43 protein-coding genes, 1 tRNA gene, 1 other RNA gene and 1 pseudogene (1 of these 46 running past the window's edge) are annotated in these 57,671 nt (G+C 31.7%); 16 read left to right on the forward strand and 30 right to left on the reverse strand.

Features of this window, described 5'->3' with window-relative positions:
- Positions 1-2: 2 nt before the first annotated feature.
- From CHA01nite_RS16245 to rpsU, 4 genes are all read right to left on the reverse strand, one after another.
- Positions 3-79 (reverse strand) — tRNA-Thr (locus CHA01nite_RS16245).
- 107 nt (positions 80-186) lie between these two features.
- Positions 187-477: an HPF/RaiA family ribosome-associated protein gene (locus tag CHA01nite_RS16250; protein WP_146943275.1), complete on the reverse strand. Its 291-nt coding sequence runs from the start codon at positions 475-477 to the stop codon at positions 187-189.
- Positions 474-1,361: a phage lytic cycle repressor MrpR family protein gene (locus CHA01nite_RS16255; protein WP_146943354.1), complete on the reverse strand. Its 888-nt coding sequence runs from the start codon at positions 1,359-1,361 to the stop codon at positions 474-476. Before CHA01nite_RS16255 ends, CHA01nite_RS16250 begins: the two co-directional genes overlap by 4 nt.
- A gap of 81 nt (positions 1,362-1,442) precedes the next feature.
- Positions 1,443-1,640: a 30S ribosomal protein S21 gene (rpsU, locus tag CHA01nite_RS16260; RefSeq protein ID WP_062162413.1), complete on the reverse strand. Its 198-nt coding sequence runs from the start codon at positions 1,638-1,640 to the stop codon at positions 1,443-1,445.
- Positions 1,641-2,659: 1,019 nt separating this feature from the next.
- Between rpsU and ssrA the strand changes: the two genes are divergently transcribed.
- Positions 2,660-3,061: a transfer-messenger RNA gene (gene ssrA / locus CHA01nite_RS16265) on the forward strand.
- 178 nt (positions 3,062-3,239) lie between these two features.
- Here the strand turns inward: ssrA and CHA01nite_RS16270 are convergent.
- On the reverse strand, positions 3,240-3,833 hold the full coding sequence (locus CHA01nite_RS16270) for an antirestriction protein ArdA (RefSeq protein ID WP_228458438.1): 594 nt from the start codon (positions 3,831-3,833) through the stop codon (positions 3,240-3,242).
- Between the two features lie 499 nt (positions 3,834-4,332).
- Between CHA01nite_RS16270 and CHA01nite_RS16275 the strand changes: the two genes are divergently transcribed.
- From CHA01nite_RS16275 to CHA01nite_RS16315, 9 genes are all read left to right on the forward strand, one after another.
- Complete coding sequence (locus CHA01nite_RS16275; RefSeq protein WP_146943277.1) at positions 4,333-6,207, forward strand: P-loop NTPase fold protein; 1,875 nt, start codon at positions 4,333-4,335, stop codon at positions 6,205-6,207.
- Positions 6,208-6,546: 339 nt separating this feature from the next.
- Complete coding sequence (locus CHA01nite_RS16280) at positions 6,547-7,470, forward strand: hypothetical protein (protein ID WP_146943279.1); 924 nt, start codon at positions 6,547-6,549, stop codon at positions 7,468-7,470.
- Between the two features lie 415 nt (positions 7,471-7,885).
- Positions 7,886-8,497: a M50 family metallopeptidase gene (locus CHA01nite_RS16285; protein ID WP_146943281.1), complete on the forward strand. Its 612-nt coding sequence runs from the start codon at positions 7,886-7,888 to the stop codon at positions 8,495-8,497.
- A gap of 55 nt (positions 8,498-8,552) precedes the next feature.
- Positions 8,553-9,539 carry a BT4734/BF3469 family protein gene (locus tag CHA01nite_RS16290; protein ID WP_146943283.1) on the forward strand — a complete coding sequence of 329 codons (987 nt, stop codon included), beginning with the start codon at positions 8,553-8,555 and terminating at the stop codon, positions 9,537-9,539.
- A gap of 166 nt (positions 9,540-9,705) precedes the next feature.
- Positions 9,706-11,667 (forward strand): reverse transcriptase/maturase family protein, encoded by a 1,962-nt coding sequence (locus CHA01nite_RS16295; RefSeq protein ID WP_146943285.1) that lies wholly within the window; start codon positions 9,706-9,708, stop codon positions 11,665-11,667.
- A gap of 110 nt (positions 11,668-11,777) precedes the next feature.
- Entirely contained in the window at positions 11,778-12,851 is a 1,074-nt protein-coding gene (locus tag CHA01nite_RS16300) for an AAA family ATPase (protein WP_146943287.1), read from the forward strand.
- A gap of 17 nt (positions 12,852-12,868) precedes the next feature.
- Positions 12,869-13,528: a DUF4276 family protein gene (locus CHA01nite_RS16305; protein WP_146943289.1), complete on the forward strand. Its 660-nt coding sequence runs from the start codon at positions 12,869-12,871 to the stop codon at positions 13,526-13,528.
- A gap of 123 nt (positions 13,529-13,651) precedes the next feature.
- Positions 13,652-14,035 (forward strand): hypothetical protein, encoded by a 384-nt coding sequence (locus CHA01nite_RS16310; protein ID WP_146943291.1) that lies wholly within the window; start codon positions 13,652-13,654, stop codon positions 14,033-14,035.
- A gap of 5 nt (positions 14,036-14,040) precedes the next feature.
- Positions 14,041-17,421 carry a hypothetical protein gene (locus tag CHA01nite_RS16315; RefSeq protein WP_146943293.1) on the forward strand — a complete coding sequence of 1,127 codons (3,381 nt, stop codon included), beginning with the start codon at positions 14,041-14,043 and terminating at the stop codon, positions 17,419-17,421.
- A gap of 56 nt (positions 17,422-17,477) precedes the next feature.
- Here CHA01nite_RS16315 and CHA01nite_RS16320 read toward each other — a convergent pair whose 3' ends face one another.
- From CHA01nite_RS16320 to CHA01nite_RS16370, 11 genes and pseudogenes are all read right to left on the reverse strand, one after another.
- Positions 17,478-18,875: a hypothetical protein gene (locus tag CHA01nite_RS16320; protein WP_146943295.1), complete on the reverse strand. Its 1,398-nt coding sequence runs from the start codon at positions 18,873-18,875 to the stop codon at positions 17,478-17,480.
- Between the two features lie 192 nt (positions 18,876-19,067).
- Positions 19,068-19,925, reverse strand: coding sequence for a ParB N-terminal domain-containing protein (locus CHA01nite_RS16325; RefSeq protein WP_170234751.1), 858 nt, complete (start codon positions 19,923-19,925; stop codon positions 19,068-19,070).
- Between the two features lie 125 nt (positions 19,926-20,050).
- Positions 20,051-20,326 (reverse strand): helix-turn-helix domain-containing protein, encoded by a 276-nt coding sequence (locus CHA01nite_RS16330; protein ID WP_146943298.1) that lies wholly within the window; start codon positions 20,324-20,326, stop codon positions 20,051-20,053.
- A gap of 129 nt (positions 20,327-20,455) precedes the next feature.
- A complete protein-coding gene (locus CHA01nite_RS16335) occupies positions 20,456-21,946 on the reverse strand; it encodes a hypothetical protein (RefSeq protein ID WP_146943300.1) in 1,491 nt (496 codons plus the stop codon).
- Positions 21,947-21,953: 7 nt separating this feature from the next.
- Positions 21,954-23,246 (reverse strand): phage integrase SAM-like domain-containing protein, encoded by a 1,293-nt coding sequence (locus tag CHA01nite_RS16340; protein WP_146943302.1) that lies wholly within the window; start codon positions 23,244-23,246, stop codon positions 21,954-21,956.
- A 367-nt stretch (positions 23,247-23,613) separates the two neighbouring features.
- Positions 23,614-23,814 carry a DUF5808 domain-containing protein gene (locus tag CHA01nite_RS21080; protein ID WP_146943304.1) on the reverse strand — a complete coding sequence of 67 codons (201 nt, stop codon included), beginning with the start codon at positions 23,812-23,814 and terminating at the stop codon, positions 23,614-23,616.
- Positions 23,775-24,686 (reverse strand): HTTM domain-containing protein, encoded by a 912-nt coding sequence (locus CHA01nite_RS16350; RefSeq protein ID WP_146943306.1) that lies wholly within the window; start codon positions 24,684-24,686, stop codon positions 23,775-23,777. Before CHA01nite_RS16350 ends, CHA01nite_RS21080 begins: the two co-directional genes overlap by 40 nt.
- Before the next feature lie 4 nt (positions 24,687-24,690).
- The gene (locus CHA01nite_RS16355; protein ID WP_146943307.1) at positions 24,691-25,251 is read right to left on the reverse strand and encodes an SdpA family antimicrobial peptide system protein; all 561 of its coding nucleotides are present in this window, start codon (positions 25,249-25,251) and stop codon (positions 24,691-24,693) included.
- Between the two features lie 8 nt (positions 25,252-25,259).
- A complete protein-coding gene (locus CHA01nite_RS16360; RefSeq protein WP_146943308.1) occupies positions 25,260-26,024 on the reverse strand; it encodes a sporulation delaying protein family toxin in 765 nt (254 codons plus the stop codon).
- 1,541 nt (positions 26,025-27,565) lie between these two features.
- A pseudogene (locus CHA01nite_RS20860) lies at positions 27,566-27,823 on the reverse strand (thrombospondin type 3 repeat-containing protein); the annotation flags it as partial.
- A gap of 170 nt (positions 27,824-27,993) precedes the next feature.
- Positions 27,994-29,013, reverse strand: coding sequence for a PDDEXK nuclease domain-containing protein (locus CHA01nite_RS16370; protein WP_146943312.1), 1,020 nt, complete (start codon positions 29,011-29,013; stop codon positions 27,994-27,996).
- A 547-nt stretch (positions 29,014-29,560) separates the two neighbouring features.
- On the opposite strand from CHA01nite_RS16370, the gene CHA01nite_RS16375 reads away from it, so the two are divergent.
- Entirely contained in the window at positions 29,561-30,019 is a 459-nt protein-coding gene (locus tag CHA01nite_RS16375; RefSeq protein WP_146943314.1) for a hypothetical protein, read from the forward strand.
- 130 nt (positions 30,020-30,149) lie between these two features.
- Here the strand turns inward: CHA01nite_RS16375 and CHA01nite_RS16380 are convergent, their stop codons facing one another.
- The 9 genes from CHA01nite_RS16380 to CHA01nite_RS16420 form a co-directional block, all read right to left on the reverse strand.
- On the reverse strand, positions 30,150-30,284 hold the full coding sequence (locus tag CHA01nite_RS16380) for a DUF1016 N-terminal domain-containing protein (protein ID WP_146943358.1): 135 nt from the start codon (positions 30,282-30,284) through the stop codon (positions 30,150-30,152).
- Positions 30,285-30,452: 168 nt separating this feature from the next.
- Positions 30,453-30,836, reverse strand: a complete 384-nt coding sequence (locus tag CHA01nite_RS16385; protein WP_146943316.1) for a hypothetical protein — start codon at positions 30,834-30,836, stop codon at positions 30,453-30,455.
- A complete protein-coding gene (locus CHA01nite_RS16390) occupies positions 30,826-31,422 on the reverse strand; it encodes a hypothetical protein (protein WP_146943318.1) in 597 nt (198 codons plus the stop codon). Before CHA01nite_RS16390 ends, CHA01nite_RS16385 begins: the two co-directional genes overlap by 11 nt.
- Positions 31,423-31,773: 351 nt before the next feature.
- Positions 31,774-32,340, reverse strand: coding sequence for a hypothetical protein (locus tag CHA01nite_RS16395; RefSeq protein WP_170234752.1), 567 nt, complete (start codon positions 32,338-32,340; stop codon positions 31,774-31,776).
- 4 nt (positions 32,341-32,344) lie between these two features.
- Positions 32,345-32,755, reverse strand: coding sequence for a protein-export chaperone SecB (locus CHA01nite_RS16400; RefSeq protein WP_146943322.1), 411 nt, complete (start codon positions 32,753-32,755; stop codon positions 32,345-32,347).
- Between the two features lie 13 nt (positions 32,756-32,768).
- Positions 32,769-32,999: a hypothetical protein gene (locus CHA01nite_RS16405; protein ID WP_146943324.1), complete on the reverse strand. Its 231-nt coding sequence runs from the start codon at positions 32,997-32,999 to the stop codon at positions 32,769-32,771.
- Positions 33,000-33,670: 671 nt separating this feature from the next.
- A complete protein-coding gene (locus CHA01nite_RS16410) occupies positions 33,671-34,549 on the reverse strand; it encodes a DUF6602 domain-containing protein (protein WP_146943326.1) in 879 nt (292 codons plus the stop codon).
- Between the two features lie 418 nt (positions 34,550-34,967).
- The gene (locus CHA01nite_RS16415) at positions 34,968-37,751 is read right to left on the reverse strand and encodes a PIN domain-containing protein (protein WP_146943328.1); all 2,784 of its coding nucleotides are present in this window, start codon (positions 37,749-37,751) and stop codon (positions 34,968-34,970) included.
- A 448-nt stretch (positions 37,752-38,199) separates the two neighbouring features.
- Positions 38,200-42,435: an NACHT domain-containing protein gene (locus CHA01nite_RS16420; RefSeq protein WP_146943330.1), complete on the reverse strand. Its 4,236-nt coding sequence runs from the start codon at positions 42,433-42,435 to the stop codon at positions 38,200-38,202.
- Positions 42,436-42,949: 514 nt separating this feature from the next.
- Between CHA01nite_RS16420 and CHA01nite_RS16425 the strand changes: the two genes are divergently transcribed.
- Together CHA01nite_RS16425 and CHA01nite_RS16430 are read left to right on the forward strand one after the other, a co-directional pair.
- Positions 42,950-43,420: a hypothetical protein gene (locus CHA01nite_RS16425; protein WP_146943332.1), complete on the forward strand. Its 471-nt coding sequence runs from the start codon at positions 42,950-42,952 to the stop codon at positions 43,418-43,420.
- A gap of 156 nt (positions 43,421-43,576) precedes the next feature.
- Complete coding sequence (locus tag CHA01nite_RS16430) at positions 43,577-43,867, forward strand: helix-turn-helix domain-containing protein (RefSeq protein WP_228458439.1); 291 nt, start codon at positions 43,577-43,579, stop codon at positions 43,865-43,867.
- A gap of 63 nt (positions 43,868-43,930) precedes the next feature.
- Here the strand turns inward: CHA01nite_RS16430 and CHA01nite_RS16435 are convergent, their stop codons facing one another.
- Positions 43,931-44,536 (reverse strand): recombinase family protein, encoded by a 606-nt coding sequence (locus CHA01nite_RS16435; protein ID WP_146943336.1) that lies wholly within the window; start codon positions 44,534-44,536, stop codon positions 43,931-43,933.
- A 188-nt stretch (positions 44,537-44,724) separates the two neighbouring features.
- Between CHA01nite_RS16435 and CHA01nite_RS16440 the strand changes: the two genes are divergently transcribed.
- Positions 44,725-44,955, forward strand: coding sequence for a DDE-type integrase/transposase/recombinase (locus CHA01nite_RS16440; protein WP_146943338.1), 231 nt, complete (start codon positions 44,725-44,727; stop codon positions 44,953-44,955).
- 832 nt (positions 44,956-45,787) lie between these two features.
- On the opposite strand, the gene CHA01nite_RS16445 is transcribed toward CHA01nite_RS16440, so the two are convergent.
- From CHA01nite_RS16445 to CHA01nite_RS16460, 4 genes are all read right to left on the reverse strand, one after another.
- Positions 45,788-49,387, reverse strand: coding sequence for a DUF6443 domain-containing protein (locus tag CHA01nite_RS16445; RefSeq protein WP_146943340.1), 3,600 nt, complete (start codon positions 49,385-49,387; stop codon positions 45,788-45,790).
- A 6-nt stretch (positions 49,388-49,393) separates the two neighbouring features.
- Complete coding sequence (locus CHA01nite_RS16450) at positions 49,394-52,843, reverse strand: RHS repeat domain-containing protein (protein ID WP_146943342.1); 3,450 nt, start codon at positions 52,841-52,843, stop codon at positions 49,394-49,396.
- 6 nt (positions 52,844-52,849) lie between these two features.
- The gene (locus tag CHA01nite_RS16455) at positions 52,850-54,421 is read right to left on the reverse strand and encodes a T9SS type A sorting domain-containing protein (protein ID WP_146943344.1); all 1,572 of its coding nucleotides are present in this window, start codon (positions 54,419-54,421) and stop codon (positions 52,850-52,852) included.
- 542 nt (positions 54,422-54,963) lie between these two features.
- Positions 54,964-55,398 carry a helix-turn-helix domain-containing protein gene (locus tag CHA01nite_RS16460; RefSeq protein WP_146943346.1) on the reverse strand — a complete coding sequence of 145 codons (435 nt, stop codon included), beginning with the start codon at positions 55,396-55,398 and terminating at the stop codon, positions 54,964-54,966.
- A gap of 825 nt (positions 55,399-56,223) precedes the next feature.
- Here CHA01nite_RS16460 and CHA01nite_RS16465 point away from each other — a divergent pair.
- Both CHA01nite_RS16465 and CHA01nite_RS16470 read left to right on the forward strand, forming a co-directional pair.
- On the forward strand, positions 56,224-57,336 hold the full coding sequence (locus CHA01nite_RS16465) for a hypothetical protein (protein WP_146943348.1): 1,113 nt from the start codon (positions 56,224-56,226) through the stop codon (positions 57,334-57,336).
- Positions 57,337-57,372: 36 nt separating this feature from the next.
- A protein-coding gene (locus tag CHA01nite_RS16470; RefSeq protein WP_146943350.1) for a hypothetical protein crosses the window boundary here: on the forward strand, positions 57,373-57,671 show its 5' portion. The gene runs 133 nt beyond the window's last position; only the first 299 of its 432 coding nucleotides appear in the window; its start codon is at positions 57,373-57,375; the stop codon falls past the right edge of the window.

Genomic DNA, 57,671 nt, shown 5'->3' on the forward strand with positions numbered 1-57,671 from the left:
AATGGAGCCTCCAGAGGGATTCGAACCCACGACCCCGAGATTACAAATCACGTGCTCTGGCCAGCTGAGCTATGGAGGCATATTAAAAAGAATTCAAAAGAACGCTATTCCCTTTTTGCGAGTGCAAATATAGAACGGTTTTTTTGAATTCTCAAATTTTTCAATAACTTTTTTTAACTTTTTTTATCAAGCCATTTCTTTTTTCTTGATTAATAGCTTTTTAGCGGCATCCACGCAGGAATCCAAACTTTCTTCGAATGAGCTGCTGGTCTTTTTTACTACGATATCGTCTCCCGGAATGGCCAGAATAAGCTCGGCCGTTTTATTCGCTTTGTCCGAGGCATTCTCTACTTTTAGAATTACTTTGCAATCCTGGATCTTGTCGTAAAAAGTTTCCAGTTTGCTTACTTTTTTTTCAATGTGTGATTCTAGTGGTTCGTGTGGAGTTAAACCAATTGATTGTACGGTAATCTTCATAAGTCGTCATTTTTTGAAGCTCTTGGATGAGCCCGATTAAAAACTTTTTTCAATTGTTCAATATTGGCATTCGTATAGACCTGCGTGCTCGCAAGGCTGGAATGGCCCAATATCTTTTTTACTTTGGATATCTCTGCCCCATTGTCCAGAACGTGCGTTGCAAAGCTGTGCCGCAGGATATGGGGACTTCTTTTTTCTTTGGTTGTTACGAGACTAAGGTACTTATTCACCAGCAGATAAACAAATTTTTCCGTAAGTTTTTTGCCTTTCTTATTTACAAAAAAGTACGTTTTGTACTCTTCCAACGGGTTTCTTGTCTCTGCATAATTTTTCAGCAGATCCGAAAGTTCCCCCGAAACCGGGATGTATCTTTCTTTGTTCCCTTTCCCGATAATTTTAAGTTCGTTTCCGCTAAGGTTTACGTTTTCAAAAGTCATACCACAAAGCTCCGCCTTCCGGATTCCCGTCTGATACAGCACTTCGATTACGCATTGGTCCAGTACCTCATGGGGTCCCTCAAAAACCTGGTCGTTAAGATTTTGCATTTCCTCTTCCGACATCGGAATCTGCTTTTCCGGATAGAATTTTAATGACGAAATATTTTCTACCGGCGAAACTTTGATCTCCCTTATTTTCAGAAGAAAAAGGTAAAAGCTGCGGAGTGAAGACAGTTTCCGGTTGATGCTCCTTTTGGAGATGCCCTTCTCGCTGAGATCGACGATGAAATTGCGGATGATTTTCTTATCGGCTAATATCAGGTCTTCGGAAGCTTCCGTTCTCAGATAAAAGCCGGAAAAATCCTCAAGATCTCTCCGGTAGCTTGTAATGGTGTGCGGAGAATACCGTTTCTCCAGCTCTAGGTAGTTCAGGAATTTGTCCAGCATCATGAAGTATATAAAAACAAAAATTCACTCTTCAAATATAATCATTTAAAGAGTGAATCCTGTATGTGGGTAAGAAAATTCTTAAGCCTGTTCTTCCTTGCTAAGATTTCTTTGCTTGTGAGCAGCCTTTAATCTTGCTTGTCTTAAAGTTACAGAAGGCTTGATAAATGCTTGTCTTGATCTTAATTGACGAACAGTTCCTGTTTTATCAAATTTTCTTTTATATTTTTTTAATGCTCTGTCGATGGATTCACCATCTTTTACTGGAATTATTAACATATATTACATCTCATTTTGGATTGCAAAAATAAACATTATTTGTGAAACTGCAAAACTTTCTTTAATAAATTGAGAATGAGGTTAGATAAATGGTGAGGATAAGGAAGCGTTGGGAAATCAGGATTTTATTTTAAGAGGGTTGTTTATTCTCGCGCAGATACCGCAGATTTATTTGTAATTATGTCGGCGTAATCATAGCAACTCTACAGCACCTATATAAACCCACCTTAAATCCCTTAAAATAAAAACAATAAATATCCCCTCCTCCGGAGAGGTGGCAAAATTCAAAGAATTCTTGACGAGGTGGTTTCAAGAAAAATCTCTTTTGAAACTCTGAACAAATGGTCAAAACAGGTTTCACTTTCCTGCAACGCCAGACTTTTTTTTACTACAGTGCTATTAATGAGTAAGAACCGGTTTAAAATTTTTAACATTAAGGAATTAAGTTCTTTTAGCCTGGGAACATCAAAGTATGGTCTGCCCGCCGGTATTCAATTCATTCACTGAAATCATTGTATTAAAGTGAAGAATAAACAAAGTTTATTTTAATTCAGAAAATTAAGAGAAACAACAAAAATTTTTCTAAATCACAATCTAAACAAGCTTTAAGGCAAACAAAGCCGCTCTACTTATTAAGGAAATATAAGATAATCATCTTATCTTTCGGCTCATTTAATCTATTCACATCTTTTACAAGCCTCCCCTTAATCTTCTTCATCCAAATAAACTTTGTTTATTCTTAACCTTAATATTGAGAAACACACCTTAAATCCTTAATGTTTAAATAAGCTGTTTGTCTTTTTAAGTAAAATGTGTTTGCCTAATTCTATAAAAATACTTTTTCTAACCTTCCTATAAAAAACCTAATACCTCATCATCTAAAATTTACCAGGATCAGTCTGTTCTAAAAATTTCACAATCAGCATCAAAGCGGTTTCAAAAAACCACTTATTTAAAAAAGCCGGTCCATTTCAGTTATATTGGAACAATTTTCGTATCTTTGCTTTCACTTTATTTATGGGGTTGACTGGTTTCGACAGCAAGGTCAATGGGTAAGTAAGCATGCAGAGAACCGTAGCGCGATCTCTTAAATCCCTTGCTACAAAATTTTAACTGGCAACGAAGAGTTCGCTCTTGCAGCTTAATATCGAAGTATAGTAGATCAAGCGTTTTCCCGAAGATTTCAGTAAGGAAGCAAGATGTCCCACAAAAGCCCTGTTCTGCGGCGTTTGATCCTGGGATATAGGAATGCAGGAATAAGTCTCGCTTCGCTTCGCGGCGGGATCGAAAATCTCAGAAGATAAGCTGGAAGTTGGGTGTCTGCTCTCTGCCTCCAGTCGAAAACCAATAGCAGAATAAGCATGTAGAAAGCTTATGTATTGCTTGTTTGGACGAGGGTTCGAATCCCTCCAACTCCACTTTTAAACTAAAAGAGAATTTGTAAATTATTGAATTTTAAATAATTACATTTTCTCTTTTTTGTTTTTGTACCCAAAATTGTACCCAAATTTTTAAAATGTACTTTTTTGAATCTGTTTGAATTTAATTAAACTTATTTGAATTTTGAGAATACAATAGTTTTATAATAATACAAATATACTATGATTTAAAATAATGCCCATTACTTTCAAAATAATCATACATTATACTCCGTGCTGTTGCTTCCCAATCAATTACAACCCAATTAGGAATATTAAACTTGTCATCTTCATAAAGCCATTGTACAAAATCTTCATCACTGGAAAATTCGCCGTAATAAAAATTGTTTACATACTCATATAGGCTTTGAAAATCCATTTTGCCTAAACAATCTAAACACGCTTCGTAAACTTCTACATCATGCCCTGAATCATTGATTTGTTCCAGAACATAGTATATATCTTTTGATATATGGCACTCGCTCAATAGCCCCAGTTTTTCCAGAATCGGACATTCAAAGTCCTGAAACATAAATTCTGGTTCATATTCATCAGAATGCAGCTCATACATTGCTTTTTGTAATTCTTCAAAATCAGAATAGTCTGAAAGGTTCAGCCATTTGCCGTAAAGGCTTCCGTTGTTATATTTAGCATACGTGCCACAATAGATACTAGCAGTATCAAGACAATTTGTTAACTTTGTCATGTTGATAAGTTTTAAGGTAGATTTAAAATTTATTGATTCGCCTAGCAGTACGCCAATACTTCTAGGCATTTTTGTTTTTATATTGAACCTTGTACCGAAAGACACAAGGCTAAAGTAGCTTGTAAAGATGCATAAATATACAATAAAATCATGATAACCACCAGTTTTTCAAGCACTTTTCATCCAAAATATCAACATCTGTTAAAAAATTTTTAATCATTCGGAGTAACAGGAAAATGAAAATAAGCGTCAAAAAACAAAAATCTTTGATGGGGGAAGATTGGAAAAAACGAACCACTCCCCCACCCACTTTCTTGGTAGTATCCTCTGTCTCGATGCCTATATTAAAATTATGAGATACAACATAGGGGTATGTTTTATAGTAAAAGTTTGGCGGGATGGTGTAATTAGTAGACTAAGTATTATATATTAAAGGTTTTGTTGCTTAGTAAAATCAAACAGCATCTGAAAACATGACATAATATTTATCTCATTGAGTTTATATAAAAGATTGTTTTTGTTCTTAGCTAAAGTTAATTTGTATATTTATTTTAGTAAATTATTTATCATGAAAGAACTTGAAGGAATAGTTAAATTCTACCTGAATAATGAAACCAACAATGCTCTTCTTATTACGGGTGAGTATGGAATTGGAAAAACATATTATTATAAAGAAATTCTCTCAAAACAGATTATGCAGACTGAAACCTATCATGACGCAAGTAAGAATTATAAACCAATTTTAGTTTCTTTATTTGGATTATCAAACCTTGAGGATATTCAAACTCAGATATTCGTAACACTATATCCTATTCTAGACAATAAAAAAGTTAAGATAGGTGCTGCCATCGGAAAGACCCTTTTAAAAGCTATTATGAATTTTAAAGATTGGAGCGACTATTATGAAATTGTATCAGAAGCTGGAATCAATAAAAAAGATTTAATAAATTTCAATGACTTAGTTATTTGTTTTGATGACTTGGAACGCGTGAGTAGTAACTTTCAAATTGAAGAATTAATTGGTTTCGTAAACTCGCTAACAGAAGGTAATAACGCTAAAATAATAATTATAGCTAATGAAAACCAACTTGAAAAAGAAAAATTTAATCATTTAAAAGAAAAAGTTATTGGTAATACCATTGAATACATTCCTGATATTGAAAAAACTTACAATAGCTTAATTGTGGAGAAGTATAGTGGGATGCCGACTTATAAAAAGTTTCTTGAAGAAAAAAAAACATATATTCTCAAGAATTTTACACCTTTCACGAAAAATATTCGCACCTTATATTTTATCTTCACATATTATCATAGTATTTATTCTTATCTAAGTTTAAATGCTATCACTCATAAATTTGTTGATGAAAATTTAAAAACAATTTTTAATTTAACATTAAAATTCACTATAACAATTGCATTGGAATTCAAGAAAGGCGATATTAAGTATAGTGACAAAAAAGAGGTAGACAACTCCCAAATTGACATCTCTGATATCTCACTAAATAAAATATCCATCAAAAGATATAATCAAAATAGTCCATCAGAGGAAAATAAATCTTACAAGCAAACTTTGATAGAAAATTATTATGCAGATGAACAATATGTTTATTTTGAGTCCATTTTTGATTATATAACAGGTGGTAACATTTTGGATGAAAAATTACTACTAGAAGAGTTAAAAACTTTTTATAAAGTCAGCAATGATGTTATACCTTCACATTACAAAATATATAATAAACTTAATTATCCTGAGGTCTTCAATTTAAACAATACGGATTATTTAAAATTAACCAAAGAATTGCTAAAATTTTCTGATGAAGGGCTTTACAATATGAGTGATTACACAACGATTTTTTACTTTATTGCTAGATTTAATAATCCATTAAAATTTAGTTCCTTAATCGATATAGAAAAACGTGTTATTAAGGGGCTTAGAAAAGGCATAAAAAATTACAACTATATTCCAAATATTAATTATTTTTTAACTATCAATCCAGATGCGAAATTTTTCGATAATTACAATAATATAAAAAAGGTCATTTTAGACATTAATGATGAGAAAAAGAAAATTCTAGACAAAATTGAAAATGAAAGATTGCAAAAATTATATAGTCAGGATTGGGAAAGTTTTCAAGAATATTTGTTAACTAAAGATTATCAACCTGTACTAAATTTTTTTGATGCAAAAAAGTTTAGTAGATTTTATATTAATGCAGAAATATCTACAAAATGGAAGATTAATTCATTACTAAAGCATCGCTACAGACAACACATGTACGAAGTTTTGTTTGATGAACTACCTTTTCTAGAGACTATCCAATTAAAAATTCACGAAAAATTGAATCGAAATTATAAGAACGGTTTGGAATTCTTTGTATATGATGATTTTAATAACACCCTCAAAGACACTATTAATAATATCAAAAATTTCAAAGGAAATTAACCTTGACAATCTACAAATTTAAGAATAGCTAACAGTATACAAACTTCAAACAACTTTTAATATAGATTCATATAGTTCACGAAATTTCATATTTTTGTAGCTGAATTTTATCGAAAAATATAAAGCGTTAGCTTTTATTCTGTTAATAGGAAATCTCGCAAATTAACTAAAGTTACACAGGATAAACAGTTGATGCCTCCACCTATGGCGTGGAGGCTATTCTTGTTTGTGTAACACGGTTTCGCGAGAACCTCCTATTTACAAATTAAGTTTAGTCCTTCACGCTTTCTGTATTATTAATACTCACTTCAGGAGGGCAAGTGAATAAAAACATTCACTATGAAAAAGTTTATCCTTTCCGCATCTTTGTTAATCGGAATTTCTTGTTTTTCTCAATCAGTTACTAAAAAGTATAATTCATTTTATGACAGATATGAGTATTTTGACCCAAACGGAAATATGATTAGCTATGAAAAGTATAACAGTTTAGCTAAACAATGGGAAATGTACAATGTTGATGGTTCAAACATTTCAAGCAATACTAGGCAACCCACACAATATCGTGACCCACAACAATTAAGCATTTCAGGCTTAGGAAATGCAATGACAGCAAAGCAAAACAAATATGACAATAATGTTCAGCAAGTTCAGAATACCGTAAACTCAATATCTCATCAAATCAATAATTTAAATGTAACTGACGAACAAAGGCAACTTATACACGATACTTTTCAAAAAAGCTGTGTTAATGAAGTAAATCGAACAAGAATTAATTACTCATCAGCCAATGAAACCAACCGTGTTATACAATGGCTGTATGATTCTGTAAATACCATTATTAAAAATGTAACAGCTTCTTCCCGTGTCAGCTCTAATAATAACAGTAGTAATTATCAAAACAATTCTTCAAATGATTATAGTAGTGATAGCAAGATAAAAGCTAATTATGGCAGAACATTACCTGTCTATAATATTGCCATTTTTGATAAGAATAATCGCAGACTAAAAGACGAAACGATTATTACTGATTCTTATGTAATTATAAATGAAAATCGAATTGATTTCAAAAGGGCTGATGGATTTGTCACTTATAGAGATTTTTATAATAAGGTTTATAATGAGCAAAAAAAAGGTTATACATATTCATCAACTACAGGCGCCGTGTTTATACATGATGATTTAAAATATATTGAATTTTTCACTAATAATTTAGGAGAGGGAGAAAATTACACTTATTACATAACACCATCTGGGAATAGGTAATAAAATTTATTTTAGATATTGTATTGAAAAATTTTCAAACAATTTTCAAATAAAATAATTAGTATATATTACATTGCACATCTATTATAGAGTTTAGCCTTGACCATACTGGTTGAGGCTTATCTATTTGTCAATAAATATAAATGAAGCGTTTGGAGAAAAAATATACAAGATAATCTTATATTATAGAAATCTAATCGGAAGTAAGAGGAAAAACTTTCCGAAAAATAAAATATAGTAAAAATACGGATAATTAAATCATGGGTTTTAACGATATTGTCGTATTAAAAAACTATTCGAAAGTAGATAATTATAACTTACCCGTTTTTGATAAACAAGATTATATTGTCAATACAATATTTACATTAAATATTTGTGATTTAATAATAGTAATAATACATAATACATTCAATTTATGATTACATTTCAAGATAAGGTAAAAATTAGGCGAGTATTTTTTCATGAGTTGGGGCACTATATATCAGCCAAATTGAATCAAAAATATTATACAGGTTTTGGTTCGGAATATATCAAAATTTACCCTTGTGAAAATAAATTTGATGAATTTTGTGGAAAAACAGAACCCAATATACCTGCTGATTATGATAATAGTAGTATATTTTGGGAGAGAATAGCCGAAGCTCTTATAAGTTCAATTTATGGTTGTATTTTTCAATCTTATTTTTCTAATAGTTCCACATTGGATTTTTGTTTTGAGCACTTTGGTGTTGATGATATGTTAAAGCATAACGGAATAATTGCTAATCATAGACTAGGGCACTATAAAAAATTTCAATTAAATCAATTATATAATCGGCATTATCAGGAAATTTTCACCAGTAATATTCTAGACGAATTAAGGACAATTGATTATTTAGCCCTCTTAATTCCAATTGAGAATGAATTTGATTCATTTTTTGTAAACTTAATTGAATTAGATAACGACTTAAAAGAATTCGTTGAAAACTATTGTGACTTTTACCAAAAATTTGTTGATGATGTTAGAAAGATAATTATTGAAAAGTAATTGCTCTTTGATAAATATTAACAATTTTTATATCTTGGTATAATTTAATGCAGTTATGATAAAAGATTTACAGGTTAGTTATCTGAATAACCTTAGAAATTCAACTTCAGTTATTAAAACCTTAGGAGATATTTTTAAAGAAATTGAAAGTGAAAAAATTAAACTAACCACTCTAGAATTAAATGAACTCTATAAATCAGGAAGCGAATTATATTCGGTTAAGAAAAAAAATCTTCCTGTTGTTACTTTTTGTGCCTTATTTGAACAAAATAATCGAAAAAAAGAAGGAATCATAAACTATAATCACCTATTAGTAATTGATATTGATAAATTAGATACTAAGCTAGTTGAATCTGTTAAAGACATTCTCAATGCCGATAATTTTGTAAGTGCTAATTGGGTTTCACCATCGGGAGCGGGACTAAAAGGGCTTATTAAACTAAAATTTAATAATGTTCAATTAACTAATGAAAATATAGACTTCCATCATAAAAGAGCATTCAAAAAAGTTTCTGCTTACTTTTTAGAAAAATATAATATTGAGCTTGATAAAAGTGGTAATGACTATACAAGGTTATGCTTTATCTCATTTGATGAAAACATTACCGTAAAAAATTTATACTCTGAATTTGAAGTTAATCCTGATGAGTACGTAGAATCGATAAATCAATCGGCATCTAAGACAAAGATAAATGTTAATAAAAATTTAGGTGCAGCAAATAAGTTTACATTACATAATTCTATTGGAAAAAATTCTCAATCTAATAAAAGAGAGATACTAAAAATCATTAATTTTCTTATAAGAGAAAAAAAGTCTATAACCCATTCTTATGATGAATGGCTAAGAGTGGCATTTGGAATATCTAATACATTTACTTTTGATTTAGGAAAAAAATACTTTATTGAGTTAAGTAAAATGGATGAATTGAAATTTAATGAACCTGAATGTTTAGCAATATTAGAAGAATGTTATTATAATTCAAAAGGAACAATTAACTTTAACACTATAATTCATTTAGCTAAAAACAAAGGTTACAAATAATAGCTAATAGAGAGTACCTAGACAACGGTTAAGATTAAATTAACAGGTTGTTAGTGTTGACACTGTAATCAAGATTGGAATAAGTGGCAGGAACTTCAAAGACTTTGTCAGTATTTATGGTTAAAAATTCAGGGACTCTCTATGTAGCTACAAATAATTTTAAAAAATGTTAGAAGATTATTTTTCTTATAAAAAAATACTAATTTCAATTTGTAAAATCAGAGCTAAACAAGCCAAACTAAGAAGTAAAAAACACTTGGTTCACCTTCTTTCGTCCGACGTTAGGACAAATTATCATCTAAATCATAAGAAAAATCAAAATAAAATTAATAAAGATTTAGAATTACTAAATTCTATTTTGCCACCACGTAGAAAGTGGAAAACATTAAAGAAAGACAGGAGATATATCAATAATCATCAAAAAATAGATAGTATACAATATAATACTGAAGCCATATTAGAAACAGTAAGATACTATAAAGATAAGCATCCTAATGAGCCATTTATAATTAACTTAAATAAGTTTATCAAAGATATTCAAGATTCTATTCTTAACCCTAATTTTAGCCTTATAACTCCCCAAATAATACCACAAGCTAAAAGTAAAGGTCAATCAAAATGTCGCCCAATTGCAATGTTTAACTTAAAAGACAGGATTATAATAAGTCTAACAAACCAATATTTATCTCAATTTTTTGATGAACATTTTTATTCAGAATCTCACGCATTTCGACCAAAACGATTTTATGATGACAAGACAATAGTTACTTCCCATCATCATGCAATAGATTCAATATTGAAGTATAGGTCAAATTATAAGGGAAAAAAACTATATGTTAGTGAATGTGATATTAGTAAATTTTACGACTCGGTAAATCATACAATTGTAAAAAAATGCTTTAAAAAGCTAATAGCTCAAAGTAGTTCAAGCATTGATTCCAATGCAGAAAGAATCTTTTATAAATATTTGGATTCTTATTCATTCGTTCATAATGTCAAAATTTATAATAATAAAAAGAAATATTCTGCATATTGGGAACAGCATAAAATTAGTGATGGTCACTTTGGATGGATTGATAACGAACTAAAAGAACTCAAATATTATAAAAACATTAATCGTAATCGAATAGGAGTTCCACAAGGCGGTGCAATCTCAGGCTTGATTGCTAATATGGTATTACATTTTGCAGATATTGATTTATTAAAAAATAAAGATAATAAATTGCACTACGTAAGATTTTGTGATGATATGGTAATTATTCATCCTTATAAAAAACAATGTAAAGAATATTATGATATATATACTAGAAGTTTAAAAAAGCTTAAACTTGTTCCACATCCATCAATAAATTTTAATTTCCAAAATAGAAACACTTTTAAAGAATTTTGGTCTGAGGAAACAAAATCAAAAAGTCCTTACAAATGGTCATATTTATCTAAAAACTCAACAAGATGGATTGGTTTTGTTGGATATGAAATTTCCTATAACAATGAAATTAGAGTTAGAAAAAGGTCATTAAATAAAGAAAAATCTAAACAAAGAGAACTTGTTGAATTAACACTAAGCAGTCTAAAAAATGGACAAAGAAAATCCAGAGATACAGTTATAGAGTCAGTATGTAACAGACTTATAGGAATGTCGGTTGGTAGAGTTAGTATGAAAAATTTCACTCAAATAGAAAACGATTTTTGTTGGGCAAAAGGTTTCAATCGATTATCTAAAAATAATCATATTGCTAAACAATTGAAAAATTTAGATAAATATAGAAGTAAACAAATTGCCAGATTAAAACGAGAACTTTCAAGTGCAAATAATAAAAAAGAAGTCTTTATACCTAAATTCTTATTTAGTTGTATTCCTAAGATTTCAATATTTGATTCCGAAGAAATTCGTAAAGAATTAGTATCACTCAAAATATTGACTTCTAGATTTAAGTTAACAGCCTTAAAATATGATGAAATTTGCGAAGATAGTTTCAATTTAAAACTTAGTAATAAATATCTTGTTAATGAAAGACTTATATTAAAAACTCTAATATCCTTTAAGGACAAAGAAAGAAATGTAAATTATTACGGAAAACCTTTTAGTTATTACTTCAATTTGATAGAGAAGAAACCACCCTATTAATTACGCAATTAATTGTTATTAAATACCATTTATAGCAATTATAGTTAATTTAAAAATTACGATATTTGACAAGATAAACTATAAATATTCTAATTAGTTGGAACAAGCACATGAATAGAATTCAAATAGAAGGCTACAAATCAATTAAAACACTCGATTTAGAATTAGCACCAATAAATATTTTAATTGGTGCTAATGGTAGTGGAAAAAGTAACTTTTTATCTTTTTTTGAATTATTAAGTAATATATATAATAGGAATTTAAGACAATTTGTTTCATTAAGAGGTGGGACAGATAAGTTTTTACATAAGGGAGATAAATTTACAGAAGAGATAAAAACAAAACTAACATTTCCAAAAACAAATGGATATTCTTTTACATTAAAACCTGGTGATGATGGATTTATTTTTGTCCACGAAGGGCTGTGGTATGATAATCCTTTTATGGAAAACCCTGTTGAAATAGCTTCTTTTTCTTATGAATCAAAACTTATTTACAACTCAAAACCAAGAGCAAGATATATAAGAAATTATTTAACATCATTACAGAAATATCACTTTCATGACACAGGAGATAATTCTCCCTTTAATAAATCTTCAAATATCGAAAATGATGATTTTTTATTGTATGATAAAGGGCAAAATATCGCATCATTTCTTTTTTCAATTTATGAAAACAATAGGCAAGTCTATAATTTCATAATTAAAACCATCCAATCAATTGCACCATATTTTTTAGACTTTATTTTGCGACCAGATGAAAATAATAATATTAAATTAAGATGGCAGAGTAGTCATTCTTCAACTATATATGGTGTTAATGATTTATCTGATGGTACTATAAGGTTTATTGCACTAACAGTATTGTTCATGCAACCAAATCTACCTCACACAATAATTATTGATGAACCTGAATTAGGATTACATCCTTCAGCTATTGCAAAATTAGCAGGAATGATTAAATCTGTTTCTAAAAAAAATTGCCAAGTAATTGTCGCTACACAGTCTACAGATTTAATAAGTCATTTTGAACCAGAAGACATTATTACAGTCGACCAGATAAATGGCGAAAGTATATTTGAGAGACTAAATAGTAAAACATTAAGTAAATGGCTTGATGATTTTACTATTGATGATTTATGGAAAAGAAATATAATTACTGGAGGGCAACCTAATTTTGAGTAACTAGACTGAAAGAGAAAATGTTAAGACTTATTATAATTTGTGAAGGACAAACTGAACAAGCTTTCTGCAAAACTATTTTATATCCTTATTTTTTAAGTAAAAAAATATTGATACAATCTCCAACTATAAAACACACAAAAGGAGGAATTGTAAAATGGGATATTCTTAAAAAACAAATAGAAACTCATTTACTTGAAGAAAACAAAACCTTTGTTACTACTCTAATAGATTATTATGGAATTTACGGTAAACATTCATTCCCGAATTGGATTGATTGCGAAAAGATTGTAGATAAAAACGATAGAATGACAGAAATAGAGAAAGCTATGAAAGATGACATTAATAACTCATGTAATCATCGTTTTATTCCATATTTACAATTACATGAATTTGAGGGATTACTATTTAATGAAATAGATATTTTCTACTCTCAAATTCCTAGTGCAGATTTAATTGGAGAAGCAGAACTAATTAAGACTTTTAAAGATTATTCAAATCCTGAAATGATTAATAATAGTAGAGAAACATCCCCTTCTCATAGATTAGATAGAATCATTAGTGGTTATAATAAAATTGTCCATGGAGATATACTAGCTGAGGAAATAGGCTTGGAAAGGATGAGGAGCAAATCTCCTAGATTCAACAACTGGATTCAATCACTTGAGCAAATTAAATAAGACCTTATGCCTTTGTGCATAAGGCTTTTTTTTAATGTATCATTACGTCTTTTCATAATAGAGAATTAAAAAAAATAATTAAATTGTTAAGAATTTTAATTATAAAACTTAAATAAAAACGAAATGGTAATTACAACAGCAATAGTAACATCTTTACTATTAAATTTAGCACAAAAGGGACTTGAAAAAGCATTTGAGACAGGTGGTGAAAAAGCCTCTGAGGGAGCTATAAATTGGGTTAAAGGCCTATTTTATAAAAATGATGAACCTAAAAAAGCCCTTAAAGAACTTCAAGACGACCCAACCAACGCGAGTAAACAGGAAATCGCCAAAGGTATCATTGAAAATAGTATTGAAGACAATGAGGACAATTTGAAATATTTTGAAGAATTAATTAAATATCTTCCAAAGACAGAAAGCACAATATCAAATAGTAAAAATGTTGTTACTGGAAATATATCTACAGGAGGCAACTCAATCGTTGGTGATGGCAATACAATAAATTAACAACAATGGGCGAAAATGTCGTAAATGCACCTATAAATACAGGAGGTAATTCTATCGTAGGAAATAACAATACTATTAATCAATTTATTAGTGGTTTAGAAATATTGGTTCAGGAATATAAAGACCAATTAACAAAAATCTCTACTTTACTTTCTGAATTTAAGCCTAAAACAGCTTTAAGCTTATTACAAGAATTAGAAAATAGAATTATTGATAAAAATATAGACCAAAAAGATACTTTAAAAGCAAAAATTTTATATTTAAAAGGTTTATGTAAATCAGAAATTCAAACATTTACAAAAGAAAATTCTGCAATGGATTTTGTAAATGCGTATAATTTAAACAAAAGTGACAATAATTTTAGGGATAGAGCATGTTTTGAGTATCTTAATCTAGCCGAAGATGAAAAAGCAAAAACATTAGCTGATGAAATTTTAACAATTGAAGAATTTAATGTTTCAGCATGGTATGTAAAATGTATGCTTTTAGATGATTTATCGGAAATTACGAATATTTTACCTAAAACATTAAAGAATAATAATGATTTTAATAGCTCCTTGATTATTAGGATTCTTAAAGTTGAGGATATTAAATCATTTGAAAATTTAAAAAAATATGGTCTTGAGTACAATTTTGATATTAATCAGTTCACAGAGTTAACCTACGAAAATAAAACTAAGTGGATAATAAATATAAATTTACTTTTAGATAAATTCTTTTCTGAATTTCCTTTAAGATATATTTCAGGAAACACATTTATTTCAGAAAGAAATCCAAGTATAGATAATACATTAACATTACTTGAAAAATACATTTTTACTTTAAATACCACCGAATTAGCTGATTCCATAACAGTTTATGAATTTTACTATTATTATCTGAAATATTTGTTAGAAAATAAAAATGAAGATTTTGAACAATTGGAATCAAAATACAAAAACTTGTCAGAAGTAAATTGGTCTCTTACTGTATGTATGTGTCAAGCTCTAAATCATAAAGAAAAGTTTACCGATTCATTAAGTATTTTAGACGACTATGCTACAAGGACAAATGAGCACATTGCAGAGTACTACATATATAAGTCTGTTGTTCTAGGTATTTTAGAAAGGTATGATGAAGTTGAAGAAATGTTAATGAACTATTTAGAATTAAAACAAATTTTGGACGACACAGCAGTTCTAAATATTTTCTCAACATTTCTCAATATTCAGAAAAAAAATTGTAATAAAGAATTGTTTCAGAGAGAGCATGCTGAAATGATGAAAATGCAATATGCTTCCGAAGACCTTAAAAAACTTGTAGATGCTACTTTAAAAATTAATTTTTTAGAAGAAAAAAGCGAAGATGTTATACAGCAGTTAAGGGAAATTAAAAGTATAAGTTTTAATTTATCTGAATGTAAAAGTCTTGTGGCAAGAAATTTTGAAGAACTAGGATTAAGGTCAGAAGCTATCAAGTACTTGGAAACTTTCATTGATAAAACTAAAATATCAGATGAGCTTAGGTTGTATATCCATTTTTTAATAAATCAACTTTATGATAAAGATGATAATGAGAGAAGATATAATGAACTGCTTGAGCTATTAAGATTTTGGAGAGAAAATAGCGATTATGTTGATGAAGAGTTTTTACGAATTGAACATAATTTATATAGTAATATTAATGACTTGGATAATTTAGAAATTGTAGATAGTCTCTTATATCAGTATTTTCCTGAAAATGAATTATATCTTTTTCATTATATATTAATTTTGGAAAAGAAAAAAGTCTTTGATAAAATATCTCAAATTTCTAATAATCTTAAAAGCCACTTTGAAGATGAAGTTAGTGGAGTAAATATTTGTATTATTTTATTAAGAAATAAAATTAATGTCTCGAAGGCTTTTTCCTTATTATATAATCTAGCACAAGACAAAAATAACATAAAAGCTAGAAAAGCTTATTTTACTCATTCATTAATTATAAATGACTTCTTTGAAAAATTTGAGGAAGTTAGGATTGGTAACTGGGTAGAATATAATATTGATAATACCACTCACAAAATACAAATTACAAAAGATGAAGGGCTACAAGGAAAATTTATTGGTCGTAAAGTCGGTGATACATTCATTGAAATTACGAAAATGGCAGGACTTAATAAAAACATTCAAATATTAGATATATATAATGATGCGGTAAAACTATTCAAAGATATTTCGGAAGAGGCGCACAATCCATTGAACGAACTTGGTTTTGAATCATTAAATCTTCCACAAAAAATTGAGGACTTTGAAGAATTTCTAATGAGTCACTTTGGAGCAAGAGGTAGTGAGGAAAAAAAATTCAGAGAATCACAATTAAATGATTACTATAATTGTCGAATTGGTTTTTTAGAAATTACTCGTTCTGTATTTAAAGATGACTTTATACAAGCATACAATCATTTAACTAATGATAATAAAGGTCAGTTTACAACAGTTCCTAGTTCATTAATTAACAATTACACCACTGAGGAATATGGATTAGATATAAGTGTAATCCTTTTATTTTATTTTTTAGAAAAAGAATTTGGATTTAAATTTATTCACAAATTTAAAATCAATTACCAAACAAAAGAACATGTTGAAAAAGAAATTTTAGAATTAAAAAACTCACCAGTTTCAACTTTATCAGTAAATATTACTTTAGAAAAAATAGAGAGATATATTTTTCCAGATGATATAAATGACAGAAGAATAGAGTTTTTGGAAAGTGTTTTGAAATGGATGGAGGATAATTGTGAGGTTGATATGGTGATTGAAAAATTAGAAGTATATCCAAAATTCACAATGGAGACACAGGACAATTCTGATTTTATGAAAAACTTTGTCGATAATTTTTATATGTCATCTAGAGAAAAATTTAGATTAATAAGCAGTGACATATCTTTATTTGTCTACAAACAAAACAAAAATATCTATAATAATCAATTGAATCCTGAACAATATCTTAAAACTTTTTATTCTGACAAATGTGATGAAACTTTTTACAGACAACTTCTAAAATGGAATTATTTAGGAATTGACATTAATTTAAACGTTTTGAAAAATGAATTTTTTGATTTGTTAGGTGGTAAAGAAAATTACTATTCTAAAGCTGTGGAAAATTTGCAATTTTCAGTTTGCTCCAATCAGCAAATTATATATATATGCAGTAAGTTTCTAAAAGAAGTCTACTTAATTATTTCCATGACTATCGAAAATAAAAATAGATATGCACTTGACCTTTTTGCTAGTAATTTTAATCTAATGCCTGGAGAAATAGTTAATTTGTATGAATCAGTTCTAAGAAGTGAATTCAAGCTACTAGGCGATTATTATGATAACGTGCTGTCACAGTTTAAATTAGCTAAAAAACTGTATAGTTAAATCGATAAATTAATAAGCCCCGATTGATAAAACATAGTCAGGGTTTATTATTTATATTATCTCCAAATTTTTTGAGTCATATTCGGAACATAACCAATCTCACGGATAAATATTTTATGCATTAATTCATAAACTTGGTCTAAATCTGATTCTTTTACCACTAAGCAATCATGCAATGTAAAAAACGGAATCTTTCTTTTAAAAGTATTGTTTATCTCTCGAGCAATTGTGTGAACCATAAAATAAGATTCTAATTGAAACAGCAAATATGAAAGTCTTTTATGTCTTTCAGACGGCAGAACACCCTCAAATTTTACTCTTTTAAACTTTTTGGTAAGTTCATATATCTTAGGAAAATGATTGTAAAATACGGCTTGTTCCTTTATATAATATTTAGGATGCGCAAAAAGCATAGCTAAGAATTTATTTTTAGTATATTTTCTTAGGTCGTCTTCATCACCATCAAATTGCCTGTTAAACATCATTTCAAAACTTGATTCAAAGTTCGGCAAGTTCATAAAACTGTCTTTAAAGTACTCATAAAGTTCATTATTCAGCACAAGTTCCCTGAAATCTGCTACCTCCCTGTCAGAAGGCTTTACCAAAGATTCTACTATCATATAATGATAGAGTATATCCTGACTGCATAGCTGTGTGCATAGTATCCCCGCCTTAGTCTCCCTGCTGATAGTAGGAATAGAGAGTATATAGGACAGGAAGAATGGGATTGAGGACGACAAATCGACTTCCGCCAGATTCTCACTATCATATTTCAGATACTTTCTACATAATTTAGAAAAAGATGTTATAGCGGTATGCAATCTACCGTCCGTTTCAGGCTTGTTATAAAAGTTAAAACATCCATTTTTAAAATCTATTACTCTTTGAGCGTTCAAAAGATACTTGTTATAGTCTCCCGTCTGCAAATAGTCCATATAAAGCTCATTTAATGCTGATTCTGCATCTAATTCAAAGCGAGACACATCAAAGTAACCTCGTGTAAAGTCAAATCGTTTCCGAACGGTATTATCAATCTGAGGTGCATTAATTTTGATGATTTTACGAGCGAAAGTTTTGTCAGTGATACAATACATTTCTAATTCACCATCCCCCCAATAATATTTAGGTAAGTGATAAGCATAGCAACCACCTGGCTTATAATTTCGCTTCCAAAGCATCCGCCCCTCACCCCCGAAATCCCGATAAAGATAATTTATATTCTGTTTAGAATTTCTGTAAATAGATTGATTAATTTCTGAGCATCGTGGGATAAAATGATTTATTACTGATTCAAAGCTGCCGTATTCTTCAGTATCTTTTTTGCATGATTCTTTAATAATGTCGGAGATAAAATAATAACAATAATCTACGCTTAATTTAAAATCAGGCGGGAATTTAGACAATCTTTGTTCTAAACTTAGATGTTTGGGTATTAAGACATAATATTGACTCATAATAATGTTATAAAAAGGGAATAAAAAGGGCTGTACACAGCTTTTTTGCAATGCATTCAGGTTTTGTTATAAGAAATGTTTTAATTGATTTTTGGAGTATTCACAAGCTTTTTACGGTATGTGTACGCAGAGTTACGCAGTGTAGTAGTAAAAAGATTTTGTTTCCTCAGCCTTATACCTGTGTGTATAAGGTCAGTCCTCAATTATAAATACGGCATATTTCAAACTAGGGCTTTGAGCCATTGTATCTTTTACTTTGGTTTTATCTTTAGCCATAATAAAACACTCAACTTGATTAGTGATTAAAAGATGCCTGCCCGCATGATAATCCAATACATATTGTGGTTCTTGGATTTCAGGTTGAATATTTAATTGTTGTTTTTCCTCTAATGCTAACTTGTTTTCAATTGCAGAGGCAATATTTATTTCTTTTATCTTCAACCTGCCTTGGACTTGATTATATGCCGCACTAATACTTAATTTTTCGTTCAGCATTTGACTGATAATACCATAAAAGCCACTATTTATTACACTTCTATATCTAGCTGTGGTAGTTCTACCGATACCTGCCAATTTGGAAATTTCTAAAATAGTATCAATTTTATCTTTCACATTATCACCTCTACCAGCTTTAGAAAGATTTTCTTTTGCTTTTTTTACAATAGTTTCTTCATGTAAACAGGCAAATTTTAGTTTTTCCACAGGTGTGAGATTTCTTCTCTGACATTGATGTTTAACCATCCAAAACTGAACATCTGAAAGCAATGCAAAATTTTCTCGAATTTCTTTTTTTGGAATATCTGAAATTTCCAACTCTATACACGCTTTTAATCGTATATGACCATCAATAACTAGCTTAATTCCGTCTGGTGTGGCGTAATATAAAATCGGGTCAATAACACCGTTTTGGGTAATATCTTCTTTTAATTGGTTGTATCGATTTAAATCTGTTATTGATTGGTAAGATTGCAGTTCCCAAATAGTTGTTAAATCTTGATAATGATAATAAACATTGTAGTTTTTATTGAATAATTGAATTGTATTTGACATGATAATTATTATTTTAAATTTGACACAAGAGATACCCACACAACAATCGACTGTGCTTTGATTAAACATTAAAAGTGTGGTAAATGATTAAGAAATAATTGGATTGGGAAGAAGTTTCCTCAGTTTTAAGAAGCTTGGTTCAATTTTGAGAATACTTCATCTTTTGAGTAATAAACTCTATTACCGATTTTAGTATTTTTCAATGTACCGTCATTATTCCAATGAAATAATGTTGTCAAACTTACATTTAAAAGCTTTGCTGTTTCTTCACGAGTATAAAACTCTTTTTCTGTTGATTGTGCAGGAATATGTTTTTCTAATTCCTCTCTCACTAATTTTTGAATGTATTGACCAAAAGATTCTAAATCTATCTGCATCAATTGAATTGCTGAATTTGTCATAATTTTTATTTGTTTAAGATTATGATGCAAAGGTTCAGATAGGGAAAACAGGGAAAAAACAGGGAAAATATTTTTAAGACAAAATAATTTAACCTTCTGATTATCAGTTAAAAAAATTTCAATTATTTTTTATTCTAGAATCGGTTTTAATTTTCCCCTATTAATTCCTAATGAATATTCAATTTCTGTAAGAAAAGCATCAGTAGTTTTAAAAGTGAAAGGATAGTGTTTACCCCGTGGATTGTCAATGTCAAGAAAATTTTTAAGATATTGTTGTTTTACCTCTCTTTTATTATTTATATTGAATTTAGTAATTCTTTCAAAGGAAGCTATAGTATCAAATTTCTTTCCTTCGACCTCATAGAAGTAATCGAAAATATAGAAGAAATAACAAAACCTAAAAAAATAAATGTCATTTTTGAATTCTATTCCTTTAACACCATTACTACTGTATTTATTTTCTGAAAGTGCATTCAAAATAATTTTTATAGTACTGTTATCAAAAGATTTTAATTGTAAATAATCAACAAAAACGGATTTTTCTTTCATAAGAATATCTAAATCATTCTCAAGGAACTTATTTTCCTGTAAATGTACTTTATCTCCATATCGCTGTAAATTCAGATATTTCAGCTTCATTCCGTAAAGAGAATGTTCTGCATTTAATTCTAAATACTGATATAAATTGACTCCTGTAAGGTCTGCAAATCGTAATAGTTCTGATGCGCTTAATATGTTAAGGTAGTTTTTAAGAGATTCTTCCAAAGAGATAAAGGATGATTGTAAAGATATAATTGAAGATTCGGTGTAAGAAAAAAAAGAACCATCTAGTTGCGGAGTTTGAAATGAATGCTCAAAGAGTAATTTTTCATTTTCATTTATTTGATAATCCAGATATTTTTCACGACTTGAATATTTGTTTATAAGAACTGATTCTGATACCCCATTAACTTCCCTTATAAAACGACTTAAAAAGTTTGATGCCCTTTTTTCTAAAGAAAATACAAGCGAAGCATAATAACTTATATAAATATTTGGAGATATAATTCTAAGAAGTAAATAGTTTTGAAAATGTTCTGATATGACAGCAGAATTAATTTCGTTTTCATTAATAGGTAAACTTTCAAATATATGTTTTTGAAGTTGCTGTACTATATTAGCTGTAATAATAATTATAGTCTTAACTACACTTACAATATTATTAATCTCTTCATCATTATAAATTTCATCAATAGACCCAATATTAGAAAAATCTACTGTTCCATCATTAACAATTACTGCATTTATATTTAAATAACGGTTTATATACTCGAAATAATCCGTTATTAATTCTTCTGAGCTTTCTACTTTTTGAGGGGACAGCTCTTTTGGATAAAAAGACAATAAGTCATTTATTGTTTGAGAGATAATTAGATTTTTAATATCAATGCCTAAGTCTGGTTGTATAACGTCCAGCTTAGCTATTATAGCTTTTATTTCAGGTATATGTGTAGGCTTTTCAACTTCAAAATTTTGTAAAAAAAATTCATGTATGTTATGATATGACACAGGGTCTTCCATAGCTATTACATAAACAATAAAGTCTAATGCAATTCCTCTCTTAGTATCTATTTGAATCATTTATATATTAATATCCTAAGCTATTAAAAATCTTTGCTGTTGATTTTGCTTTTTCAACTTCCGTTTTATTAATGTAAGCCAATAATTGTTTTTCCGTAGTGTGTCCTGTAAAATTAAGCAAATAAGTAGTAGGAATTTTCTCATAAAAGTTAGTAGCAAAACTTTTTCGTCCTATATGAGATGTAACAAGTTTATGTTTAGGAAAATTACCAAAAACTTTGCGAGTAATATTCTTCCCATCTTTTTCTATCGTCTCCGTTCTACCATTGTATACAATTTCATCTATTTCAGCAATCTCGCACACTTCTTTGATATAAAGATTTAGGTTTACATCTGATATTTTTCGTGGAAACTCACCATTCCGTTTTGCTAAAATATCCTGCACCTTTTTTAATAAAGGAATTTGCATTTTAGCATTCGTCTTTTGTTGGGTAAATTCAATGTATTTCTGTCCCTCACTATCCTCCACAATCATAGAAGAATTAAACCTCATATAATCACTCACACGTTGACCTGTATAACAGGAGATAAGTAGCCAATCTCTTGCATTATCTAAATAATCATGTGGCATTTCTTTACGCTCTATTTTATCCAATTCATCAAAAGTTAAGTAAATTGATTTTGGAATATGCTTTGTCGCTTTTTCAACTTCAAATTTCCATAATTCAGCATGCTTATGAACTTCAATATCAAAAGAACCTGCAACCTTACAAATCATTTTTAAGAATTTAAGGTTTCGATATGTAGTTGAAATCTTATAACTCTCCTTATTACAATAATCTTCAAAATCAATTCTAAAAGAATTATCTAAATCTTTAAACTTTAATCCTCTAAATGTTTTCTTTCTGATTTTTCTATCCGCTACATATCTTATCATTAATTGCTTAACAACATTAGCTTTCTTAATAGTCGATTCCGTAACACTATCTTTTTTTAAAGATATATAAGTATCAATAAAAGTAATCACATCATCCGAATACTTATTATCTTCAGCTTTTAAAGTTGTAGGTTCTATAATTGATTTCAGCCATTCTTTTAAATCGATTTCTGGATTATCCTCCGTATAACTTGAAATAATATTAGCTTCTAATTGTGAAAGACGAGTGTTTATAGTTTCAGTATCATCTTTGTGCATTTTTTTGGATGGCATTTTACACTTTCCGTCTTTCCATTCTTTTGGTTTACAACTCAAATAAGGAACGGGAACACGTATATCAATATTCCTGTCTCTAAATTTTGCCCAAATTGTACTTTCTTTATCCGCTACCTTTCCTCTAATAAAAAAACTTACTGATGCCATAATTAAAATGATTAAAAATTTAAGTTGTACCCAAAGTTGTACCCAAAAAATTCAAATATAGTTTAATTTCAATAAATTCAATTTAATTAAACAACCTTAAAAAGCCTTTGTACAAAGTATTTATAAATTAATCAAGATTTTAACAGATTTAAAAACTTAGTCCCTCCAACTCCACTGAAAATCCTGTAGATTATTAATTTACAGGATTTTTATTTTGGATATTATTCTGCTCTTAGTTTAAAGAGTTTATTATTCTAGCAAAATAAGCATCATTTTATGAGATTACTATATACGCCATTATGCAAACTTATAATTCTAATTATATTAAAATGGAAAAGGACTGTCTGAAGTTTGACAGTCCTCTTTGTTATCTGGTTTTCGTTAAATATTCACCAATTAATATAATTGATATAATTACCAAGAGCATAGCAATTATAGACCACGGATTTGCAAAATTAATTGTCCAACCCATTTTTGTCCTCTTAGGTGGAAATAACCTTTTATCGTCTTTATTATAATATATAAAGCCTAATTTCCAAGGTGAAGAGTTTTTTTTGAAGTTATCCATAATTTTATTTTTTTTAGGTAATGGTACATAATATTATCGCTATCTAGATACAAGATAAGAGCCGCAAACATCGAGAAAAAAAATGTGATAAGGCCATGAGTTAAAGAAATTCCTAAGTGAAATAATATTCCTGCAATCATAAAGCTATATCTTATCTTTTTATTTGTGGCTAAAATACATGCAAATAAACCAAGCTCAAATATAATAATTAACCAAGTATAAATAGGTGCAAATTTACTTAGTGTGAAAAAGTTATAAATATTTTGGAAAATTACTGGTGCACCGAATACATTATTAGTAAACCAATAATATAAACATGTTCCATTTCTCCATTCGTCAGTTGTATATAATTTACCTATACCAGCATGTAAATATATGCCAGCAACTTGAATATAAATTAGAAAAAAGTATACATTAAAAAAAATATTAGCATTTTTTCTTAAAGCACGACTATTATTCCATTGATTTATTCTTTTATCAAATAGACAGACAGGAATTAATAAAAGACTCAAAATCAAAGCGACTTGATCTCCGCCATCTATAACAACAAAAGAATTACATATACTAAAATGAACCCAAGTCTGTAAAATACTGGATAACTGAGGCAAATAACCTGAAATTACCCAAAGTAAAATAATTATTGAAATTACTTTTGCTATACCAGGATCACAAACATTAAACAGACTATATTGTTTAAATGGTGATACAATAGAAAAGGAATCGTTGTCAACCATTAACGACGAATCGGTTAATTCTGTAATATTATTAAATAAAAGTAATAATAAAGATCCAAAAGCTAACAATGAACGAGCAATTATAATTTTTTGGTTAAAAATATTTTTACTTTCCAAATATTCAATAACTGTTTTCATTTTATTACTTATAGATTATATTAACTGGATATATTACAAACGTAGATTTATAATTGGACTTTCGATTTAATAAGGTCCACGGAAGTAATCGCTGTAAAACAAAAATATACTTTCCATTCAAATCAGGAGAATGTTTTTTCTCAATATATATATCTTTGTAATCTACTTTTTTTTCTTTCAATATATTAGTAAGTTCATCCACATCTAAAGCTTTAATAGATGTGCCTTTTGTTAAAGTATCTTTATTTATTTTATCAAAAACATTACCTATTTCAATTGAAACAATCCTATTGTGACGTGATATTCCATAACTATAATCACTTGAAAAATTCCTTAAATTTACAGAAGTGATATTGCCATCAGAATTTTTGAAAATATAAGTAAGAGGGTCACGAGCATTTTTAGTAAAAAAAGCCCAACCTTCCGGTATGACAGATACATAATTTATATAACCATACCTGCTATTATTCAATGGATTATTTCCAAAATAAACAGATAAAATTTTAATAATTATAGCAAAAACTAAAATAATAGCTGTGAGGAAATAGATAATTTTTATCTTCATAAATTACTTTAAATACCTTGCAAATCTACTGTAACAGTTGTCTGGAACCTTTCCGAATAATAAGTATTATCTATTGTTGGAAAATTACCTGGCATATCTGGAGGTGCAACGAAAAATGCGAAAGCTACTAAAACAGCTGCTACAACAACAGCAACAGCAGCATATACCCATTTATATATATCTACAACTGATTGACCTTGTGGCTTTTGTTTATTTGTTAATTTATTTACTAATGTAGAAATATTCTGCTTAGTTAATGTATTTATACCTTGATCTTTCAAAATAGTTGAAACATCATTCTGTATTTTATCTATCTGTGCCTGATTTAGATTCGATAATTCTGCAGTACTATTCTTTATTTCTTTTACAGCTGAAAGCATAGTATTTTGAACTGTGTAATAATCGCCAGAGCCAATACCTTCTCTAAATTCACTCATAAAATCAGGATTATTATGATTAATTTGAGCGATTATAAGGGTTTCGAAATTAATCATTTCATTAATTTCGGTTTGATTATTAGCAAAATTTCTAAAACTTATTTCTTGGAAATCCTCTAATCTATCAGCAACCGGTCCTTCTAAAAACATTATACCTTTAAATACATCAACGTCACTATATGCTGCCATTCTTTGCATATTACTTTGTGACACAGGAGTATCAGATTTAATACTGTCGTTTAATAATTCATCTCTATTACAACTCACGAATATGAAGTTGAATAGAACTAAAGCAATCATTACTGGATTGTTCGAGATTTTTCTAATGTTTCTCATTTATTGAAAATTTAAAATTAATTTGTTTTCTAAGAATTGGCAGAGAAGCCTATATATGATTATTGGTTCTTTGATGATTGGAATAAAAAATTTCAATTATCATATGAAAATTTTGGAAATATACCGATGAATGGTAATGGAGAGAATGTTGAGTCCATGGGTTAGTTTTATTATGGTGCGAAAGTATGGATTGTAAATTACACTCACAATACCTTCATGAAAATAATTACAGATTTAACAATATTTTTCTAATGATAGAATAAGATAAATAATTTAATGATAAAAATGCCATTCTTTTAAAAATCTAAATTAAAAAATATTGTAGTAAATAACATTCAAATTTCAAGTTCCAGTAGACCATGATTCTTCGTCTAAGACACCAATGGACTTAGCCAAGATATTTTTGGACTGCTGGCTGGTCAAGGAATCTATTAATGAAGTGCAAGGACCGAATCATACATAAACCTTTAATAGTTTACAAATAGCATAAACACAATATATATTCGGTTTATTTATGAAGCAGGATTCCCGGTTACTTGTCCGTAGCATAACAGCAAGCACAAAGAACATTTTTGCAACTGGCCAATGATGACTTCTTTTATGTACCGAGTTATTCTTTTTTCTTCCGGCACATTATAAAACCTTCGGCAGGTACTTGCGAACCGGTGGCTCCTCGAAGATAGCACTCCGGAAACAAAAGGATCTACTGCCCGTATACAAACAGAATAAACACATTATATATTCTTTTGTTTTGCCAGACTATCGTTCAACATCCAATTCATAAGTTTCATCGTTTTGTGAGATTCGTTTCTAATTTTTATTCTCTGCAGCGATTTCTCTTTGGGAGCTCTTGAAGCAGTGACAATCTCTGGGTTGGTCATTCTCCCAGATATACCCGTATCCAACTTCTCGGAACTGATCAGTTGATTATTTTTATACCGGTTAATTTTTACAAGATGATCTTATTTAGTTTCAGATAATTTCCATTCATTATTAATGTATCGGAAATTTAATTTATTTTCTCCTAAATCTACAATAACATTATAAGGATTCTGTTCAACAAATAAAATTTGCATTATTATCCGACCATATCCTCTATTCTTTCTTTTTCCTTTTATTCTTAAAGCTATTAAATTAGCATCATAATTTGATTTGTAATAAACATAGGTCTCTAAATCCATTTGTATTTCATTTTGCATCGTTTTAAAATCTTCTAAAACAATTCTACTAGTCATTATCGGCCTTCCCGACTTTTTACTTATTTCTTCAAAAAAAGATTTTGTGAATACTTTAAATGTTAAAAAAAGATTGATATTACTGCTCAAGTTACTACTACAGGGTTGCCTAAATGATTTTGGAACATAGTAACAATAAATACTAGGAGGAAAACGTATATAGATTAATTCAACGTTTTTTTTATTTTTTAAATTTTCAATTATTAACTTTCCTAAGGATAAATATTTGATGTTTATATCTTTATTACTTGTTTTAAATTTAATAAAATCAAGACTGTCTTGTATTTGCAATTTTTCACACTCATTCTCTGGGCACCCTAGGTTTTCAGGAATTCCTGCAACAGTTGGGCAAGAGTCATCTTTATCTAAAACACTATCGCCATCTGTATCTGGCCAAGGGCAACCGTTATTTTCTGATGGACCAACCAAATCTACGCAAGCATCATCTTTATCAATAATACCATCACCATCAGTATCTTCCCAAGGACAGCCGTTATTCTCTGCAATACCAAATACTTTTGGACATTGATCTAAATAAAATAGAATAGAATCACTGTCTTTATCACTAAGACAAGTCTTTTTGCTAAATTCCTTTTTGCATTTTGCAAAAGCTTCTTTATTAATAATCTCCTGTGAAGAACAAAACAGAAATGCGAAAAATGATATGAATGTAAATATGGTTTTCATCTTTTTTTGAAATTTTTTAACGTATCCGTTTTCGCATAGATTTAAAACTAAGTTTCAGTCTTATTTTCTTTTTCGTCAAAACTTTCTAACTCTTTACTTAATTCGTCTAATAATTGTTTTTCTGTTGGTAGATAAAGCTGATATTGACTTGCAATAATCTGTTTCTCACCTTCTGGTAGTGTAAATTTAACAACTGCATCATTCTTGTCTGCGCAAAGCAAAATTCCGATTGTCGGATTTTCATGTGGTAATTTTTCCTTACGGTCATAATAATTTACATACATCTGCAACTGGCCAATATCCTGATGGGTGAGTTTATGTGTTTTGATTTCGATGATAACAAAACATTGTAATAATCTATTATAAAAAACCAAGTCTACAAAGAATTCATCTCCTGCAAGATGTATTCTTTTTTGTCTTGCTACAAATGAAAAACCATTACCTAACTCCAACAAAAAGTCCTGCAAATGGGTAATAATAGCACTTTCCAAATCTTTTTCATAATAAGAATTCTCCCTCTTTAATCCTAGAAATTCCAGAATCATAGGATCTTTAATAATTTCTTTAGCTTCAGATGGATGTTTCTCATTTCTCGCTACTGCTAACACACCTTCTTTATCATTACTTATTAAAAGCCGTTCGTATAAACTACTGTAAATTTGTCTTTCCAATTGACGGACTGTCCAATTATTCTTTATTGTTTCTGCAATATAGAACTCTATTTTATCCTTATTGTCAAGCCTTATAAGAATTTTGTATTGGCTCCAGCTCAATTGCGAATACACTGTATTCGCAATTGGAAATGTGCGGTAAAACTGACGGAAAATTTCAATTTGTCTTTTAGAAAAGCCTGTACCATATTCAGGTTCCAACTCTTCAGAAATATATTTAGTAAGAAACTTACCATAGTCTGCACGATCTTTTCCTTCTTGCTCCTCCTCAAAAATACGCTTGCCAATACGCCAATACATCATGGTGCGATGATGATCAACAGTGCGGATCGCATTATTCTTTGCCTCTGCTATAATGTTTTTTATGTCGTTTATTATGACCCTGCTTATAGACATATTTTGGTAATATAACTTTAATTTCAAGAATTGATAAAGTTATAAAAAGAAAAATAATTCCTATTATCATGTATGCAAAGATTGGCTCTTGAAAAGACATTTAAGTTTTATAAATCGTTTAAAGATACACTGTGTCTCAGTTATTTTAATACATTCTGATTAGAAACCGCAATTATATTATCAGCCAATTCAAGAAACAACCAAATAAACAATAGTGACAAGGAAAAAAATCATTACATTTAAAAAATTAACAGAAGTAAAGCATTAATTGTTTCGTAAATGAACAATTTGCAGGTGAATATAATTATGGTTTTAGGCTTTTGCTTGCTTTTTATTTAAAAAATGAAAGCAAAACTGAATCTTGAAATATTTACTTTTTAATTTACGGTTGGTTATCTTTATTCCTTGTTTTAAAGAGTTTTTCCGAAACTGAAAGAAATTGGATTTGGAACTTATAATTTTCTTCAAGAAAAGAAATAAATCTAAGATATACATATCAGGGAACCTGATAGTAACAAAGAAATGACCTGATTTTTATTAAAGGACGATGATATCACACTATTTACAGGCACTAAAGGAGAACAATAAAATAGGAAATTTTACTGATGAAGGTTTAACACCTTCACAAATCATCCATTTAGAACAGCTGTATAATAATAGCAATCAATTTCCAAAAATATTGAAAGAGCTATTATTATTAGCAGGCAACTATTGCAATTGTTTAGATTATGGCCCATATGATAGTATGCAGGAAATGCAAACTGAAGGAAGATCTAATTTTAAACAAATGAGAAATATCGTAATTTCACGACCTCACTTTTATGTTGAAATGCTATCAAATGATTTAAATTTATTTATATTTTTAGATGAAGGTGACAATCCAGAAATCAATCAAATAGCAGATAATGCTACTTCAACTAATTTCTTTCGAAGAACAGGACTTACCGTAAAATCGTTAATAGAAGCACGAATTCAAGATTATAATAAAGGAAACAATCCTTTCTAAGGATTGTTATAAAGACTACAGGAAAATGAATATACTTGGAAATCTTGAATTTAAGGAACGAAAAAGGTGGATTTAATTGCTTTACATCTAGTTCTAAGCAATATAAAAGATGGCCAGGTTCTGATTTATATTACATCATATTATAACTCCAGCTAATTTCTCGCACCATTGGTGAGAGTTTTGGAGAATCTTTATAAATTTCATAAAACTGTTTCATCCTCCACAGGTTCTTATCAGAAAAACCTTTGATTTCAGGCTCAGCAATTTACAATCTAATCGTTTTTTGAGATTTTATTAATGTTTTCCTTTAGTATATCAATATTATCCTCATATAATCTTCCTTTCACAAAACACTTCGAAAGAATCCTGATTTTAATAAAAAATCCTAACTTTTTAAGTTAAGATCAAATTTATTTCTAAAAAATTAATTTTATTAATTTATACAATATGCCTCTATCTCTTTTAAATATTGAACAGCCTTGTCACCTGATGAAGCTGGTATCTTATAGGTTTTATATCGTGCATTATAACTTTGTTCTTTTAACCATCTATATTGATTTTTTATTTTTGAACATTGTAATTCAATCATCTTCATTTTAACAGTATGTTTTTCGGGATGATTTAATACCTGAATGGCTTCATCGATATTATTGCATATTTGTCCATGAATTGAAGTAAATGGATAAACTTTTAGATCAGTAAAGTGTAATGCAGAATAAAAGGCAGTTGTAATAGTCCAGTCATTATATTTTTTGTGTACGTTAAGTTCTTCACATAATTTTTTATTATGTAATGCATGCTCCGTCTTATTTGCCATTTTCAAATTTAAAAAATTTGTCGATATTTAATTCGTTAACATCGATATTCTCATATCCTACAAAACTAAAATTAATTTCTTTTTTTAACTTTTCACTAAATTCAGCTTCATACTTAAATGCTAGATCATAAAAATCATTAATAAAATCATCATTTACTACATTTTCTTCACTTACAATAAATATCGCTTTAAAAGTATTATTATTGGTAAAGATATCAATTATTTGATACTCTTTAACGCTCAAATGCTTCTTAATAATAATAACATATTCTTTGAAATGGTTTAACAATTCAACGCTTCTTAATTTACTAGCATCAGAACTTAAAACTTCGCTCCAATGTTTATAATTAGGAATTATATCATGATTTGTATTTATTTTCTCATCACAAAATTTTAGCACATTAAAACCAAAACGATTAAAACTTGCACTTTTTCTATATAAATCTAGCATTTCATCTGGTAGAAGAGTTGCAGATATATTTAAGGATCCTAAATGAAAGTCGTAATTATCTATCGGATCGTGCAAGTCCGAAGTTGAAATAATAGATTTCTTACTGTCATCTTTATGGACTGTTTTATTTGCCAATTTCTATCTATTTAATTTACAAATATATGAAAATGTGTAATATAAATATTAATATAGAAATTTATGCCATTAATTAGTTGATAAAATTAAATGCAATAAATAATGCTTTACAAACTAAAGGTGAACTTAGGCGAAAATATTTAGCTAATAATCCTTATTAGAATCAAACTTTCTTACGTAATAAACCCTCTTTTTGACAATCGTTTTTTGAGACTTATAAAACTTCCATCAATTATAAGATTTACTATATCTAAAATGAAATAACCTGATATTAAAATTGAACTTAAATGAAAAGTAAAAATATTTTACTTTTCATTTAAGTTCAATTAAGTACATTCTTAAAACTATTCATTATACTAAATAATCATCAGTATATATATCAGGATAAATAATTTGATAACTATTCAGTGAAACTTTTGTACAATCATAGATACATACTTGAATAGGAGGAATTAAATCCAAATAGGCAGGGAGCTTCTCATCAAATTTAAATCTTTGTAAAAAAGATTCATTTCCATCATTAGCAGCTATAGAACTGGTACCTAATATTCTTACAGCATAATGTGTGAAACAATGTATTTTTTTCATGAATTCAATAATTCTTTTTACAGTAGTTCCTTTATTTGCATATCCTTCCGATACCATTCTATCAACAATATTTCTCATATCCTTTATATGAGAAATATTACTTGCTAAATCGTAGCATAATTCTTCATTTAGATCTGCTGTTGCATGGCAAATTACATAGTTCGTGTAGCCAGAATTCTTTCCCCAAAAATGGGCTAACTCTATAAAACTATCCCAGAAATAATATCCATCTCCTAACCATGAGGTCTTTTTTCTACATTTAAAAGGCCCATTTGCATCAATATATTCAGGATTATTTCTATCTTCTAAAGTTTGATATAGATAATTCAAAATTTTATTCTTCTGTAGTTTTTTCACTAAGAGGCTTCTCAAGTGAAGTTAAATTCATTGTTGGTAAAAGTATAGGGGGCACATTAGCTTGAATAGTTACCATACTTAAAAAACCTCGTAAAAATGGAAATAAAATAGCAATTGAATTCCTATAAAAGAATGGAGGAATATTTTCTAATGTATCAATATCTGTAAATTTAAACTTTCCAATACAATTAATTGTAACAAAATCGTTTTCATTATCATCACATTTGGCAGAGAAACAGAAATTTAATGTAAAAATTTTTTTTTCTTTATTAAATTTACCTGAAGGATCAAATTTGATTTGATATTCTTCATTATTGTAATTATCAAGATTGATATTTACTTTATCGAAAAGATAATGTTCTAGTGAGAAGGCTGCTTTTTGTATCATTTTTAATATATTATTAATTAAAAAATCCGAAGCAATACTCCGGATTTTCTTGTTTATTTATTATCTTAACATTCCAAGGAGACTCTAAATTCCTTACTTTATAAATGTTTTCTGACCATTTTAAGAACTCCATAACTGGAGGTCCAACGGCATCCATAGCTTCAGTTTTATTCCATTCAGCCAATACTTTTTCTTTTGGTGTATTGTAAAGGAATTCTTGTAAAAGCTCAAAATTTGTTTTCATAATTTAATATAATTAAAAATGAACCAGGTCTAATTTTGATTCATAGTTATAGTTTAATTTTAATGTGAAATATTTGAACGGCTTGCTATATAACAAACAAATAATATGCTAATAATAATTTTATAATAAAAGGCAAATTATTTCACGATGTAAATATATATAATCTCACAATTTTAAGGTTAATGAATTTTATGATTTTCATGCACTAACTCTATTTATAATTATTCTAAATAGCATAGTATTTAATTTATAAAACAAAGATACTATTGAGAGGCGACAAAACTCGACGTATTAAATTAATAAATATAAAAATTAACAAAACATTATAATTCAGCACTTTAATTTAGCATTATTTAATTATAGAACGATTTTTATTCATTATTAGTTTTACATTATCGTTTTGTGAGACTTTATAATACAATTCTTAAAAATAATACAGACAGAAAAAAGAATTAGAAAATGCAGATTTATTCACTGCAGGGAATTTTGCTTTCAATAATATTTCCAAAAATTTCCCCACCAAATCTGGTAAATCTATTTCTTTTCAGCCACTAATTGGATCCTAGCGTATTACCTATCCGGTAAGATTTTAAAAGTGGTTTAAAACCACTTTGGTTTTGGATATGTAAATTATTCAAGTTAAGCACATCATTAGAGAATTGATTAACATATTACGGATTTATTTTTTTTATCTCATCTAATGTTCTTAAACCAGAAATATTCTTTGCTTCTATTTTATCTTTATCAAAAATTAAAACATCTTTTGAAATATAATTTAAAATAGAAAATGGCTCGACTTTGCACCGGTTTAAATGTCTTATTAAAAATTCTAGAAAAACCGATAAATTTTCTGATGGACTTCCTTTGTAATTTAATATATTTTCGATTTTCATAGCATCATCTGATACCAAAGGCTTAAATCTACCTTCAATAATACTTCCATGAAATCTGCAACCATTATTAAGAATTATAATATCATTTGTAAATATATCTATGGGTTCTCCAATTTGAGTTTTGTCCAAAATGCCATCTATAGCAAATATGAATGAATATAATGGGTTTTTATACTTCTGATCTATGTCAAAGGCTAACACATCTCTGATATCTGCATTTATGGCAGAAAGTCCATGAAAAGTATTCTCCTTTAATTTACGATTCATTACATGTTTAAAATGGTAAATACTTTTAGCAAATTCTTTTGTATGTTTAGGAGCTAAAGTTTTTTTAATTTCACCTATTGCCAAAACAGATTCTATTGGATAATATACTGTACCATTTCTACTTTCAAAAAATTTTGGAGTGCTTAACCTGTCGAAAATAATTATATCAAACTGATTACTTACATTTCCTTCATCATCAATAATTTGTCCTTGTTTTACTAAATATCTTTCAGGTAAAAATAGACTTATTTTTGAACGTATCAAATCTTCAATTTCATCTCCAGAAGATCTTATATTAGATGATTTATGAATAGATTCTGCCTTTAATTTTGTTAAATTTATCTCGTTAATTATATCTTCAATAGCATCTTTGAAACTGAATTTTTTCATAGTAGATTGTTTACTCAAATATATTTATTAATTGATCAAATATTTCCTATAACTTCCAGAATAAGTAAGTTCCGGATATCGAAGCTATATCTATTTTTAAAGATAAAGATTAATGTATTGAAACTTCAATTTTATGACTAAATTAATTAGGTACAAATTTGCAAGCCCCCACTAAGACAAAATTCTTGTTGACATCTACGAAAAAATACCAGCTGTTATTTCGCCTTTAGATTCACCTATAATATATCGGCGCAATTATCAAGCCGGTTCCAATTCTTCCTCATTGAAGAGCTAACTCTTAATTTTTTTACTGATTTTGCCCTCACTTTTTAACTTGCATTAATGACAAGCTATAATAGGAAGAGACAACAGCCGGAGGTTACCCGGATTAACATTCACATTTATAATTGAAAAAAAATTATAACGGATCATAGAGATCAATATACAATTGCCCTAAATTATGGTCCTTGGACTCTAGTATGATTCTCTTAAGTACTACCCGAAGCACACTACTTTTACGGAATTTCTCTTTGTAATATATTGTAAGATGGTTAAAAAGCCAGTCTGAATTGAACTTTTTGTAATCGAAATTATCTATATCCAAAACCCAGCAGTAATAATTATCAAGGGCTTCAAGTGCCTCTCTTAGTTCTTTAGAAACTGGGCGGTCCAAGCTAAAGGATAAATTGACGAATTCATCTAAATAAATATCTGTATAAAATCCTGTATCAAACAATATCGTCTTTCTGCCTCCTTCAGCAAGGCGCAAAATATCTGCTTCATACTGCATGGTCAGCTTTTCTTCTTGCCGTATATGTCCCTTGATCACTAAGGAATAATAGATATTCCCGTCGAAGCAGTTCTTTATTTTTGTGTCCAAAAAATCTATGATCTCCGTTCTGTAGTTTTCATCAGTAATAAAATAATGAAGATCAAGAAGCTCATCAACCTTTTCCTCACTGAGATAACTTTTAATGTCCGTTAGATATTTCATTCTGAATCTCTCCCATTCACGTGCAGAAAAATCCAGTTTTGTATTTCTTTTTTTCGTGGCATTTGCTAGTGTGTGAAGTAGTTGTCCGTATTCTACGTTTTCCATCGAATATAGGGTATGAAAAAACTTTTGCACGGTCTCTTCAGTAAGAAATAATGACGTATTTGTCAGAAAAAAAGATAACATCGGAGCAAGTTCATGATCATGTAGACGTTTCTGAACTTTTAAAAACTGTAGTATATCTAGTGCTATCAGATCTATATCTGAAGAGGGCATTTCAGTTATTGATACTACGACCACAGCATTACTGAACATTCTCTTATAGCGAATCCAGATTTCGTCCTCCCCATCGGTTTTATTCTGTCCTATCCAATCCTCCAGGAAAATGTATGAATCAACCAACTGCTTGATCTGATCAACGAGAAAAGAACTATCCTTATCACTTACATACTTTATCTTTTTTATACCGTAGCGCTTTTTATATCTGATTATATCATCGCTCTTACCGTATGCAATCACCTTGGAAACGATAAAGTCCGTAAAGTGCAGAAACTTTCCTTGCAGTGATGGACTGCAGGAATATGATGCAAACAGCCCATCCAGCAGAATACTTGTAAGAGAATGAAGATCGCTAAAATTATCAATCATTAGAAAATTATGCTCCGCAAACAGTACAGTTTCATAATATACCTCCAATAACGATTCTGTATCATTCGTATATCCCTGAATCTGGTCGGTATTTTGATCCTTCAGCTTTGCAACCAGCTCCTTCATTCTATCTCTTGCATAATCCAGGAAATTACCGTAGTGCAAGTGGTCAAGGATATCATTTATAGAGGCTTTCCTGCAAACCATAAGGATTTCGTCAAGATTTAAATCCCGATATCCCGAAAGCAATTCCTGTGGAAGATCCTCACTTGTCTTCCGGTACTTTAGTGAACGTCCCAGCAATAAAAGATTATATTTGGCAATGTAGTAAGTTATCCATCTCCTTTCGCTTTCAGCTTTTTTAACAACATCCTCCAGAACGGAAATTGACTTTCCATAATCACCGTGCAGATAAAATGTATATGCCTTTTTTAAACTTGCAGGTTCAAGGTCAATACCTTTTAGCATTATAAAGGATTTTCGGAACTGTAATCTTCTAAAAACGCAAACCGAACAGGTGCATTCATCTCTTTGCCTATGGACTAAACTGATGGGTTTTTCTCCTTGATATGATATTTCATACACGAGGTTACTGCGTAAAAAATCCGTTAATTCAGCTTCTGAAATATCCTGTTCTACTAAAGTGCTTTTATCGGCTAAAGCCGGCAATATGTCCTGATCGATAAAAAGATTGTAAACATCCTTATTATCCGTGTTTAAGACAAAAGGGATTTTGCGTTCAGTGAATTCTTCCCCAACAACAAATGGGGTATGGAAACAGAATAACCTCTTAGGCAGAAAACTTATATCGGAAAAACGGTTATTGATATAGCTTACCAGCCTTTCAGCTAAAGGCTTGCCCGTATCATCCGGAAATAATTTTGTAATAAAAAACTTTCCAGCACCTGCTGACTTTTTTTTTGTAGATAGGCCTACTCCTACTAGCGCCTGCATTCCTACAGCAAGGTCGCAAAAATAAATAATTTTTATATCGGGATACCTGGCACTGATATCGGCATGAATGACTTCCTCGTTTCCCGGAGCTGCAAAATCCGTATGGTTTGAAGAGAAAAAAAACAATTCTCTTTCCCCTCGTATTGAAAGCTCATCCAAGGTAGCAAAGAGGATCACAGCATCGTTATCACTGCTCTTTTTTTTACGGAAAGGTGCCTTACTATGTTTACGATGTTCCCACATCAAACTGGCAGCCTTACCCTCGTCGGTAATCAGCACCGCGCTTTCTAATAGCTGATCAATGGCAAATACCTGTGCCTGCAGCCGTTTGTCAGCCAGTACTAGCTCGGGTTCACCTATATCCGGCGTTTTATCAAAGAGCTCGGAAACCTTCATAACATTTTTATGCTTCCTAACAATATCACTAATCTTTTTAAGCTCTTCCTCCCTATGCTTATTCCATTCAGCCTTTAGGGTCTCAGGATAGTACACCGTAATATCTCCCTGTTCCTGCCATAAATGGATTTGGCGCAGATATGGATTGAATGTTGTTCTTGACACCAGGGTCTTCAGTATATTAGTATCAATTAAAATATTTTTAGCCATCTATTGATTCTTGATTGTTAAATGTACGGAATCTCCCCATACAGTTGTTTTATTTTCAATGTTCTTATGCTATCATTTTTAGGACGGTTTTATTTATATTTCATAAATTCCATCATATCGGCCTGAAAAGTCATTATTTCATTGATCGCTCCCAGATCGACACTCCTTTTTGGTTGTATACGCAAAAATTCGACATACCTACCTGTGGCCCATAATGCAATTCTTGATCAGACCTATGTGCCCGTAATCAATTTATTCATTAAAATCCTCCAGTGACAAATAGAAATTGTGTTCCACTTTATATCTTTTTTGTGATCGGATATCTCCGCCGGCTTAAGGCATATCTTAGTTTTAACAGATTACTGGTATGTTTTTAATTTGAGGAGAAAAAAAGAAGTCCAAAGTTTAATTTTGATAAACAATTGAAATTATAGTGGCATTACTAAACTTAACTTATATAAAAAATATACTTATTACATTCAATTAAATTCAAAACGCTTTTAAGATTATATGGTTTTGATTTATGATTCAAAATAATTTCTTTAATATCTTTCTTTAATTTATTAATAAAAAATAAATCTCCTCCCTGATTAAGAATTTCATTTAATTTTAATTGATTTATTTTTCTGACTACATTTTCGCAAATTTCAGAATCATTATTTTGGCATATACTAACAATAGCTTCAGTTGATAATCTAATAGGTGAAAAATGCCTGCCTGCAAAATGTTTTTTCTCATTAACTAATCCAAGTTCTAAAATTTTAATTAGATCATCAATTGCATTTCTATTTGAATAATTCTGCCAAGTAGTATAGTTAAAATTATTATCAATACTCTCGTAGTTTTTAGGATTACTTTCAACAATTTTTCTTAATTTTCTAAATCCTGCGTCACTATTTGCCAATATTAGATTTTTGATAATATTTGTCTCTTCCATTATTTGCTTATTGACAAGAGTATCATAATTATCTATTAGATATTTTTCAACAATATTAGGTTTATTTTGCTTAATTATCAAATTCAAAACAAAATCTAAAATATATCGCTTAGGATGTAAGTATTTTATATCAATAATTTCCTGAAGAAATTTCAAATCAGTACTGTACAATAATTCAATAAGTCGTTTTGCATAATAATCATTATCTACCAGCAAAAATTCTTTCACCTTTTCTTTAATGTCAAACTTTATAACTTTTAAATCAATATTATTATCAACAAAATACTTTATGTAAGAATATATGCTATTTTCGTCTTTTGTTTTGTGGATATTTTCAGTTATTCTTTCAGTAATTTTATCTGGAGTTACAATTCCCGATAAAAAATCTAAATCCATATTTTCCATATATCTACTAAGCCAAATCATATTTAGTAGTAATTTTTCATCTAAATTAAACCTAAAATATTTCTGGAATTTGAATATAGTCTCAAAAGTTAAATAATCTTTCTTTAACCACATATCGCTATCAAACATGTATCTAGAATATGCTTCGTTCACTTTTTCAGTATTTGCAACACACCAATTCTTAATGTAATTCTTTTGACTTTCTGATACTACTATGTTTTGCTCATTTTCCTTTGGCAAAGCATCTAAAATATTATTAATAATATTGAGGTCATAGTTACGAACATGTTGAGATAAATCATCAACGCTTAAATATTCCGTTCGCTTAATTTCTTTCCTGATAATTTGCCATAAAATATCTTTGGCATTCTCTGTCACATTCTCTCTTAAGATGCTATTGCCATTAAAAACTTTATAGAACTTATTCGTATCTTTATGTGAAAGCTTTTTTGTCTTTTTAAATTCAAAAATTCTTTCCATCTGTTTGACAATTTCCTGTTTATTAAACAAAATATCAAACTCTCTTTGTCTTTTAGTTTTGTAAAATTCATCGATTGCGACAATTTCATCATTAGTTATTTTATCTGTAAACCTAAATTTTGTAGTGGCTTCAATTATATTTTCAAAAGAGCTACTTAAATCAAAATTTCCAACACGGATAATATTTCTGAATCCTTGAATAAAATCATTGTTTATTTTTTTATCTTTATACTTCTGAACTATTTCTGGGAAAAATTCTTCCTTTACAATTTCAGCAAGAAAGCTCTTTTGAGAATAATTTCCAGATAACAAATCAAAGATGGTAAAAAAAACTTCTTTCTCTATACCACAAGATTTTACTAAATCAATTAGTAAGTCATCCTCATAATACCTTATTTTATCACATATCACAGCATTTGAAATAATTTGTATCAAATCATCATGAACTTCAAAATTCTTAACAAATGTTAATTTTAATTGTTCTAGAAAATCCTTTATTAAACCTTCTCTTATCTCGTGATTTTTATGTCTTTCAATTAAAAATGAATATATTTTAAGTAAGGATTTGGAATTTTTTATTCTTTTAAAAACACCGAAAATGCTTTCCTTTCTCGAGATTACATTTCTTGTGTTTGAAGGATAATTCCAATTTTTTTCACCGATAGATTTATCTAGAATTTCTAGGAAGTAATCTAGATTTGATTCAATAAGTTCTACAGGAATAGTATAAACAATAGCATCTACAACATCTTTATAGTCATAGTATTTTAGTTGATCAAATACATTTTGATAAAAGGATAAATTCTCTTTTAATTTAGAATTTTGGATTAATTTTAAACTATCGTGCAATAAGAATATATTTACTTCATTATCATCTTTAAATTCCTTAATTACTTGTAGAATAAGTTGCTCAATTGCTTCTTCTTGAGCATCTGAAAATGACATATGGGAAAGTAAACTTACAGCTGAAATTCTCGTTCTATTATGTAGCTTTTTATCTTTTGCCTTTTCAATCAAATATATAACATTTTTTTTCACATTCCCAAAATTCGCTATTTCGGAAGAGTTATCTATCCAGAGAGTATCAATAACACAATTCCTTTCAAAGAAGTCCTGCAAACATTTTATTCTGATTTCATCTGAAACTCTATCATAATCCGCTTCAAATATGAATTGAATATCATTTTCACTAATCCAATCAATGAGGTCATTATAAATGATTTCTGGTAGATTTAAGTTTAGTAAAAAGGACACTACATTAATCCAAGTAGGATGAATTTTATTTAAATTGCTATCGATTCTAATGAAATCAATTATCTCTTCAAAACTTAATGTCGCTAATATCTTCGCAACGAAATATTCTTGGATATTCTTATGTTCAAAACTCCAAGTATTATCTAAGCTTTCTTGTAAAAAGGGATTTTTAAAAACATCTAACGTCTTACCACAAATTGCTGAAATTTCACTTTTAGTAAGTACTGTTTTTTGCATTGCTTCCATTGATAGAGCAATCTTTTTTGATGTTTCTAAAATTTCGGTTACATCGAACGACGAATCATTTCTATACTTAATATTTTCATCCTCTTCTAAACGACCTCGAACATATTTTTCTATCAATTTAGATCTATTAAGTAATATTTCACTTGTCTTTTTATAATGTTCACCTAATAAAACCAAGTAAAAAGGGTTTTCAAGAATATCTCTATATTTCCAAAAATTAAATCTGTTATCAGTTCGCAAATCAAGATTGTACTTTTTTAACAGGAACTGAGCAGCTAAGCCTTCAGAAACTTCATTGAGAAAACATATTTCAAAGCCAAACAGATCTTTAACATATTTGTTATAGATACTTGTTCTACAACTTAAAATAAACTTTAATTTATTACGCTTAATTAAATCAGCATTATCAGTAATAAAACTGCGTAGTTTATTTGTAAAATCTGTAATATTATGTACTTCGTCTAATCCATCAAGAATTACAAATAAATTTGAAATATACTGGTAATCTTTTGGCAGTAAACCCTCAATCTTTGTATCAGTATTAAAGTCTTTTAAAGTTAAAAATTTGGGAATCTTTAAATTATTCTCTCTACTTTCCCAGAGTTCGATTGAAAAATTTTTTAAAACATAACTTTTACCAAAGCCTGGATTTCCCAAAACAACTATTCCATAAGCGGATTTATTTAGTTGTTCTTCTAAATCTATTTGATAATCAGGATTATCAAAAACATAAACTCCTCTATCTTGAAATTTTCTAAAATTCCTGAGTATATGATATTCATCTTTGCTAATTTTCCCAATATACTTCTCTCTATCAAATTCACTAATAACTATTCGTTTTAAATTCTTGCTGGAGAAAATTAATTTTTCAAACTTCCTTAATAATTCATTTCTTTTCTCAGCATTCCAATCGGATATTACATCACCATATACTTTTTGGTAAAATTCAGGATAAAGTCTAAAATAATCTGCAACATAGGATTCAGGCATTAGAAATTCTACTGGGCATCCTTCACTAAGGGTTTGGTAAAAGCCTTCTAATTTTGAGTTCTCATTTGTATTTGAAAAATTTTCAAATGGAGAAATAAATAAAAGTAAATCAATATTATTATGCGTTGAAATAATATGTGGTATTTTTTCTATTGCCTGTGTATAATTCAGATTTGTCTTATAATCTTTACATTCAGAGTAGATTGTATAACTTCTATACCTACTATCAACAATCTCTATAAGATTATCATAACCATCTTGCGAACCCGATTTTTGAGTTCGTTTTCTAGTAACAGTGTAATTTAATTCGCTGAATATTTTTTCTAAAAAATCAAGAGCTATGATTTCAAAATCGCCACCTTTTTTGGACATATGATTATTTTGTTAGATTTGTTTTAATTTTATTACCTGGAGCCATATCTCTTTACGAGCTTCATAAATGATGACAATCTTTGGTTTGGGCCATTGTCCCAGATATATCCGAATCTAATCGTCCAAAAATAATCAGCTATATTTGCTACCGGTTTATCTTCTCTTACAATCTTATCTGACAACTGGTGACGACCAGTAGGAATGTTGTCATCATAGATATACTAGACCCAATCACCTGGGAGTAAAGCCGGATTAAATCCTTTTATTAACTTAATCCCGAAGTACAGAACATCCAAATTTACGCATTGTATTAAGACTAATCATTTTTTTAGACAAATAATGTTTTCAACTCTTTAGATAAGGGATTTTGTTAATAATTAAAATAACAATAGATTAAATATATCAATAATAATTTGTTTTTTATTTAAGTTTTACTTAAATTTGACTAAGTAAAAATATACAAATAATTTAAATGAACCATATTAGTGAAGATGACTTATTAAATCGAAAATGCATGTACATTGATAGAACCTCATATCTTTCAGGCGCTGATTTACAGAATGCCTTAAATGAAATTCAAAATGCCTCAAACATCTACAACATTGATTATTCTGAGAAGATTAAATCAGCTTTTCAAAGTTCTATAACAGAAAAATGTAACATACATTCTCTAGAAGATATTACTGAATTAATAGATATTTTTGAAAAGCTGACTGCAGAGGATGATACTTTAATTGATGCAAAAAAATATTTAATAAAACTAAAAACTGTAAAAAAACTTTTGAAGTTTAAAATTCAATTTTTAAATATTTTAGATATGAGAGCAATTATTCGTAGTTTTAAAAATAATATAAAAAATATTGTGACAGAGGAAGATTCAAAAATTAATATTTCAATAATTGAAAGTATTAATTTTAAAATCTTACTAAATGAATTCCAAAATAGAGTTATCTCAACAAATAAATTATGTGCTGATACATTGTGAAATTTCAGCAGAAGTGAAACAGTTGCTATTAAATATTAAAGACGAATTAAATAAGGATCTTAATAGCGATGAAAGATTCGATCTTTGGATCAAATTAATTTCAATTTTTAAAGATATTGCCGTAGTGGCAACTAATTTTATTAAAGGACCAGAATAATGACAATAGGAGACGTGATTAAGTTGTTGCTTAAGAAAAAGAATATTACTCAATTGCAGTTAGCTGAAAAAATTGGGAAAAGTACTACTGCTATTTCTCAAATAGTAAAAGGCCAATACAGCCCAACCACAGAAACGTTAGAGAAAATATCGAAGGTTGTGGATGTACCGGTTCCAGTAATGCATTTTTTAACTATTTCAGAAAATGATATTCCAGAGGATAAAAAGCAACTTTATAATTTATTAGCGCCATCGATGAATAAATTTCTTAACGAAATTTTTGAAATTTAAAAAAATCCCATCTAGTATAGATGGGATTTTTATCTTAATATGAAGTTAATATTTTTTCAAATATTATTTTTTAATTCCCATATTTTTTATTTCTTCATCCGTATGATTATCCAGAATTTTAGCATACCTATAGAATGTTGCCCTGGTCAATCCAAACGGCTTAAAAATTTCTTCCGGACGTTTTGTTATATCCTTATATATATTACGTAAAAGCAAAAGTTTAGAAATTGTTTCTTTAGTATAACCTTTCGGCCTGCCTCCTAGCCGACCTCTCGCCCTGGCAGATTGTAAACCGGCGTTGGTTCTCTCCCGGATCAGCTCTCTTTCATATTCAGCAAGTGATGCCATCAGATTTAAGAAGAGTCGGCCATTTGCAGTAGCAGTATCTACTCCATCAGTTATACCTTTTATTATAATACCTTTGTCACTTAAACTTAAAACAAGATCGATAATGTTTTTTAAGCTTCTACCTAATCGGTCCAGCCTCCAAACATAAAGTTCATCACCTTCTCGAAACTGTTCGATCATCTTATCAAGCTCCGGACGATTTTTTGTTGTACCGGAAATTTTCTCCTGGTAAATTTTTTCACAGCCTGCTTTTTCAAGGGCTTCAATCTGCAAATCTAAATTTTGGTCTTTGGTTGAAACCCGGGCATATCCTATTTTCATATTTTGTTACATTAAACTCATACTTTGTAAATTTATGAAACTTTGTTTAGTGATATGACATTTTGAGAAAATATATTGAAAAAATAAAGTAATCAAACCCGACCACTTTAAAAATCTCACAAAACCACCGTTTTTTTGATATTCTCAGGGCTAATCATTTTGTAATCTTCCCGAAAAGAAGTTATCATGTGACTACAAACTCGCATCACCGCTTTAAAAAATATAAAAACCTGGTACTGGATTATGAAATTACAAAACCCAATCAGGCTTGGGTAGCCGATATTACCTACATAGGAAACCGGAAGAACCCTGGTTATTTAAGTTTGATCACCGATGCCTATTCCAAAAAAATAGTTGGGTATTATATTGCAGATAACCTGAATACGGAAAGCAGCCTGATAGCGCTTAAAAGGCATTAAGGGATAATAAATCCAGGATGGAATCATTGATTCATTATTCAGACAGAGGTTTACAATACTGTTCGAATTAGTATCAGAGAATTTTAACAAAAACGGAATTCAATGCAGTATGACCCAAAACTCAGATCCTTATGAAAATGCAATGGTAGAAAGGATCAACGGTATTTTAAACAGGAATTTGACATTAACAAATATGATTTTGAAACTTCACTCAGAAGAAAAATGGTAGAGGAATCAATTGAAATTTATAATGAGTTCAGACCTCACTTTTCAAATCATTATCTCACTCCGAACAAAATGCATAGCCAATCGGATATAAAAATGAAAACATATAAAGCAAAAAACCGAAGCAAAAATGTTTCTGCTTCGGTTTAATTAATCTATTTTTGACCTATAATCTATATCGGATTTTTAGGACGTGACAGATTCCGTAAACTTTATCCGGATGGTTTTGTAGAAAAATATTCCTAATAAAATTATACCTACAATAATATTATAATTTCCTAATGTTTTATTAGAAGGAGCATACAAGTATGTGTAAATTAGATATTCTACTGTAAAAAGTAATGTTATAGAAAGTACAAAATATAATCCTTTCCTTATCTTCAATATATAATACAGAGGAAAACCAAAAACAAATATTAATGGTATTGCATATATTGCCACATATAAAATATAATTCAAGGTAAGTTTAAATATTTCCGAAGCTGTTTCTGCATTTTCTAATACAATACTCTTAAATCTATCCCCAACAAAGGCTAGTATAAAAAAGAAAAGAAAATACTTTACTAATAAATACAAAAAACTATTGATAAGATTGACTTTAAACATATTAATTTCTTTTATAAAAATGTGATGGGTAGTAAGAAAAATCTCTTTTTGGAGCGATTCCACCTGGTGTCGGAGTTGCTCCTATAACAGGAGCCGTATGAGTTCCTGGAAAAGATGGTTGATTATACTGCATTAATGTAGTTCCTGTATTATTCAACTTTAGAGTAGCTGAAGGAAATATGTTAGTATAAGCATCTACAGAAAGATTTCCATTACTACTATTGTAATTAATATTTAATTTTTGGGCTACATCTACAATTTTAAACCCTGCTGTATTTAGACCAAATTCTTCTATTGGAGATACACTTGCATGTTGTTCAAAACTTGCATTAGCTCCTGTTGGAGTAGAATTCATACTAAATGTATTATTGCTTCCACCTTCTCCTGGATAAAACATTCTTGGTTGTCCCACTGGAGTTACACCAGGTTCAGATTGAAAATTCCCTACCAAGCTTATTAATTCTCCCGCATCATTTTCTCTACCTGTTAATGTTAAGGTGCTTGTTAATTTAACACCAGATGCATCTACGATACCATTTAAAGGGCCATCCCAACTTTTTCCATCAATGTAACTTGTGAAGTTAAATGTTAATTCTTTTCCTAAGTAAGTTTCTCCGGCTTTAGTTGAGGCCTGGTCATTGGCTTTATTGTCCCAATAAATGGAACCGTCTTTTCTTTGTACAAAGTCTTCTGTTCCTCTACCATCCGGATCAGTAAAACGGATTGGGTTATTCATTGTATAGTTATAAGGTGACCATCTTCGATATTGTTCCGCCAGCGGATCTACCACTCCCCAGCGTCCTATATCTGCCATGTAAAACCTAGCACCGTAATCATACATTCCCGATTCCTGGATTTCCATCCCGTTGTACTTATAGTTTTTGTATCCTCCGAGTATACTTTTCACTCCTCCGATATGGTTCATCCCAAATGCATAATAATTGTTGGTATTGGTGATCTCCAGATTTCCCTGGACATCTTTTGCATAGTTTACCCTTATATTTCCAAGGTGGTCTGCATACTGGTAAATATAACGGTTTTCAGTGAAACTGTAAACCCCCTCTGCCGTATTTACAAAATCAAGGACCCATGCAGGTCTCAGCGTACCCGGAAATACAGGTTCACTGAATGCCTGCTCCTCATAAGCCACACTTGTGCGACACCATAAACACGGCTGTACGGTCTCTGAAAAACTGTACTGGAAACCGTCCAGGTAATCGGTATACCTGTATGAAGTGGCCTGTCCTCTTCCTCCGCCGGTACTATAGGTTTTACGCAGCTTAATCCCATCTGTCCGGTACAGGTAGCTTAAATTAAAATTCGTATCGGTTCCGAAAGGATCTACCTGGGTAATCCCGAACTGATCCGGAAGGCTTAAATAATTGTAGCCGATTCCCTGGATTCCCTTATCCTTCATATTGACCATACTGCCGTTCATATCATAATCGATCAGGTTATTCCCTCCTTCATAACCTGTACTGTTGGACATGTTCTCAATCACTTTATCCAGGCGGTTGCCGGTGTATTGATACACCAGGTCATCAATCAAAGTTGGCGTAGGAGAAAATACCTGTGGAGCAAATCTTTTTAAGGTATTGATATTTCCGTTCAAATCATAGGTAAGGTATTCATTGAAACTTCCGCTTACTCCCGTGCTTGGTTCCCTGTAGTAAGCACTGGCGAGCCTGTTCAGCTTATCATAGTCATAATTATACCTTTTCATCAGGTTTTCTGAACCGTTATTCCAGTCTATCTCTGTAATATTGCCGTTGAATCTTCCTGCAGTAATATTTGAGGATATCGGATTATTATACCTAAGTTCATACCCAAACAGCTTTCCATTAAGGTTTGCCGGATCATTGATCTTGGTCATCCATCCACGGATATTGTATGAGTAGTCGATACTCTGAAGCGGGCTGGAAGCTACCACGCCGCCTACTTTTTTATTTGTAAGCTGCGAAAGGTCATTATAGGTATTCTGCGCCAGGATCTCTTCCGTATTGTTATCTACCTTGTGCTTATGGATCAGAAGCCGGTTCTGGGAATCATAAGTAAAAGTCTCGGTGATGACTCTTTCCATATCAGAATCTAATCTCTTATGATAAGTACTGGTATTTAAGATCATTCCTGAGAAGCCAAGTTTGCTCTCCACTCGGGTATATCCGCCCAAATGGTTGATTGAGTAGCCCCCGATCGACCTTCCTTTCTTATCATAATACGTATAGTTCTTCGTCCAGTTGTCATCTTCAATATTCTTTACCAGGCTCATGACAGGAAGGCTTTTCGTATTCCTGGCTTCAGACGAGGCCGAATCGGTCATTACCGGCTCACCCATAATACCCGAGGGAAAGCCGGGGTTGAAGCTGTAATAAGGATACGTATCGTAATAATTGACACTCAGAAGCTTGGTGATGGTATTGGGATAATTGCCCGGTGTATTGTTGTCGTAATACACATCCATGCCGGTACTGGAAAAACCTACCATGGTGGTCCTTGCCACATTGTTGCTCCCTTTGGAATCTACATTAGCCTGTTCAGAGGCCCTTGCCGCGCTTCCGTAAGCCTGTGAACCGGTATAAAGGCCGGTGTAAGCAACTCGTCCGTGCTGGTCGTATTTTGTGAAAAGCCACTGATTGGAAGCACCCATATTGGCATCCTGGCTCATCACCGGACGGTCCTGCCGGTCATATATGATATATTCCCAACCCTTGCCCGGAAGCTTTTTCTCTACAAGCCTTCTCCTGGAATCGTAACGGTACTGGTAACACAGATCATTCAATACCGTATCGGCAACAGTTGCTCCTGCCGCTAGCCCCGAAGACTTGAGAAGACCCACCGCCTTTGGCGGGATCACAAAAGACAGAAGGTTATACTCATTATATACGTAATAAGTGTCCGCACTCTCCGTAGCACTGATAAAATGGCTCACCAGAACCACCTGGCCCTGGCTGTTTTTAAACTCTACCGTCTTATTCCCGTCTTCATCGGTAACGGTATTTTTATAAAGCTTATCGGATTTATAAAAACCCGATAAAGAATTGTCCGAATCCAAAGAGGTCTTCAGAACCGATGAACTCGCTCCATTGGAAAAACCGGTCGTCGTTGTAAATTTATAAACCTCCCCTCCGTTATTGGTATCATACTCAAACTGGACCGGGTGCCCCTGCCAGTCCTGGCCCGGCTGGATCTGGGAAAATACCCGGTCCAGAGGAGAGCTCTCCAGTTCCTTATGACCAAAGGGACGGCTGTCGCCGTAAAATGAAGTACCCGCACTGTTGACATTCGACTGGATGCCTCCGCTTAAGGTACTCATCGGCACAGGTAGCCATGAATCGACCACGCGTCCGAAACCATCATAAGAAACACCGCTCACAAGGTCCTTCCCGCTTGGAGCCGCCTTGACTTTCACCGTCTGCTTCGCCCGGCCTAAACCGTCTAAATACTGCACCGTTTCCGAAACTTTGGAAACCTGGTTATTAAGGTCATAATCTAAAATGGTTTTGCTGTAAATATAATTTTCTCCCGTGCTCGGAGTCGTAGACTGCCCCTGGTAAAACCCTGAGACAAATAAAGCACTGATCGGTATAATGAGTCTTTTCATCCTGTATTAGTTTTTGTAATGATAACTGTATTCTTTTAAAGCCTTCCCGTCTACATCCACCACCTGCTTAAGCCGGTTGGAAGAATCATAAACATACACCTCACGTACCCCGGATGGAGGCGTGATGCTGGTAACACCGATCAACGGATCATAGGTATAGGTCGTGATAACCTGACGTGAATTGTCCGTCCTGAAAAGATCAAGCTGGGAAATCAGTAAATTCTGTGTAGCGGTATCTACATCCTGGTTCGATTTGGTTATGATATCAGCACTCCCTGCAAGGGCCATGGCCTGGTCATAAGTGGCTCCTTCAACCTTGGCAATCACCTGCGTGTTGCCATAACCCCAGATCAGGGCCACCGGGATGCCCTCTTTACGGGTATACTGAAGCAGGTTTCCTTTGCCGTCATATTTATCATACGTTACCTCCGTGTCCATATAGCTTACAAAATAACCCGACTTCATGGAAGATGGCAAATAGTTCCCAGGAGTATCATACTTAGTCTCTATATGGCTTAATGGGGTATTGGCAATCACTTCCCCCTGCGAAACCTCAATGCTCAAAGGAACACCCGTCATCCCCTTATTCACCAATCGCATATTATCGACATCATAAGCATAATCGTAGTCCGTCTGGGTAATCTTCCCATCGGCACTCTTTACCGTACTGATGTCAAGCTCTCCTTTAGGGGTATAGCTCAGATCAGTAGTCTCCACCATCGACTTTCCATTTAAATACGTCGTCTCAATGGTCTTGGTCAGACGGCGCTTACCCGTTATCAACGGATTAAAAATAAAACGGTACTTGCTGGTGGCATCCGGACTTATTGCGGAAGCGCCTGTATATGCCGTTCCATTGATACCGCAACCACTTACAGAAAATGGATAGTAATTACGACTGGGATCGTATACTCCTGTAGAAGAATTTATGATACTAAAAGAAGGATAGACTCCATAAGTATTGGGTAAATTATCATACATATTTGCTTTAGAGTACAATTTGTTCTGATTGCTGTCATATTTTTCGATGAGTACATTTTCTCCATTTGAAGGAATATCAATTTTAGGGACGCCTTTTATAAGCGAATTAATAAAAGGATTGTTTGTAAAGTAATACTTAGTTAACCCTTTTATGGTTCCATCCAATACATTAATATCCTTCTCAGTAACTTCATCATAACCAAACGTTTTATTGCCGCTTATTCCAAAGTCATTGGAGTTTACAGAAATATCATTAAAAAGTGAGATCGATTCAGTTAAGCATCCTCCGGTAATAAAAGATGGCTGCGATTTATGGGTTGCTCCACTTATTAAATTCAAAGGCTGAAACGGATAAATTAATTTCCCACCAGAATAAGTGTATGCTTTATGGGAAAGTAAGGTGCTGTTTTCATAATTCTTGATCGATTTAATTCTTACACCGCTTCCATAAGAGATTGACTTGTCGATATCCGTATCATCGTAATATCTGAAGCGGCTTGACACGACAGCGCGATGCATACCATCATTGCTACGATATTGCAGGGGATTTTCAACACGAACATAATACTCTGTGCTTGGATCACTATCATAAGAAACTGTGAGTTCCTCATCCCATATGCGTTGGTGAGTCTGCTCAAAGGTGGGACCACTCACATCGATTGACCATTGCTTAACAAGTGTCGTTACTGATTGACCATTTATTATTTTTCTTTTGAAAAACTGTATTTTACAGTCCCACATTCCATAGGGCTCATAATGTACTTCCGGATAAGTAGGTCCCATATAGCCATCATAGATCGTATTATAAAATTTTATGTTTTTTCCTTCAGGAAGTTTAAAAGCAGGGCTTTGAATAAAATAATATCCTCCAGGAGTAATCGAGGCACCTCTGTGAGTTAAACTCACATCTTTGTTCGCTGCCCAGGCTTGCTCCGGTGTGGGGATAAACTGATTAGAAAAAGTGTTCGACTCATACTCGAATTCTGTCCTTGCCCCGGTTGGATAAGTAACTTTTTCTAAAATATTAGTGGTAATATAATTTGTATTTGTATATCTGGATACGGTATTTGCCGGATAATTTACTGTCATCCCATAATTTTTGTAAGGCGTTTTATTCAGATAATCAAAAAATAAAAGATCGGGAATCAGAGTGCTGCTGTTTGTACCATTGTTATATCCAAAAAAATCTGAGCTTGACCATTTGTTCGGCATTGTTTTATTCATGTCATATTCAAACGTATATGGCGGAGAGCTTTGTATCGGCGTACCGGCTTCATTATATCCTATTTCCTGGATAGAATTCAGTTTAAGCCGTTTATTCTTATATCCTTCTTCCGGTGTACTTACAACCGGATTGAAATAACTAGTATTTAGTACAAAACTCTTAATTTTTTTATTAGGGTATTTTGACTTAATATCGATAGATGCCAATTTTTTAATCGGAACTGACGGGGAAGTAGGTCTTATATCTTCCCTGTTATCCAAGTTGAAATTTATCTGGGTATCTTCTGTTTCAATGCTGGTTAAAGTCTTTTTTTCATTTATAGTTATATTATCATCTTGTTTAATAAATGCCGGCCAGTCAAAATCGGTTAAATGAGTTACCTGTACTGGATATTGTGAATATGATGTTTCATCCTGATAATAGAAATTAATAACTTTACCACTAACCAAAATAATTTTAGAGATCTTAAAGGTATAAGCAATATCTACTGAGGTACCGACACCTGCTGATCTGGAGCTTTCTATTGTATTAAAATAAAATTTGTCGCCCTTGTTTGTTGTAGCTACCCATCCTGAGGAATTTCGAGAAAACTTTACATCGTCATTGCTTTCCATGAATAGAATTTCACTACTATTCTCAGGATTAATAAAAAACTTTCCTGAATAACCATAAAAACTGTAAGTAAAAATATCAGGCTGCCCTTTACCTCCGTTTAAATCATTAATTATAGAATCAGAATCATCAACTGCAGGATTTGTTATTACCATGCTCCCTGAGTTGTAACCATTGAATCCCACTTGTAATCTGGAAATCTGACTTTGGGCATAGAGGGTTGCAAAGTGACTTTTAAATACATTATAACCTCCATTATTAGAAAACCCATCGCCCCCCGAAACAAATTCCTCTCTTCCTCTTATTTCCTGTGTGATGGTTCCCTCGGGCATAAAATTCCAGCCTAATCCTACCCAGGTGGCTTCATCAGCTACCTTAATCCCGGATGTATGGTAGCTTAGGGCCAGGGGAATCTCGATGTTATCGACTTTTAAGGTGTATAAGGGTACTGATACTTCAGCCGTCCCCGTATAATGACCCACCGGAATATCCCCGAACCTGCCCAGTAAGGCAACCTCCGGTGAGGTCGGTACATTCCGGACACCCGGATCATACTGGCTGTGGTTACTACCATTGCTCTGTCCGAATATATTACTGACTGATGCTAATAAAACTATAGCAATCGTTACTTTTTTCATCCCCGTTTATTTCTTTATTAGTTTTGCACTTGCCGTTTTATTCGTATCGGTTTTTATCGATACCAGGTAAGCCCCCTGAATCAATGGCTGCGTGTTGAGTTTGGTTACTTTGTTTTTTGTCTTGATGCTCTGAAGCTGCCTTCCGCCCATATCGTACACGGTAATCTCCGCTTCAAACACGTTGGAATGACCGGTCCCTGAGCCTGTCGAAGGGAAACCGATTTCTACGTACGCATAATCACTTACCGGGTTCGGGTAAATCTTAATATCCTGCTTTTCGATCAGCTGGTCGATCTGCTTGTCACCGAGCTTTACGATCTTCCAGTTCTCCTTGCCGAGCTCTTCAGCGCTGGTTCCGGCCAGGATGATCGAACCGTCACGGTTCAGCTTAATATCCGAAAGACGTTCCTCTCTTTTGGCGGATTCTCCTTTCACGTGCTTTCGCCACTGCTCATTGCCGTTCTGGTCTAAGTACAGCATCCAAAATTTTTCATCATCCGTTTCGATTCTTCCCTCCGCCTGGGTGTAGCCGCCCAGAAGGATTCCTTTAGTTGATCTGTCATCGGAAGCATGCACCACACTCATGCCCATCAGGACATCCCGGTTTTTAAAGTTGTAGGATTTCTGCCAGATTTCTTCGCCCTTTGTGTTTACCGAGATGAGCCATAGATCGCTGCCTTCTTCGATGCCGACGGTTTTATTCCCTGATCTTTCAGACCTTGATTCCCCCCCGATTAAATATCCGGTGGAAGTCATGGCCAGGGTTCTTAAATGGTCATCACCTTTGCCGCCGAAGCTTTTTTCCCACTCCACCTTATTATCTTTTGAGAGTTTAACCAAATAGAAATCGCCCTCTCCGTAATTCTCAGTCTTTTTTGAGCCTCCGGCATTACTTCTTGAATAAATTCCAAGCAAGGCTCCACCGTCGATCGTTGGAATCATCTTCTCCACTTCATCCAGGCCTTTTCCGCCTAAAACAAGCTGCGAGATTTCCTTTCCGTTTTTATCAAGTCTTATTATAAGCACATCTTTCGAGCCGTATCCTTTCTCTGAATTCTGGATATTCCCCGCAACATAAAAACCGAAGTCCGTCGTCTGGATCACCGCTCTTGCCTCTTCATCCGCCGCGCTGCCGATGGTTTTCTGCCATAATTCGTTGCCAAATTCGTTTAGGCAGATCAACCATAGGTCTGATCCGCCTTTCGATTCTTCCTTCTTGTCAAGCCCTTTTCCGCTGTAAGAAGTTCCGGCAATTAAAAATCCGCCCTCCTGCGTATTGACCGTTGCGGATAGCATATCATGATTCTTTCCGGAGAAGTATTTTTCCCATACCTGTTCTCCCATTTGGTTTAATTTAATCAGGTGATAGTCGTAACCACTATTTTGCTTATTATCTGAAGAAATTTTATTAGACTGGATACTGCTGCCCGTAATCAGGTATTGTCCGGCGATCGTTGTCGTAATCTGGCTTAAAAAGTCCTGAGTGGAGGATTTTAGGTCTTTCTGCCATATTAATTCCTGGGCCGAAACGCCCAATGATATGCACAGAAAAAGCGCGCTCATGTAGAGTTTTTTCATGTCCTTAGTAATTGATTTTTAATTGCTGCAAAAATATACTTTTTACCTCACAGTAAAAAGATTTATTAATTAATTTTAATATCATGTCGATCATCATCCGGCAAAGCTATAATTGCAATGCGACAAAACTCGTCGTATTAAAATCTATTTTCATTAATTTCTTTATTTATTATAATATAGTTTAGAAAACCACCGTTTTTTCTATTGTAATCATATCGATGTGTTTTTATATGAATCAGGTACATATTTTCCATAAACCTTTTCAGGATCGGTCTGGCATGAAAAATTCAGATACAGCAATATCAGGTAGTAAAATAACCTTAAACTACGGAGTTGTATTTTTAACCTTCTGCCTTTTTTTGTCATTTTATGGGGTATTTTAGGATCAGAGTGATCAGAACCCGTCTTTTAACCTCAGAACCTATTCTGTAAAGAAACAGCTCTTAAGATTCGGGATCAGTCATTAAGAAAAGTGTCAATCATCATTTAATCAAAATAAAAGCTGCCCAAAAAAGACAGCTAGCAACTATAAAATCTCAATTCTACTCTTTAATAAACTTCCTCACCAACTCCTCAATCACCCTACTCTTCTCCTTCTCCGTCTCAAGCAACCGCTCATACAGCTTCTTATTTTCCTCATAAGATTCCAACAGCTTGTCCAAAGGATTGAAAGTAGGCTGATAATTTAATGAACTCGCGATCAATGTTGAATTATCATTACTGGTATTGTTGAACGTATTCGAGATGATATTAAAGAAAGCATCCTCCGAAAAATTCTTCAGGGCTTCGAGGGGAAGTTCCAGGGCTTTGGCGATGGGTTCGAGTTTGTGGTCTTCGAGGGTTTCGGCGTTTTCGAGGAGGGAGACTTTCTGCTGGCTGATGCCTAAAAGGTCGGCCAGGGTTTCCTGCTTCATGCCGCGCATTTCCCGGATTCTTGCGATGTTTCTCCCGATATGTTTCTGTGCTGTAGCTGCCATGGATTAAGATTTACAACCAAAGATATAAAATTCTTCGGGATCCTGCTTATCTATATTTTAAAAGAAGAGCCAGGTGAAGGGCTGGAAGCGGGGTGCCGGAAGCGGAAGGTTTTTTAGTCGCTGCCTTATTCGTCATTTTAGAGGCTGTTTTTAAATTCAGAGTTTTTTAAACATTTAGAAATTAAGATATTTTAGCTAAAAGAATTTTATTTAGTGAAATTCAATTTCTAATGCAGAAGGTTTGCAGTGGTAAAAGTTAAGAATAAACAATGTTTATTTTAATTCAGAAAATTAAGATGGAGAGCCTTTTTAACATAAACAAATGAAGGTATTTTAGCTTAAAAAATTTATTTGGTGAAATGCAATTTCTCAAGCAGAAGGTTCACGGTGGTAAGGTTAAGAATAAACAAGGTTTATTTTAATTCAGAGAATTAAGATGGAGAATATGAAGTTTTTTTAACATGAAGAAATGAAGGTATTTTAGCTTAAAGAATTTATTGAAATCGGACTTTCAACCAGAAGATTATGCAGTGGTAAGGTTAAGAACAAACAAAGTTTATTTTAATTCAGAGAATTAAGATGAGGAGAGATGACGGAAAAATTTCTGAGTGAAAATTTAAATCGGATCTTTAGGATCACATGACCGGACCGGTTAGCCGTTAAAGGGAATGCTGTATGAAATGCGGTTCATCAAACCTGTTCCTTTATTGTTCATTAAAAGGTAAATCGCCGGATTTATTTATTTTACATCAAGTTTTGGTTCGGTACATCATTTTTTAGTTGGCTACGTCGGTTTTTAGCTTCAACTTGCATAAAAAACGAATGATGAAAGAAAAGATCACCCTTCCTGCCACCCTTCCGCACCACAACCAACTGAACCAGCTGCTGAACTTGCTTTCCGAAAAAATGCCTGTCCGCTATGTATTCCTGAGCAATTCCCGGCCTTCCGGCCATCCTTTTCTCATTATTTACCTCGGCTGTTCCCGGCTGCCGGACGGTTTGGTTCCGGAGAAACAGATCAGGAAAGCCTGGTCACGGTACGGCATCCATCTTGTCATCCTGGCCGGCACCGAACTGAAAAAGCACCTGAAATCAGGAAGCCTGTTTCTTCAACGGCACTGCAATGCCTCAACACTGGTTTTCACTTCAGGCAAACACAAACTTCCCACCGAAGATCTTTCACAATCGCTGAAAAAATTCCGGCTGATCCGACAGAAGTACGGTTTTGCCTGCCGACTGATGGGCAACGAAATCCGGAAAACGGAAAGTATTGGGTCTTTAATTACGACTTATCATCTTTACACCAGCCTTTTCGCACATCATTTATTCCACCTGGAATTTCTCTGCCTGGGCCGGGATTTCCATCAGGAAACTTTGGATCAGCGGCTGCTGAGGCTGGAGCCCTTTTTCCCGGAAATCAGAAGCTTCCTGCTGAAGAAGACCGGAAACACTTATTTTATTACCGAAGCCCTCCTCAGCGCCGGAAAAGCGGAGACCGAGAAAGAATATTCTTACCTCAGGTCCGAATTCAGGGAAGCCATCGCGATTGCCGAAAAGCAAGTGCACAACTTAGTCAGAAAAACTTTCCGCGACATCAAAGCCGCCGTGAAACATCCCAATATCTTATTAAAAAATCAGGTTGAAACGAAAGTTGTTTCTCCGTACGAATCCGTGATCAGCATCCTGACCCGCCGTTTTCCGGTTGAAGAAATTTTTCTTTTCCATCAAGAGGAAATTGTTTGTGAAGGCAGAACCACAACCGAGCTGTACCTGCTCCTGATCGGCAACAGAATCAGCAAAAAGGATCTTGAGATGATGCAAAAAAGCGTTTCCCGGAAGACCGGCGGAAAGTATTCGGTTGTTCCGATCGTCCATTCCGCCAGATGGATCCAGGAACACCTTTGGGAATCGCAGCCGTTTTTCCGCAAGGTCATGTAGCCGGAAAATGCCGTTTATGCTTCTCGCTCCCCTACTGTGATTCATTGGCATACCCGGGAACCGGATCTCTGTACTGATGAAGACATTTTCTTTCAGCAGTTTCACGGACTGTATGAAAATTACAAAACCCTCCGGTCCCAAAAGCAGCCTTCCGACGCAGAAGAAATCCGGTTGTCCGTAAAAGATATTATCCGCCAAGCTTTCCTGCTGCTCATTTATAACAGGCTCCGTTATCGTCCATGCGAAAAGACCGGTCTCCGCATCCTATGGAAACTCTGCATGTATGCCGAACCTGAAATAAAAACCTTCAGCCCGGTGACCCGGAATCGGCCCTT

Source organism: Chryseobacterium hagamense (assembly GCF_007991455.1).
Taxonomy (GTDB): domain Bacteria; phylum Bacteroidota; class Bacteroidia; order Flavobacteriales; family Weeksellaceae; genus Chryseobacterium; species Chryseobacterium hagamense.

Excerpts from the sequence above, each read along its gene's own strand:
- CHA01nite_RS16355 (WP_146943307.1), bottom strand. The coding sequence starts at position 25,251 with ATGAAGATAAAAATTATCTATTTCCTCACAGCTATTATTTTAGTTTTT.
- CHA01nite_RS16360 (WP_146943308.1), bottom strand. The coding sequence starts at position 26,024 with ATGAGAAACATTAGAAAAATCTCGAACAATCCAGTAATGATTGCTTTA.
- CHA01nite_RS16385 (WP_146943316.1), bottom strand. The coding sequence starts at position 30,836 with ATGGCAAATAAGACGGAGCATGCATTACATAATAAAAAATTATGTGAA.
- CHA01nite_RS16405 (WP_146943324.1), bottom strand. The coding sequence starts at position 32,999 with ATGAAAACAAATTTTGAGCTTTTACAAGAATTCCTTTACAATACACCA.
- CHA01nite_RS16420 (WP_146943330.1), bottom strand. The coding sequence starts at position 42,435 with ATGTCCAAAAAAGGTGGCGATTTTGAAATCATAGCTCTTGATTTTTTA.
- CHA01nite_RS16410 (WP_146943326.1), bottom strand. The coding sequence starts at position 34,549 with ATGAAAAAATTCAGTTTCAAAGATGCTATTGAAGATATAATTAACGAG.
- CHA01nite_RS16285 (WP_146943281.1), top strand. The coding sequence starts at position 7,886 with ATGATTACATTTCAAGATAAGGTAAAAATTAGGCGAGTATTTTTTCAT.
- CHA01nite_RS16370 (WP_146943312.1), bottom strand. The coding sequence starts at position 29,013 with ATGTCTATAAGCAGGGTCATAATAAACGACATAAAAAACATTATAGCA.
- CHA01nite_RS16325 (WP_170234751.1), bottom strand. The coding sequence starts at position 19,925 with ATGTCAAATACAATTCAATTATTCAATAAAAACTACAATGTTTATTAT.
- CHA01nite_RS16445 (WP_146943340.1), bottom strand. The coding sequence starts at position 49,387 with ATGAAAAGACTCATTATACCGATCAGTGCTTTATTTGTCTCAGGGTTT.
- CHA01nite_RS16315 (WP_146943293.1), top strand. The coding sequence starts at position 14,041 with ATGGGCGAAAATGTCGTAAATGCACCTATAAATACAGGAGGTAATTCT.
- CHA01nite_RS16435 (WP_146943336.1), bottom strand. The coding sequence starts at position 44,536 with ATGAAAATAGGATATGCCCGGGTTTCAACCAAAGACCAAAATTTAGAT.
- CHA01nite_RS16400 (WP_146943322.1), bottom strand. The coding sequence starts at position 32,755 with ATGATACAAAAAGCAGCCTTCTCACTAGAACATTATCTTTTCGATAAA.
- CHA01nite_RS16280 (WP_146943279.1), top strand. The coding sequence starts at position 6,547 with ATGAAAAAGTTTATCCTTTCCGCATCTTTGTTAATCGGAATTTCTTGT.
- CHA01nite_RS16460 (WP_146943346.1), bottom strand. The coding sequence starts at position 55,398 with ATGGCAGCTACAGCACAGAAACATATCGGGAGAAACATCGCAAGAATC.
- CHA01nite_RS16270 (WP_228458438.1), bottom strand. The coding sequence starts at position 3,833 with ATGCCTAGAAGTATTGGCGTACTGCTAGGCGAATCAATAAATTTTAAA.
- CHA01nite_RS16340 (WP_146943302.1), bottom strand. The coding sequence starts at position 23,246 with ATGGCATCAGTAAGTTTTTTTATTAGAGGAAAGGTAGCGGATAAAGAA.
- CHA01nite_RS16330 (WP_146943298.1), bottom strand. The coding sequence starts at position 20,326 with ATGACAAATTCAGCAATTCAATTGATGCAGATAGATTTAGAATCTTTT.
- rpsU (WP_062162413.1), bottom strand. The coding sequence starts at position 1,640 with ATGTTAATAATTCCAGTAAAAGATGGTGAATCCATCGACAGAGCATTA.
- CHA01nite_RS16250 (WP_146943275.1), bottom strand. The coding sequence starts at position 477 with ATGAAGATTACCGTACAATCAATTGGTTTAACTCCACACGAACCACTA.
- CHA01nite_RS16275 (WP_146943277.1), top strand. The coding sequence starts at position 4,333 with ATGAAAGAACTTGAAGGAATAGTTAAATTCTACCTGAATAATGAAACC.
- CHA01nite_RS16425 (WP_146943332.1), top strand. The coding sequence starts at position 42,950 with ATGTACATTGATAGAACCTCATATCTTTCAGGCGCTGATTTACAGAAT.
- CHA01nite_RS16255 (WP_146943354.1), bottom strand. The coding sequence starts at position 1,361 with ATGCTGGACAAATTCCTGAACTACCTAGAGCTGGAGAAACGGTATTCT.
- CHA01nite_RS16455 (WP_146943344.1), bottom strand. The coding sequence starts at position 54,421 with ATGAAAAAACTCTACATGAGCGCGCTTTTTCTGTGCATATCATTGGGC.
- CHA01nite_RS16320 (WP_146943295.1), bottom strand. The coding sequence starts at position 18,875 with ATGAGTCAATATTATGTCTTAATACCCAAACATCTAAGTTTAGAACAA.
- CHA01nite_RS16415 (WP_146943328.1), bottom strand. The coding sequence starts at position 37,751 with ATGGCTAAAAATATTTTAATTGATACTAATATACTGAAGACCCTGGTG.
- CHA01nite_RS21080 (WP_146943304.1), bottom strand. The coding sequence starts at position 23,814 with ATGGATAACTTCAAAAAAAACTCTTCACCTTGGAAATTAGGCTTTATA.
- CHA01nite_RS16300 (WP_146943287.1), top strand. The coding sequence starts at position 11,778 with ATGAATAGAATTCAAATAGAAGGCTACAAATCAATTAAAACACTCGAT.
- CHA01nite_RS16350 (WP_146943306.1), bottom strand. The coding sequence starts at position 24,686 with ATGAAAACAGTTATTGAATATTTGGAAAGTAAAAATATTTTTAACCAA.
- CHA01nite_RS16375 (WP_146943314.1), top strand. The coding sequence starts at position 29,561 with ATGATATCACACTATTTACAGGCACTAAAGGAGAACAATAAAATAGGA.
- CHA01nite_RS16305 (WP_146943289.1), top strand. The coding sequence starts at position 12,869 with ATGTTAAGACTTATTATAATTTGTGAAGGACAAACTGAACAAGCTTTC.
- CHA01nite_RS16335 (WP_146943300.1), bottom strand. The coding sequence starts at position 21,946 with ATGATTCAAATAGATACTAAGAGAGGAATTGCATTAGACTTTATTGTT.
- CHA01nite_RS16430 (WP_228458439.1), top strand. The coding sequence starts at position 43,577 with ATGACAATAGGAGACGTGATTAAGTTGTTGCTTAAGAAAAAGAATATT.
- CHA01nite_RS16295 (WP_146943285.1), top strand. The coding sequence starts at position 9,706 with ATGTTAGAAGATTATTTTTCTTATAAAAAAATACTAATTTCAATTTGT.
- CHA01nite_RS16290 (WP_146943283.1), top strand. The coding sequence starts at position 8,553 with ATGATAAAAGATTTACAGGTTAGTTATCTGAATAACCTTAGAAATTCA.
- CHA01nite_RS16450 (WP_146943342.1), bottom strand. The coding sequence starts at position 52,843 with ATGAAAAAAGTAACGATTGCTATAGTTTTATTAGCATCAGTCAGTAAT.
- CHA01nite_RS16310 (WP_146943291.1), top strand. The coding sequence starts at position 13,652 with ATGGTAATTACAACAGCAATAGTAACATCTTTACTATTAAATTTAGCA.
- CHA01nite_RS16465 (WP_146943348.1), top strand. The coding sequence starts at position 56,224 with ATGAAAGAAAAGATCACCCTTCCTGCCACCCTTCCGCACCACAACCAA.